This is a genomic window from Chryseobacterium gossypii, assembly GCF_041361455.1.
Lineage (GTDB): Bacteria > Bacteroidota > Bacteroidia > Flavobacteriales > Weeksellaceae > Chryseobacterium > Chryseobacterium gossypii.
Map to the genome: position 1 here is coordinate 1 of NZ_JBGCUR010000030.1, position 42,801 is coordinate 42,801.

Below are 42,801 nucleotides of genomic sequence, written 5' to 3' on the forward strand. Positions count from 1 at the left end.
CCCCCGACCCTCTGGGTGTAAACCAGATGCTCTGAACCAACTGAGCTAAGAACCCTCTATACTTGTTCTCGTTTAGAGTGGTGCAAATATACGACTTATTCGGAAATTAGCAAATTTTTTTCTAAAAATTCTCCGACCACAAAGTTGCTGCCGCCAACAAAAATCATTTCATCTTTTGTACATTGTTGTTTAGCAGAAAGATAAGCATCCTGTACGGAATCGAAAATTTTATAATTTATTTTGGCCTTGATCAGCAGATCTTCATACTCTTTCGGAGCCCGGCCTCTTGGGATATCAGGCTTTGCAAAATAAAACTCCGAACGGGCAGGCAATAACTTCATCACTTCATCGATTTTTTTATCATTTACAAAACCCAGGATAACATGTTTACGCTTATTTATGGAATTAAGCTGGTTGAAAACCTGTTCCAGTCCGGCCTGGTTATGTGCGGTATCGCAAATTGTCAGCGGATTTTTGGAAAACTCGAACCAACGGCCTATAAATCCTGTGTTTTTATGTACATTCAGTAATCCCTGCTCAATATTTTCATCAGAAATATTTACGTTAAGCTTTCTCAGTTCCCCGATCAGGGCTAAAACAACTTTAATATTTCTTTTTTGGTAATTTCCTTTCAGATCAGATTCAAGATCGGTTTTTATCAGGCTTGCATCAATGAACGATGTGTTTTCATGATCTGCTTTTTCCCGGATAATATTCTTTACGGCTTCATTATCATCACCTGAAACCACCGGGATCCCCGGCTTAATGATCCCTGATTTTTCACGGGCGATTTCTTCAAGAGTATTCCCCAGAATATTTTGATGGTCCAGCTGAACATTCGTAATCGCAGCAGCCAAAGGTTTGATGATATTCGTTGAATCCAGTCGTCCGCCTAGGCCAACCTCAATGACAGCAAAATCTACCTGTTGCTGATAAAAGTACTCAAAGGCCATGATTGTTGTAAATTCAAAAAAGGAAGGCCGGATATCAGCCGGGAGCTGTTTAAGCTTTTGAATAAAATTAAAGACAAATTCTTTATCACAATTTTTACCATTAACCTTTATGCGTTCGGTAAAGTCAATAAGATGAGGAGAATTATACAAACCTGTTTTATAGCCTGCTTCCTGAAGAACAGAGGCAAGCATATTACTTGTAGATCCTTTTCCGTTGGTACCCCCGATATGAATGCACCTGATCTTTTCCTGAGGATTATCAAAAAAAGCACAGAGCTTAGTGATATTTTCCAGTCCTGGCTTATAAGCTTTCTGCCCATCGATCTGATAATTCGGAGCCTGTATAAAAAGCCAGTCTATTGCTTTCTGGTATTGTTCATTTGTCATGTCACAAAATTCTCAAAAGTTTAGCTAAAATGAAACAATAATTTTTATGAAACTGTAACTTTTTAATTTTTGATTCGTCTAATAGGTATAAAATCTTAGTATGAAAAAAATTTTGATTATTGTTTTCGGATTATCTTTTCTGGGGGTAAATGCCCAAAAAAAGTGGTCTTTGAAGGAATGTGTAGATTATGCTGTAAAGCATAACCTCCAGGTAATTCAAAAAGAATATTCAAAACAGGTTCAGGATGCGAGCCTTAAAATGGCCAAAAGAGAATACTTACCTTCTGTATCGGGATCTATCAACAATACGGCTAGTTTTGGGCAAACGCAATTTGTCAATACAAGTGTGAGGAATGACAACTTTAGTAACAGTGCCAATCTGGGCGCCAATATTCTGGTTTATAACAATGGCAGACTGGAAAAAAATATCAGGAAGACAGAATATGATGTGGAGGCAAGCCAATATGATATTGAAGCGATAAAAAATGATATTTCCTTGCAGATTGCACAGCAATATTTAACAACATTGCTGAATAAGGAAATTGTTAAAATATCTCAGGCCGCTGTAGAGAACGCACAAAAGCAATATGACCGGGCAGAGATAACCACCAAAGTGGGAACAACAGCCCAAACGGTTCTGGCAGAAGCAGAAGCTGCACTGGCAAAAGAAAAGCAAAACCTTAAAACAGCGGAGATTAACGTACGCCGAAGCCTGTTTGCTCTGGCCCAGCTTTTACAATTACAGGAATATAAAGATTTCGACGTAGAAGATGTGGCTGTTTCTGACCAGCTGCCACCACAGCTTCAGCCTGTTAATGAAATCCTGAATACAGCCTATGAAACCCAGCCTCAGATCAAAGCGGCGGAAAGCAGAATCAAATCAGCAGAGGCTCAGACAGAAGTCAATAAGACGGCTTTCTGGCCTACGATAACAGCCAGCGCCGGCCTTGGTAGTTTTTATAACAACAGGCTGAATACTAACTCTGTAGGTGTTGACCTTAACGGGAACCCCATCAATGAGAGGACCCTGTTCCAGCAATATAAAGATAATTTCGGGCAGCAGTTGGGTTTGTCCGTTAATGTTCCGGTTTTTAACAAGGGCATCACAAAGCTGCAGGTTGAGCAGGCCAAGATCAACGAAAGTATTGCCAAGAATACTTTAGAGCAGCAAAAACAGCAGGTAAGAGAGAATGTGCAGAAAGCCCAGTTTGATGTGGATGCAAACTATGAAACCTACCTCTCTGCATTGGAAACGGAGAAAAGCACCAAGCTGGCCCTGGATTTTGCAGATAAAAGCTATGCTGCCGGAAAATCTACCATTTACGATGTGAACATTGCGAGAAATAATTATGCAAATGCCCAAGGTTCTGTGGCGCAGGCTAAATTTAATTACCTTTTTAGTCTTAAATTGTTGAATTTCTATGCAGGAATTCCACTAAGTTTGTAAAATGTCTATTCAGTCTTTAGAAAAATATTTACCTTCCAATACACTTCAATACTTGAAAATATGGTTTTCAGACTATTATATCCATATTAAGATTACACGGAACAGGAATTCCAAACTGGGGGATTATCGGAAACTTCCGGATAATTCTCATGAAATTACCATCAATTCTACATTGGTTCCACAGCTTTTTTTCTTTGTCCTTACCCATGAGCTTGCTCACCTGATCGCTTTTGAAAGATACGGACGAAAAATTTCCCCGCACGGAAAAGAATGGAAAGAAACATTCAGGCAAATGCTATTGGAAAGTCTGGAGGCCTACGAAGATAATCTGAAACCGATTATTATAGAGTTTTCCAAATCGCCTAAAGCTAACTTTATGGCGAGCCCGGGCCTTGTAAAGTATTTTCATATTGAAAAGCAGGAAGATGATCTCAATTTTATCGAAGAGCTTCAAAAAGGAGAGTTTTTTATTTACCGGAATGAAAAGTATTTGTTAGAAGGTCTGATCAAAAAGAACTATCTTTGTAAGAACCTGGCTACTGGAAGAAAATATTCTTTCAAACCATTGGCAAGGGTGAAAAAATGTATTTAAACATGTTAAAGTCAGATAAATACTGTGTAATTATGGCTGGAGGGATCGGTAGCAGATTCTGGCCTATGAGTACTCAGAAATTCCCAAAACAGTTTCAGGATATTTTAGGCGTGGGGCGTACTATGATTCAGCAGACCTATGACAGGATCTGTAAAATAGTACCTAATGAGAATATATTTGTCATTACCAATAAGGAATATGTGGCTCTTTCTCATCAGCAGCTGCCGGAGATACCTGAGGGAAATATTGTTGGGGAACCGATGGTAAAAAATACCGCTGCATGCAACTTGTATATGGTCAATAAGATTGCAGAGATCAATCCTGATGCAATAATGATTGTGTTACCTGCGGATCATCTGATTTTAAAAGAAGATGTATTCCTTGAAAAAATACAGGTGGCTTTTGACCTTGCACACAAAAACGACTATCTGGTAACCTTAGGAATCACTCCTACCAGACCTGATACCGGCTATGGCTATATCCAATTTGTAGAAAAGAAGGGATCAGAATACTTCAAGGTAAAGACCTTTACAGAAAAACCTATTCTGGAGATAGCGAAAAGCTTTTTAGAAAGCGGAGATTTCTTATGGAACGCCGGAATTTTTATATGGAATGTAAAAACCATCCATCATGCCTTTGAAATGTATCTTCCGGAAATGACACAGCATTTTATGGCGTGTGAATACAATTCTGAAAAAGAAAACAGCTGTATCGAAACCATTTATCCGAAAGTTCAGAAGATTTCTATTGATAACGGGATCCTTGAAAAGGCTAAAAATGTATATGTAATCCCCTCAGATCTGGGATGGAGCGATTTGGGAACATGGACTTCCGTGTATGAAAATACCGAAAAGGATGAGAATGAAAACGCCGTAAAGCAGAAACATGTGCTTACCTACAACTCGAACGGAAATATCATTCATGTGAAAAACAGTAATAAAGCTGTTGTGATAGACGGGTTGAAAGACTATATCGTTGTAGATACGGATAAAGTTCTGCTAATCTGCCCGAGAGAACATGATCAGCTGATAAAAGATTATGTGCTGGATCTTAAAAACCTGAAAAAAGGAGAAAAATTCATTTAAATACGGCATACTTTCTGCCAGAGTTGAACTATGATAAAGATAATTGCCAAATCTACGGTATTCCTTTGCCTGCTCACAGGGACGCTGGCATCTGCTCAGGAAAAGAAAAAGTTCAGCAGTAATCAGAATATTCTGAAATCCATCATTCCGAATGATAAAACGGATTTTTGGGTCTTAGTTTATAATACCTACGGAAAGGACCAGGAAATAAAGGTTTCGGGGACAAAAAAAAGCTACACTCCCCAATTTTCCGGATTTGATCTTTTTCCTGATGAAGATAGCTTTTATTATATAGCATACTCAAAGAACGGACAGATGAACTATGTTAACGATCTTGCCGGGTTAAAAACATTTATCGGGAAGATTGATAACGTTCAGGAAGCTGCAATTGATGCAACTGTGGAAGGGTACTTTGTAGACGAAGAATTTGAAGATATTGCAGGAAACTATTACGAAGATAAAATCAATTACTATTTAGACCTGGGAAAACTTACCTCAAAGGAGTGTCCTTATCAGAAAACACATTATACCCTTACAGTGAACAAGTCCACGGGAGCTGTTACCCATGTGAAAGATAACGGAACCTATATTGAGCTTTATAACAAGAAATGCCCCAATAATCCGAGGCTTTTGAAAATTGAGAAAAAAGAGGAAAAACAAGATGAGCCTAAAAAAACAACCAGATCAACCGGGAAAAAATAACCATTACGAAACGGAAAGACTGATTATACGTCCAATGTCTCCGGAAGATAAAGAATTCATTTACGAGCTTTACAACAGTCCCAAATTTATAAAATATATAGGTGATCGGGGTATCCGTACTGTTTCGGATGCTGAGGAATACATCAGGAGCAGGTTTCTTCCGCAACTTGAAAGGCTGGGATTCGGAAATTATCTTATAATTACCAAAGATGGAAGTCATAAGATCGGTGGTGTGGGAATATTCGAACGTGAGGGATTGGATGTGGTGGACATTGGCTTTTCCCTTCTTGAAGCCTATGAAGGTAAAGGCTACGCTTATGAAGCAGCCCGAAAGGTGAAATCAATCGGGATGGATGAGTTCGGGCTCAGGAAACTTTCAGCAATTACCACCAAAGATAATTTTTCATCCCAGAAATTAATTGAAAAGCTGGGCTTACGATTTAAGAAATTCGTTACACTTCCCGATGATAACGAAGAGCTGATGTATTACGAGACAGAATGACCTTTGAAGCGTTAACTCGGTGATGGAAACTGTTTACCCTTCCAGAATCTGCTCGGCTGCGGCCTTTGAGGTTACTTTTTCAATTACTCTCGTGCAGATCCCGTTTTTATCAAAAATAAACGTTGTCCTTACGATTCCCATATAAGTTCTTCCGAAAGTTTTTTTCTCCTGCCAGACCCCGAATTTTTCAATGATATCGTGGCTCTCGTCTGCAATTAAATCATAAGGGAAGGCAAACTTGTTATGGAAATTTTTTTGTTTTTTCACAGAATCTCCACTTATCCCGAGCAGCTGGAAGCCGGCTTTTTTCAGTTTGGAATAATTGTCGCTTAAATTACATGCTTCTACTGTACACGTTGGAGTATTGGCCTGGGGATAAAAGAAAATAACCAGCTTTTTCCCGATTAGGCTGGATGATTTTATGATTCCTCCATCTTGATTGATTCCTTCAAATTCCGGTAATTTGTCTCCAACTTTAAGCATAATGTTTAATTTTGTTCAAATTTAATAGTTAAATGACAAAAAAGCAAAGAGCAGAGCTCATTCAGCTTGAACTGGAAAAATTATATCCCGAAGTTCCTATTCCGCTAAATCATACAGATCCTTTTACATTATTGGTCGCTGTGGCCCTTTCTGCACAAACCACGGACAAAAAAGTGAATGAGGTTACCCCAGGCCTTTTTAAAGTAGCGGGAACACCTGAAAAAATGGCAAAACTGGAAGTTGCCGAAATCAAAGAGCTGATTAAAGAAATCGGGCTCTCCAATCAAAAAGCAAAAAACCTGAAAAAAATGGCTGAACTTATTCTCGAAAGGCATGGCGGAAGGGTTCCTTCAACATACGAAGAGCTGGAAGCCCTTCCGGGCGTAGGGCATAAGACTGCTTCCGTAGTAATGAGCCAGGCTTTCGGATATCCCGCATTTCCTGTCGATACACATATCCACAGATTAATGACGAAATGGAAGCTTACTTCCGGAAAAAACGTAGTGGAAACTGAAAGAGATGCCAAAAAGATTTTTCCGGAAAATGTATGGAATAAACTGCATTTGCAAATTATTTTCTACGGAAGGGAATATTCTCCGGCCAGAGGAAAAGGGGAGAAAGACTTTATTACAAAAAAGATGTTTGGTGATAAATAAATTGTTTATAAGGTTTCTATGAATCAAAGTCCAATAATCTTCTGTGATAATTGATCTGCCCCAGGTGATAATCAAGATGAGAAATCAAATGTATCAGGAAATATTCTGTGGACATTTTGCTGTCAAAAACAATAACGGGGTAATCTTTCTTTAGCTGATCTTCAGTTAATTGATCAAGAGAGGAATTGACTACTTCGATGGTAGATTCTATCTGGCTGATAAGTTCGGCCCGTGGGATGTTTTTTAATGAGAACTCAAGATCCCTGTTCCGGATATATCCTGTTCTTCCGAGTTCCGCTCCGATGTAGTGATTCAGATTTCCTATGAGATGAAGACATAAGTTGCCCGCGGAATTTGAAATACCTTTTTCCGTTATCCAGATCCTTTCCTCGTTCCGGTAAGACTCGATTTCTGTTTTTAATTTGTTCAGATCCCTGTTGTAAAGAGACTTTAAAGATTCTGTCATCATATGGGTAGATTTACTATGTTCAGTATCAGTTTTAAATCCGGATAGCAGTATTTTGATCTATTCAGATTTCAAAGTTAATGTAATTGGGAAGATTATCGGCATCTTTGAATCTTTTTTAGTTTAATACTTTATTCTGTCGGGAATGATCCAGGAAAAACAGAACAATTAAACTTCTAAATAAAAAAGCCACAAAATATTTGTGACTTTCATATCTGATTATGGATAGCTACAGGCTCTACTTTTGTTTTCTGGCCCAAAGTTCCATTTTTCTGTTCAGAACGTCCAAAGGAAGACAACCCTGGCTTAATACCTCGTCATGGAATTTGGCCAAACTGAATTTATTCCCCAGCTCTTTCTGATATTTTTCTCTCAATTCCCGGATTCTCAGAGAGCCGATTTTATAGCCTAAGGCCTGTCCCGGCATTGCCATATATCTTTCCACCTCGGCGGTTGCACTTGCTTCATCGTAGGAAATATTGCTTAAAAAATATTTAATGGCATCTTCTCTTGTCATTTTTCCGGTATGTAGGCCTGTATCAACCACCAATCTCACAGCTCTCAGCATCTGATCGCTCAGATATCCCATTTTCTGGTAAGGATCTGTATACAACCCGAATTCCGGGCCTAAGGTCTCGCAGTAATGAGCCCAGCCCTCACCATAAGCCCCGAACCATCCGAATCTCATGAATTTCGGGAGCTTTGTATTTTCCTGCTGAAGAGAAACCTGATAGTGATGCCCGGGGATCGCTTCATGCAGGAAAAGAGACTCCATCCCTGAAGTTATGTTGAATTTTGATGGGTCGGGAAGCGGAACATAAAATATCCCGGGTCTTTTTCCGTCTGCTGTTCCCTGCATATACTCAGCGCTGGCACTTGCCTCCCTGAATTTTTCAGTTTGCCTTATCTCAAACTTTGTTTTCGGGGTTACCCCGAACATGGTTTTCAGTTTTGGGGTAATCTTATTTAAGATCCCGTTGAAGCCATCAAGAACTTCCTTCGAGGTCTTGTAGGGCATGGCTTTCGGATCAGTTTTAACGTAGCTGATAAATTCTTCCAGGGTGCCTTTATATACTAACTGTTGCTTTACTTTTTCCATTTCTGCCCGCAGCATAGCTACTTGCTGGGTTCCGATTTTATTGATCTCTTCAGGCGTTTTTCTGGTGGTTGTCCAGCTTTTTACATAATACCTGTAAATATCATTTCCATTGGGCAGGCTGTTATACCCATCCGTATCTCTGGCTTTCGGCAGGTATTCTTTTTCCAGGAAATTGCCCATTTTCGTATAAGCCGGAATTATTTTCTGGATGATGGCCTCTTGATACAGAGCAGAATATTTCTCTTTTTGAGCTCTTGTAAAATCTTTCGGGAAGTTTTTAACAGGCCCGTAGAAAATATTCTTATCCAGATCAGAAGTGATGATCTCCTCTGCTTTCATTTGAGGAATCATTTTGATAACCAGCTTCTTGGGTAATACGAATTTGTTGTTGATTCCTTCTCTGAAATTCTCTGTAGCAGCATTCATCCAGTCCGGGAATTTATTCATTCTTCTTAGCCAGTTGTCATAATCTTCTGTGGTTTTAAACGGTTGCGGACCCTGGCCACTTCCATATAAAGGAAAGATGAGGGGAAGCCCTGAAAACTGTGTAAAAGGAATATATTCCGGATGATAGACATAAGCTTCCATTTTATCTTTCAAAGTATAATCCAGCACATCATATACTACCTTATCCTCATCGGAAAGCCTTTTGTAGTCTACATTTTTAAGCTGCTTCTGAACCGTATTATAAAAAGCGATCTCTCCTGAAATAAAATCTTTGTCAATATTGATCGGCAGCTGGTCATTATACCTTGTATCCCCCTGAGAGGTGGCTTCCAGAGGATAAAGCTTAAGATACTGCTCATAATAATTAGATGCAATAGAATCAAGATTGGTAGGAGTGACTTTCGTTAAAGGCGAATCAGATTTTTTACAGGAAGAAAGGCTGATTGCCAAGCCGAGTCCTACAATGCTTTTCAATATAATGTTTTTCATTTCAGAACTTTTGTAAACAAAAGTAAGTAATTAAAAAAAACCGGCTTATAGGAGGAGTTGATTTTTAAAAAATAATTTTCAAAAAATTTTACACTTTCAATCAATTTTTTATCTTTGTTGAAAACGTTTAACAATCATATTATTACAGCTCTTTTTTAAGAAAAAATGAAAGGGATTTTAAAAATTTACCATCCGGACGAAACGCTAAAATACAATATCAGAAATACTTATTGTAAGGCGGTCTACAGCAATCAACAACATTTTCTTGAGGTTGAAATCATTACGGATGACGGTTTGGATCATGTAGAAGATGATTCTTTACAGTATAACTTTCCGCAACTATCACTTGAAGTTTTTGATTTCCCTATCGAATCTCCGGAAATAGAAGGAAAAACAATCAAGATCAACGATTCTGACGAAGAAAGCTATACCGAGGTTGATCTGTTCGATGATGAAGAGGCTTATATTTATGATAACGAGCTTTTTTTTGAGAAGAATGAAGAAGGAGAGCTCCAGGTAATCTGGAAAGGCACAATTGATGATTTCTACACGGGATCCGACACGCCCATTCCATTCAGGCTAAAGTGCGAATTTAAGCAAGATAATATTGAGATAGACGAGGAATAAGAGGTCTTATTCTTCCCTGTATCCATCCAATTTCTTTTCAAATCTTTTTGGAAAGAAATTTGCTGTTTATATATTCATATAACTTTAAGTTGTTTTTAAGCATTTTTTAAGATATCAATTGATAATATTCCATTACATTTGTCGTTTAAAACCATAATAAAATATTCACATTAATGCTGTTAACGGAACTTACCCAGACTTTATTTGCACAGATCGCCGCACCAGCGGCCACAGACAATTTAGAATTTTCATTTTGGAAGATCATGTTCCACGGAGGGGCTTTCGCTAAAGTAGTAATGGTGACCGTATTGCTGCTTGGAGTGTTTTCTGTGTATCTGTTCTTTGAGAGATTTTTCTTTATCAAAAGACTGAGCTCAAAAACAGATCCCAACTTCATGGATAATATTGAAGATTTTATCAAGGAAGGAAAAATAGAATCTGCGTTGGATTACTGTAAAAGGCAAAATTCACCTGAAGGAAGAATCCTGGAAAAAGGTATTTCAAGACTGGGGCGCCCTGTCTCTGATATTGTAAGTGCCATGGAGGCCCAGGCCCAGGTAGAAGTAGCCAATATGGAGAAAAATCTGAACCTCCTTGCCGTAGTACCGAGTATTGCGCCTATGTTGGGGCTTTTAGGAACTGTAATCGGGATGATTTTGGCATTTTTCAATTTATCCCATGCAACAGGGTCTTTTTCACCCAAAACACTTTCTGAAGGCATTTATACAGCTTTGGGGCAAACAGCTGTCGGGCTGGCTGTAGCCATTCCTGCCAACTTTTTCTATAATGTGCTTTTAACGAGAATTGATAAATTTGTTCTAAGAGCTCAGAATATGTCAGGAGAATTTTTGGATCTTATCAACAAACCTTTATAATCTGTCTTATGAAAATACAGAGAAGAAATAAAGCGAACCCGGAGTTCAGTCTGGCAGCGATGACAGACGTCATTTTGCTGATGCTGATCTTCTTCATGGTGACATCTTCGGCAGCCAATCAGAGTGCAATAGATGTAAAATTGCCTAAAACAGCTGCTGCTGACGACAATGTGCCTAATCCTCTTACAGTGAGCATTAAGCCTGACGGATCTTACTTTGTTGATGATTCTCCGGTTATGAAAGACCAGCTGGAACAGACCATTGTAAATAAGCTGGCAAACCAGACGAATAAGTCATTTACCATACGTGCAGATGAGAATACCATGCATAAGGATGTAGTTTTTGTAATGGAAATTGCTGAAAAATATAAATTTAATATTGCTATTGCCACGGTTAAGGAAAAATAAGCCGGAGCAGGCAGGAAATATAAAATGAAAAGCTATACAGTAAATAAAAATGAGGAAAACCGGGACAGGATAAAAAGTGCTTTGCTTTCTGTTCTGATCTGGTCTGCCATCCTGCTTTTTGTTTTTCTTTATAAATTAAAACCGGAACTGGAGCAGGAACCTGAAGTGGTAACTACGATGCTTGTCAATTTCGGGGATAACAGAAACGGAAATGGGATCGAAGAGCCGGCCAACCAGGAAGGAAGCCTGGCTGCAAAGGCTGAAGCTACTTCTGACCCTGTAGAATCGGCTGTTCCGGAAACAAAAACCGTGATAAAACCGGAGCCCCAGCCAGAGACAAAAAAATCTGAAACGAAGGAGAAAATAATCGCAGGAAACAATTCAAAAGTTACGGTTCCTAAAAAAGAAGAGTCCAAATCAAATAAAAAAGCAGCAGCAGGCTCTACAGCATCTAAAAACACTAAAAAATCCACTGCCTCAACAGCTAATTCAAAAACAGGAAGCGGTGATGGTAAAGGCAACGCAGCCATAGGGAATCTGATCAGAGGCAGGGGAACAAAAGCAGGAAGCCAGGGAACCGGAACCGGTATAGGGAATGCAGGAGATCCTTTGGGAGGAGACGGGAATGGAGACAGTAAAGTAGGGATCGACAGGAAGCTGGTAGGTTTTATTCCGGGAACCATGGGAAGAGGAGGAGCTCAGCCTTCACATAACTGTTCTGCCAGCGGGTCGATCACAATTTCATATACAGTGGATAAAGCGGGAAATGTAGTTTCTGCAAGAAGGGCAGGAGGTATTTCAGACCCTTGCGTAGTTTCTACGTCCGTGGCCTGGGTAAAAAAATATGTTAAGGCTGAGAAAGCCAGCACCTCTTCAACAGGAACTTATAAAATAACATTTTAATAAGGCCTGTTTATTTCAACAGGTCTTTTTCGATAATATTATTGTCCTTTCTCAATCTTTCCTTTTCCTTTATCTCCATCTCCCGGAGGATTTGTTGGCCTGATTTTATATTTCCGCTCTGATCTGCCTGATCAGGTATCCTGAATTTATCCGTATGGAATTCTGCCAGCGGATCTTCCCGGTATTTTTGATAAACTTTTACATATTGTGGATATGTAAGCCTGGGAAGTGTTTTGTAAGGCCGTATTTCCGGATATATAAAATCTTCAGCGGTATTTCTGATCCCTCTCAGCACGAAAGAATGCTGATGTCTGCTGTCTTCTATCTGAATGATGAGGCCGGGTAACCCGCGGAATTTATAAGGACCGTCCTGTAAAGGGATATCGTTGCTGAACCAGGCAATCCATTCTCTGCCGGCAAGGGATGTTGTTGCTTTCAGTACTTTCAGGCCCAGGATTTCTTTAAATCCGGGAAGTAGCTTCCATACCGGCTCACGATTATCCTCGATTAAATATCTTGTTGAGCCGATGGTGGTAAGATGATCAAGAGTTTTATCTGAATAATACTTGATGATCCTGTCAGAAACAGCCGGGGCAGGGCCTGTATAGGGCTCGAAATTGCCTTTTTTCCTGTTGGAAAGTAATACAGAATCTATTTTCATACCTTGTTGGCTGTAATATTCAGATTTATCCTTACCGGCATTCAGAATCATAATTTCAGATAGCTTACTTTCAGCAGCCGTTGAATCCGGAACGAAGGTGTATTCATATGTAAAGATCTTATTCTGGCCGGATATAAGGGCTGAAAAAAAAGATAATATGATACCGTATATTACTTTCATACAGGTTAAATCAACGCTTTCAGCTCATTGATTCTGTTGATGACCGGAAGTGCAAAAATCCCGCTTGTCTGTAGATAAAGTTCATAAAATGTTTTGGCCTTGCCTAAGAAATCGGTATTGTTATTCTCTTTTCCTTTCAGATAAAAAAGATTAGCCAGCATTTCATAATAATCTTTATGGTCCCTTTCCTGTTTTTCATTGACGATCTTTATCAGCTCATCCTTCGTTTTGGATGCGACCTCTGCAAAATCCATTTTGAAGATATCTTTCATTAAAGAATCGAAATCCAACTCTTTCTGCATTAGGCTTTCTTCCGGCTTGTCAAGAATCAGCTTTTCCAGTGCCTGGGTCAGCTGGCGGATGAGTCGTAGTGTAAAATCTTTATCCTGAATCATGTGTCTGTTTTTAAAAATTTAAATAATCTTCAGTTCCTGTCAGCTGGCTCCATCTTGCTGAGAGGAATCTGGCATAGTTGGCGGGAGAGAGGCCGTAGGTTCCCAATGAATGGCCGTCATTTACTTCAACCAGGACCATCTCATTATTGCCGGTTATACCAAAATCCAAAGCGTAGGAATGAGGCTGTGAGGTAAAGGAGTCTATTGCCTTTTGTATCGGCTCAATATCCATCCGGGTATCCCATGCCCCTTTATACCTCCGGACATCCAGAATCTCCCTGTAGCGGATAAAACACCTCCATTCCGTTCTGAAATCTACAAGCTCTGAACACCAGATCTCTGTATCTTTTTCTTCATTGATGATGCCCAGGAAATCCATTTCATTTTTAATCACTTTTCCGGCAAAAAGCTTGGTTTCTGTTTTAGGCTTGATGAAGATATTCCAGCTGCTTTTATTGTTAAATAATTCATTTACTGTAGAAGACCATATCTTTCTTTTCAAAAAGGAGGTAAGTTCTTCAGGGTAATCCAGCTCCTTATCCGGCCGTATGATCCTGAGATTCTGCAGCCGCTTTCTTACGTCCCGATTCCTCCCACAATAATATCTTCCGGGTTTTCATCCTTAATTTCATCAGCATCAACGAATTTTATGATTTCAAAGCCAAAGTTTTTAAAGCCCTCATAAGCAACGAATGCATTCACATTGTAAAACTCTCCGTTTGTATCAGTCTGAATGTACACTTTCATGATCAGGCAAAGAAAAGATAAGCCAACGCTATTGAAGTAATAATTCCGGCCAGATCAGCCAAAAGCATGGCTATTACTGTATATCGCGTATTTTTCACAGCTACTGCCCCGAAATATACGGCGATCACGTAAAACGTAGTATCTGAGCTTCCCTGAAGCACTGCTGCCAGTTTTCCCTGGAAGCTGTCTGCCCCGAAGGTTGCCATGGTATCCACCATCATTCCTCTTGCTCCCGAGCCGGACAAGGGCTTGATTAATGCGGTTGGAAGGCCGTCAACGAACCGGGTATCCAGATGGGCAATATCGGCTACCCATTTCATGCCATCGATAATGACGTCAAACACTCCTGAAGTTCTTAGCAGGGAGATGGCGACCAACATCCCTACCAGATAGGGAATGATCTTCACACAGGTTGTAAACCCTTCTTTGGCTCCCTCAATAAAAGCATCGAAAACATTGATCTTTTTATAAACAGCTCCGAGGACTATGCCCAGAAATATGAATAAAATAAGGCCGTTGCTCAATACTTTGCTGAAGGTGTCCAGCTCATCTTTGCTGAGCTGAACCAGATACAGCACCAAAAGGCCGATAACCGCCGAAATCCCTCCTACATAAGCAATAACCACAGGGCGCAGCAAATTGATTTTCTGGTATAATGAAACAATGATCATTGCAGCCAGGGTCGCCGTAAAAGTAGCGATCATGCAGGGAAGAAAGATGTCGGTTGGCGTTTTTGAGCCCATTGAAGCTCTGATCGCGATAATGGAGACCGGGATCAGGGTCATTCCTCCGGCATGGAGACAGAGGAACATGATCTGGGAATTGCTTGCCGTATCTTTATTGGGGTTCAGGTCCTGCAGGCTTTCCATTGCTTTCAGTCCAAACGGTGTTGCGGCATTATCCAAGCCCAGAAGGTTCGCGCTGAAGTTCATCAGCATATGGCCAAAAGCAGGGTGGTTTTTGGGGATCTCAGGAAACAGCTTTGAGAAGAAAGGCTGGATGAAGCGGCTTAAAAGATTAATGCCTCCGGCTTTTTCCGCGATACTCATAAAGCCCATAAATAAAGTCATGATTCCGATGAGACCCAGACAGATCTTTACAGCGGTCTCGGAAGTTCCGATAACTCCGTCTGCTTCCTGTATCCGGTAAATTTTTACATCCTGTTTTAAAGTGTCTGTTTTATAGTGGATTCTGTTGTCTGCAAAGTCTGGCCTTTTCATCAGGCTGTCTCTGATAACAGGGGAGAGGGTATTCATTTTTTGCGTGGCAATTTGCACGGTATCTCCTCCCTTTCCTACTACCATATCGTTGAAAATAGTTTTGTAGTTCCCGAATGAAATATACTTTATACTGGCAATGCCTATGGCGATAATGATAAAAGCCGACCAAATTCTGCTTAGAACCATTTGATTAAATTAAAAGTTTAGAAAAGATAATAAATTATAATGTAAAATGTCAACTTTATTTTTGGTCTTCAAGATAAACCAGATATCCTTCAAAGTCCTCATCCAGGCTTCTCAGAACCTTAGCCTCTTCCGATCTCTTGATCAGGGCATCAATGAAGAATCCCTTTTCAAAGAACTGGCGGTGTATCCCCGGTAGAAGTTCCATGAAGTAGTCCATTCCGATTTTATTGTTATGAAGATCCATTTTGGTTTCCAGCGGCTCATTGGGGAACAATTCTTCATGCATGTCCGTAATCCTTTTGCAGAAATCCAGCGCTTTCCGGGGAGATGAGATTTTACAGCAATACATCATAATAAAGCAACACCATAGCGCGTGCCTGAATGCGTTTCCGACACCGTTGCCGGAGGCTGATTCCGGGAATTTTTTCTGTGCTATGCTGAAAGCCTGCAAAGTTGCATAAAAGCTTAATAATGAGAAAAGAGGATGCGGTAAGACCAGCGATAAAAGACGGATGATCTTTTTAAAGCTAAGTGACCGGATAGTATTGAAAAATATTCTAAAAGTCCTCATAAAAAAATCTCTCCCTGATCAGAGAGAGATTATATCATTTAGTTATAATTTCAGGCCTTAGCAGCCAGTAAATTTACTGTTCTGGATACGGTATCCCTGATCTCAGTTCTTTTTACAATAAAATCAACGAATCCTTTTTCCTGCAGGAATTCTGAAGTCTGGAATCCTTCCGGAAGATCCCTGCCAATGGTTTCACGGATTACTCTTGGCCCTGCAAAGCCGATAAGCGCTCCGGGTTCAGCCATAATAATATCGGCTGTCATTGCGAAAGACGCCGTGATCCCTCCAAAAGTAGGATCACACAGATAGGCAATGTATAAGAGGCCGGCTTCCGAAAGCTGTGCCAGCTTAGCCTGTACTTTAGCCAGCTGCATCAGTGAATAGGTTGCTTCCTGCATTCTTGCCCCTCCGGACTGACAGATGATCATATACGGAAGTTTATGAGCGATACAGTAGTCAACGGCCCTTCTGATCTTTTCACCCATTACAGAACCCAAAGACCCTCCGATAAAGGCAAAATCCATACAGGAAACCACCATTTCAGTTCCCTTCACGGTACCCACGGCATTTCTGATGGAATCGGTGAGCTTTGTTTTGGCTTTTACTTCCTTTAAACGGTCAGCGTAAGGCTTGGTATCTTTGAAATTCAGGATGTCTATGCTTTCAACATTAGCGTCTAGTTCAGTGAATTTACCTTCATCAAAAAGGATGTCAAAAAATTCCGCACTTCCTATTCTTACATGAAATCCGTCTTCAGGAGAAACGTAGTTGTTTCTCTTTAATTCATCATGCTCTACTATTTTTCCTGATGGTGTCTGATGCCAAAGTCCTTTGGGCACATCTTTTTTTTCATCAGTAGAGGTAGTAATGTTTTTTGCTTTTCTTTTAAACCAGTCGAATGCCATTTATGAAATTTTAGATTTTTAATTTCAGATCACGGATGAACGTGAGCTGTTCCAAAAGCCGGGCTTCTTGACCCCGTGATCTGAAATTTATAATTTATTTAAGCGTATTTACGTTATTTAAATCTTCAAACGCTTTAACCAATCTTGCGGAGAATGTTTCCTCACCCTTTCTCATCCAAACTCTTGGATCATAGAATTTCTTATTAGGTTTTTCTTCTCCTTCAGGGTTTCCGATTTGAGTTCTTAAATAATCTATGTTATTTAGCATATAATCTCTGATCCCTTCGGTATAAGCAAACTGAAGGTCTGTATCAATATTCATTTTGATCACACCATAATCGATCGCTTCTCTGATCTCTTCCAAAGTAGAGCCCGAGCCTCCGTGGAATACAAAGTTTACAGGCTTGGCTGCAGTTCCGAATTTTTCCTGAACATATTTCTGGGAATTATCTAAGATTTTCGGGGTAAGAACCACATTTCCGGGCTTATATACCCCGTGTACGTTACCAAAAGCGGCAGCAATAGTGAAATTATTAGATATAGCCTTTAGTTTTTCGTAAGTATAGGCTACATCTTCAGGCTGAGTGTATAGCTTGGAATTATCTACATCAGAGTTGTCTACCCCGTCTTCTTCACCTCCGGTCACACCGATTTCCACTTCCAGAGTTATATTCATTTTAGCCATTCTTTCAAAATATTTCGTGGAAATTTCAAGGTTTTCTTCCAAAGGTTCTTCAGAAAGGTCAAGCATATGAGAAGAATAAAGAGTTTTTCCTGTCTGTCTGAAGAATTCTTCATTAGCATCCATCAAGCCGTCGATCCAAGGCAATAATTTTTTTGCACAGTGGTCTGTATGTAAAATTACAGTAGCTCCGTAGGCTTCTGCAAGGGTATGAATATGTCTTGCTCCGGCAATAGCTCCTAAGATAGCAGCTTTTTGCCCGTCATTGCTTAATCCTTTTCCTGCATTGTAAGCAGCTCCACCATTAGAAAACTGGATAATAACAGGAGAGTTCAATTTGGCTGCGGTTTCCATCACTGCATTTACGTTGCTTGAACCAATAACGTTTACTGCAGGGAGTGCAAATCTATTTTCTTTGGCATGCTGGAAAATATCTGTAACTAACTGACCTGTGGCAACTCCGGCCGGGAAAATTCTGCTCATGTTTTACTTTTTAAAATATATTATTAGGTGTTTCTAAATTCCTGTAAAGGTAATAAAAATTGATCAATTGCTAATTTCTTTTATCCTTTCCCCAAAGTAGCTTTTGGCGGATGGTTTCATAGAAGCTCAGGTTATTGGGCTGTACCAGAAGGATCTGGAAATCCGCCTTTTTAATGATAATTTCCTTATCTGTTTCTATATGGATCAGCCTGGAATCCAAAGACAGGGAATACTGCGGAACCCGGCTTTCTACTTTAAACTTTATTTCCACTTTATCATTCACAATCAAAGGCCTTACATTCAGGTTGTGCGGGGCAATGGGAGTGATGACGAAGTTTTCGTTATTTGGGGAAATGATAGGCCCCCCGCAGCTTAAAGAATAAGCTGTGGAGCCGGTAGGAGTAGAAATGATAACTCCGTCTCCCCAGAAAACATTTAAAAATTCATCATTGATATAAGAATCTACCGTGATCATTGAGGTTGTTTCTTTTCTGGAAACGGTAACATCGTTCAGGGCGTATGGGAAAAAGCCTTCCAGACCTGGCGATACCACTTCAATCACGGAGCGGCGGCTTGTTTTTATATCACCTCTTAAGATAGAGTCCAGCTCCCTGAAGGCTTCTTCTTTGGTGAAGCTTGCCAGGAATCCCAGCCTGCCGGTATTTACTCCCACGATAGGAATCTCAAGATCCTCCACAAAGGTCAGAGAGTTTACAATAGTGCCATCTCCTCCGAACGTAAAGAAAAGATCCACTTCCTTATCCAGGAGATCCTGTTTGCTGTTGAAGGTTTCAAATATTTTTGAAAACTGAAGCGCCTCAGCCATTTCGTCATACAAAACAGATTTTACACCTCTGCTTTCAAGCTCCGATACAAATTTGCTTAGATATAAAAAGGTGTCAAGATCTTTTTTCTGAGAGTATATGGCTGCCTTCATGCTATATTTCTATAAATTTTTGGAAAAAGCCGAACCGGTCCTTAAACAGATCTGTTTTCTCATCAGAATAATATTTTTCAACAATCCTGTAATCATACCGGTCAAAAGTCCCGTCAATCGAAGCCAGATTCTCATTGCTGATCTTGATGGTGACATGGATCACCTCATCTGACATGAAACTGATGAAACCTCCGTAAAATTTGGAGTTATTGCTTTCAACAATGTTTGCGATCTCTGTCATTGAATACTTTCTGGCCGGGGTTTCTATGGTAAGAATAGCCCCGGATTCCGAAAACAGCGGATATTTGGACAGATCCTGAAAAATGTCTTCACAGCTGATGTATCCCAGGTATTTCTCATTTTTGTTGATCACCGGGATTATATTCGTATTGAAGGTATAGAATAAACGGATGCTGTCCATGATATTATTATCCTCAAGGATGGCGAAACGCTCAATCTGGTGTTCCAGGTCTTTTAGGGTGCCCTCTTCCTCGTAAAGGAAATCCTTGGCAATGGCTCCGTAAAAATGATGGGATTTTTTAATGAAAATATGGGAATATCCAAAGTCCTCTAATGTATTTCTTGCTGATTCTATCGAGTCAGTCAGGCTAAAACACGGGAAATCTTTTGAGATATAGTCCTTAATAAACATTGTGCTAATTTATAAAAAATTAAATGAATTTTTTTCTGAAAAAGAAACTTTTTTTCCTGGAAATAAAAAAAATTGATTTTAAAATTTGTTTGTGACGAAAAAAAAATTACCTTTGTAGCCTTTCATTTTTACTTTTTATTAGATTTATTTCAAACTGCACTGTCTAAAAGACATATGCAGTTTTTTTATTTTCAGGCCTAACAGAATTAACCTGAACTATTTATTTAGGCTGTAGGCAAAGAAGGCAATAGCCTGACTCAATGCTTCTAGTGTTCTTTTGGTGAATAGCATAAAACTTCCGTTGAGGTATTAAGCTGCTTTATCCGGGAAAAAGAAGATTTATTTTAAAGCTTTGGCAAACTCCCACATGACAATACCCCCGCAAACGCTTACATTCAATGAATGTTTTGTTCCCAATTGCGGAATTTCAAGAAAAGCATCTATATTCGGCAGGGCATCATCACTGATTCCTTCAACCTCGTTCCCTAAAATGACAGCGTACTGCTGTGACCGGTCGATATTAAAATCTGTGATCATCCGGCTGTCAGTGGTTTGTTCGATGCCTATAATAGTATATCCCTCACTTTTCAGGTCATTGATAGCAGTATTGATATCTTTCTCGTAGCCCCAGTCTACGCTTTCCGTGGCTCCCAGGGCCGCTTTATGGATTTCCCGATGCGGCGGCTGCGGAGTGATCCCGCATAGAATGATCTTTTTTATAAGGAAAGCATCTGCCGTTCTGAAGGCGGCTCCCACATTGTGCATGCTCCTTATATTATCTAAAATGACGATCAATGGAATTTTCTCAACCTTCTTGAATGTTTCCACATCTATCCTGTTGAGCTCTTCCAGTTTTAACTTTTGTACCAAGGTTTTATTTTGTAGAGATTAATTTTCCGTCTTTATAAATTTCTGTCTTTTCAATACTTCCGTCTTCCCGGTAATGAACCCGCGTGCCGTTCCATTTGTCGTTGGCAAATTCTGTCTCACGTTGTATTTTTCCTGACGGATAAAGCATTTTCCATTTTCCGGTGGCGATTCCGTTTTCATAATAGCCGATCTGCTTTATCGCTTTACCGTCATCGTAGTAAATTTTGCTTTCACCATTCAGCTTTCCAAGTTTATAATTTGAAATTTCTGTCACTATACCGGCCGGAGAGTAAAAAGTGGCAGTGGAACTGTTGTCATAAACATTTTTCTCACCGTTTCTGAAAACTTCCTTTGAGGTAAGTCTGCCATCTTTACCATAGTACATCCACTCCTTTATCTTATAATCTTTCTTGAATTCTCCTTTGGCCTGTACCTTTCCGTCTTCATAATAAAAAATAGCATCGCCGTCCAGCTTTCCTTTTTTCCATTCGGCAATTTCCTTTACCTGTCCGTTCTCATAAAACTGTTTGCAGGTTCCTTCCTGTAGGCCATCCCTGAATCCGCAGGGCTTTTGAGCCATAACCACCGGAAATGAAAAGAGGGCCAATAAGAATGAGTACTTCATAATCATTTTTGGCTCAAAAATAGTAAAATACTTATATTTGGTTAAATTAATATCAATGAAAAAAATATACGTTTTAACAGTGCTGATGTTGGCCTTTATTTTTTCAAAAGCCCAGAACACCTATTATCCGCAGGTTTTTTTTGATAAAAATCTGGCCCAGCAGATGCTCGGTTTTGGAAACGCCACCATTGAGGGAGTAGCATCAACGAAACAAAAAAACAATTGGGGAATCAAACCTTTACTGGCTGAGAAACATTACGCTCCAAAAGGAACCGTGGTAATGCTTTTTCCTGTAACACCTTATTTTGAGGAGTTTTACAAGATGAGAAAGAAGTACGAAAACAAAAAGACAACGGTTTATATGTCTGAAGAGGCTTTTAAATACAGGATTGAGGCGCTCACGGATGATCACGGCAGGTTTAAATTTGAAAAACTGAAGCCGGGCAAATATTATCTGGAAACCATTGTGAACTTTACCGCTACGGCCAGCTATAAGCAGCAAACCGGGCAATCGGATGCCTACAACGCCTATGGGGCATATTTGTATTCTACCCCCATATACCAAACGTTTTTCTATAATTATTCAGCTGCCAACAGGGAAAGTAAATTCGTAGAAATAAAACAGGACGGCGAACTAAAAGAAATCAACCTTTAATGGTTGATTTTTTATTTGGTTCCCATGATCTGATGAACACTTCTTTCAATATTCTGGGCTATGGTTTCCATCGGAATATCGTTTTCATCATTATTGAAAGGATCTTCAATTTCCTCGGCAATGAGCTCAAGGCTCATCAAAACGTAATATACGAAGACCGTAAGCGGAATCATGAAAAGCCCGATATTAATGACATAAGCAATGGGCAGAGCCAATACATACATGATAATGAATTTCTTTACGAATGAAGAATAAGAATAAGGGATTGGTGTGTTCTTGATTCTTTCGCAGCCTCCGCAAACATCCAGGAATCCCGATAACTGCGTATCAAGATACAGCATTTCAACATCTGAGATTTTTCCTTCCTTCTTCAGCTGATTCAGCTTATGCGTCAGCAGAATAATGATTTCACTCGGGCCGTGATGCCTTAAAGAACTTTCTATTTCGGAGTAATCCTCATCCAAAACCAGTCTTGTAGATTCTTTAGATAAATGTTTGGCTAAAAAATGGGGAAAGAATTTAAGATACCGGGCAATCTGTTCCAGATTCTGCCTGTCGTCTCCCAGCAGGGTACTTATCTTTATGGCAAAATTTCTGGTGTCATTCACCAGTTTTCCCCAAAGTTTTCTTCCTTCCCACCATCTGTCATATGCAGTATTGGTCCTGAAAACCAATAATAAGGAAAGTACAAAGCCAAGCAGGGAATGGATCATTCCCACATTACTCACTTTTGATTTTGAAGTAAGATTCAGGTATTCCAGCTCCAGATAAGAAATGCCATAGGAATAAGCACCAACCAGAAGCATGGTCGGGAAAAGAATTTTTAAAGTATCACTCTTATGTAAGCTGAAAAGGATTTTCAGGAAGTGCTTTGTGTTATAAACCCTCATAATTTTTTTTCCTGTACAAATATAAATTTTTTTCGTTTTCCTGCACTTTACGGAAAACCGTAACGCTAATTCCGGAAGGTGGTTTTTCTTTGTTTAAAAAAATAAAATGGGATATTACAGGAAAGGGCATTATAAGAAAGACGGGACCTGGATAAGCGGTCATTATGTAAGCACGATGGGAAGAAAAAGAAAGTCGGCTAAAGGCCCTCAGGGATGTGCCGTCATCATTTTCGGAGGCCTGATCTCAATATTGCTCTGCCTCTTAAGGCAGTAGGCAGGATCTCCTTATGATGGGGAAATGATAATCAATATTAACCTTAAAATTTTTACACATTTTAAAAAAACGTTATTTTTATTTCGCATTAAATAACGAAAACAAAATGATCCTCGAAAAAGTAGATGTTGTAAATGATATCAGCAAGGAAGACTTTCAGAAAAATTATTTCAAAAAAAAGAAACCTCTTTTGATCAAAAACTTTGCAAGCCGTTGGGATGCCTTCCATCGGTGGAATTTCAGCTTTATCCGGGAAAAAGCGGGAGAGCAGGAGGTTCCGCTATATGATAACAGACCGGCCGATGCCTCCAAAAGCTCGGATGCACCGGTGACCCGGATGAAAATGAAGGATTATATTGATACCATAAAAAGCAGGCCTTCGGATTTACGGATCTTCTTTTACATCATTACAGACCGGCTTCCGGAGCTGCTCAAAAACTTTACTTATCCGGATCTGGGGATGAAATTCTTTAAAAGGCTTCCGACTTTATTTTTCGGGGGAAGTGAGGCGCATGTCCTAATGCATTACGATGTAGACCTGGGAGATTTCATTCACATCCATTTTGAAGGCAAAAAAAGAATTTTGCTTTTTGATCAGGAGCAATCGGCGTTTTTATATAAGGTGCCGCTGTCGGTCCATACCATTTATGAACTGAATTATGAAAATCCTGATTATGAAAAGTTCCCGGCCTTGAAATATGCTAAAGGATACGAAATTTTTATGGAGCATGGCGATGCCTTGTTTATCCCGGGGGCTTTCTGGCACTACAACAGATATCTGGAACCCGGCTTTTCAATGTCGCTCCGTGCGCTTCCCAATAAGCCTAAAGTATTTGCCAGCATGCTGTATCACGTTTTCATTATGAGATATACAGACAAGCTTTTACGAAAGCTGTTTAAGGCCAGATGGGTTAATTACAAGCAGAAATGGGCCTATGAGAAAAGTTCCTCTGCCCTGGCAAAATATTTAAGGAAAAATAAGCTTGCCGCCGATTCTTAATTCAGATACAGACCGGCGTGAAAGCCAAAGAATGCTCGGTTCTAATAGGGCCGATTTTTTAAAAGCACTTTAATCGTTCTATTTTATTTCTTACTTTTACCATCCTAAATTTTTAAGAAGATAATTTTTAATGGCAAAATCCAGGAAAGAAACCCCGTTAATGACTCAGTATAATACCATCAAGGCCAAATACCCTGATGCGCTTTTGTTATTCAGGGTTGGAGATTTCTATGAAACCTTTGGGCAGGACGCCGTTAAAACATCCCAGATCCTGGGCATTGTTCTTACCAAAAGAAACAACGGGGAAGGACAGACGGAATTGGCGGGATTTCCCCATCATTCAATAGATTCTTATCTGCCGAAACTGGTAAGGGCAGGAATGAGGGTTGCCATCTGCGATCAGCTTGAAGACCCGAAAATGGTTAAAGGAATTGTAAAAAGAGGAGTTACGGAATTGGTTACTCCCGGCGTTACATTCAATGATCAGGTCTTAAACTCCAAAAAGAATAATTTCCTGCTCTCCCTTCATAAAGAAAAGGAAAAATACGGAATTGCACTGGTGGATATTTCTACAGGCGAATTTTTAGTGAGTGAAGGAAACCTGGAAAAGCTGCTTCATATTGTCAATACTTTTGATCCCAGTGAAATTATCTATCAGAGAAGTGTTCAGATTCCGGAACAGCTTAAAAATAAAAATGCTTTTAAGCTCGAGGACTGGGCGTATCAGTATACCTTTGCCTACGAAAAGCTGACCGGTCATTTCAAAACCAATTCTCTGAAAGGCTTTGGGGTTGAGAGTCTCTCTTTGGCCATTACTGCAGCCGGGGCTATTTTTGCTTATCTGGTGGAAGATACCCATCACAATTTACTTTCTCATATTACGAAAATCAGGGTTATTCCACAGGAAGATTACCTGATGATGGATCATTTCACCTTAAGGAATCTTGAAATTGTCTATCCGAGCAATCCACAGGGGAAATCCTTGTTGGAAATTATTGATAAAACCTGCACTCCGATGGGAGGGAGATTGCTGAGAAGGAGAATCATTCTCCCTTTGAAATCTGTGGATGAGATCAACAGGAGGCTTTCTCTGATTGATTTTTTTAATGAGAATGATAATCTGAAATATGAGATCTGCCAGCTTTTAAAATCAATTTCAGACCTGGACAGGCTGATGGGAAAGCTGGCAGCAGAAAAAATCTCACCTAAAGAATTAGGATACCTGCGACAAAGCCTGATCAATATCCATAAAATTAAAACACTGCTGCATCCTCATGCGGATGTTCTGGCCTGGCTGGAGCCTTTATATGATCTTGAAGAACTCATCGGCTTTTTGCAAAACCATCTCAATGAAGAGCTGCCCGTAAGTATTGCCAAGGGAAATATTGTAAAAGAAGGTGTTTCAGAGGAGCTGGACCGTTTAAGAAACCTTCAGAGCAAGGGACGCGGCTTCCTGGATGAAATGTGCCAGCGGGAAGTGGAAAGAACAGGAATTACCAGCCTTAAGATCGATTTTAATAATGTTTTCGGGTACTTTATTGAAGTGCGGAATACCCATAAAGACAAAGTTCCCGGGGATTGGGTAAGAAAACAGACTCTGGTTAATGCAGAACGCTATATCACGGAAGAACTGAAGGAATACGAAAACCAGATTCTGGGTGCCGAAGAAAAAATAAGCGTGCTGGAAAATGAGCTGTACAGGAACGTATGCTCTGAAACAATGGTTTACATGGACCAGATCCAGGAAAATTCCAATATTATCGCCCAGCTTGATGTGGCGGTGGGATTGTCTGAGCTTGCTGTTTCCGAAAGCTATACCAGACCGGTTCTGAATGACTCCTTTGCCATCGATCTGAAGGAAGCAAGACACCCGATCATCGAAAACGCCCTTCCTTTAGGCGAAAAATATATTCCTAACGACATCTTTTTAGATAAGGACACCCAGCAGATCATTATGGTGACAGGACCAAACATGGCAGGTAAATCGGCAATACTCCGTCAGACCGCAATCGTTTGCCTGCTGGCACAGATCGGAAGTTTTGTTCCCGCCAAACATGCCGAAATAGGAATTTTGGATAAGATCTTCACCCGGGTAGGGGCAACGGATAATATCTCTGCCGGAGAGTCCACCTTCATGGTTGAAATGAATGAAGCTGCCAACATCCTGAACAATATTTCTGAAAGGAGCCTTATTTTATTGGATGAAATCGGCCGCGGAACATCTACCTATGACGGGGTCTCTATCGCATGGGCTATTGCAGAATACCTTCATCAGCATCCTGCCCAGGCAAAAACCTTATTCGCAACACATTACCATGAGCTGAATGAGATGACCGTGAATTTTGAGCGTATCAAAAATTTCCATGTTTCTATTCAGGAGAATAAAGGAAATATTATCTTCCTGAGAAAGCTGATCCCGGGAGGCAGTGAGCACAGCTTTGGTATCCATGTGGCGAAACTGGCCGGAATGCCGGCCAAGGTGGTAAACAGGGCCAACGAGATCCTTAAAACCCTTGAATCCAGTCGCCAGGGCGGAGGTTCTGCTGAAAATATTAAAAGAGTGACCGAAGAGAATATGCAGCTCTCTTTCTTTCAGCTTGATGATCCTGTGCTGGAAAATATCAGGGAAGAGTTGACAAAGATTGATATCAACACCCTTACGCCTATCGAAGCTTTAATGAAGCTTAACGCCATCAAGAAAATGATCGGGGGATAGTTCTGAAATCCTTTTTCTGTACAATAATAAATCAAAGGAAGAATATAGGGAAAGAATATGCGGCATTCTTGATAGCAACGCTCCGTATGAGGTAAGACCACGTCCGGATATCATGATCGTCGCCGGCTTATACAGCAATCTCTACAATTGATGATCTCTACAAAATTGATGACCCTCACCTTAGATCGCCTTGTCCGCACAGAGCAGAGAACTTTACAGGAATATCTGTATCGCAAAGGATTGAATTATAATTATTCTTAATTTTGAATATGAAGAATTTAATAAACATCTTTCTACTGCTGGCCGGTGTATTGATTTTTAAAGCACAGCAAACGGCCGTTTCTGCTATAAAATATGAGGAGCTGGAAAAACGTATCCGGGAGGAAGGAGATAAGCTTCTGGTTGTTAATTTCTGGGCAACCACCTGTGCGCCATGTGTAAAAGAACTCCCTCATTTTATGGAGATCAATAACAGATATGCTGCTGATCCCGGGTTCAAAATGATCCTGGTTTCTTTAGACAGGCTGGCTGATAGAGAAAAAGTCATAAAATTCATCAGAAATAAGAGCCTTACTGCTGAAGTGATTCTACTGGATGACATCAAAAGAATGAATACCTGGATCCCCAGGTTCGAGAAAAACTGGGATGGGAATATTCCCGTAACGATTTTCTATAAAGGTGGTCAGAAAATATACTTTAAGACGGGGAAATGAGTAAGGAAGGCCTTGAAGAAACCATTGCCAAAAATTTACCTTAAACAGAATATTATGAAAAATGTGAAAATTTTATTAGCCGCTTTCATCATAGGAATGGGTTTTCTGAGCTTTACCCAAAGCGGACACAATAAAGAAGCCAAAGAAGGAAGAGCTTCTTTTTCAAAAGGTTACGAAATAGGTGACGAAGCTACGGATTTTAAGCTCAAAAATGTTGACGGAAAAATGGTTTCCCTGGCTGATTATAAAGATGCCAGGGGCTTTATCGTTATTTTTACCTGTAACCACTGTCCCTATGCAAAAAAATATGAAGACAGGATCATTGAGCTTGATAAAAAATACAAAAGCCAGGGTTATCCTGTAATTGCCATTAATCCGAATGATCCTGTGGTGCAGCCGGAAGACGGATATCCGCAAATGATTGAGCGGGCAAAGCAAAAAGGATTTACCTTTCCGTATCTGGTAGATGAAGGGCAAAAGATATTCCCGCAATACGGAGCTACCAAAACCCCGCATGTATTTGTTTTACAGAAAGAAAACAATAAAAATATCGTAAAGTATATAGGGGCTATTGATAATAATTATGAAGACCCGAATGATGTTTCGGAATATTATGTGCAGGACGCAGTGAACGCCCTGATCAAAGGGGAGCCCGTAAAAACGACAAAAACTGTCGCCATTGGATGTACAGTGAAAGTAAAGAAATAGATCAGCCGGCTTCCCGAAGCCGGTTTTAATCAGATAATGAGCATTTGAGAGCAGGACCAATCGTTATGGGATAAACAGCAACAGTCCGGTTCGGGCAGGCTATTGTACCATCACTTTGACAGAAGTTTATATCTCTTTTTTGGAAAGCGCGTATTAGCCTGACCTAATAATTAAGGATTAACGGCAGCCTCATATGGTATTTAACCGGCTGGTCTTTATACATTGCGGGCTTCCATTTTGTTTTGATGGATTTAAGAACGCGTTCCATCTCTTTGTTAAGAGCCGGATTATCTCCGGTTACAATAATGGAGCTTATGTTTCCTTCGGTATCAATTAAGAACTGAGCCTCGGTTTTCGTCGTTTCTCTGATTTTTCCTGACAGCCTGCTGATACTAAAATTCCTGGAAAAGGCACGCCTGAATGCACTCATCCCACCCGGAAATTCGGCAGGACTATCAACTTTTCTGTTGATTCTGACCCGGGCTGAATCATTGATGGTCTGTGGCTGTACCGTTTCCGGTTCTTTTACCTGGGAAAAACCAAAACTGAATACCAGACACAAAACAATAGCAAAAATATTTTTCATAAGGTAATTTATAAACTGTTAAGATCTTGTGCAATAAGCCATGCCTCACTCCAGCAAGCCTGAAAATTGAATCCTCCCGTTACGGCATCTATATTCAGCACTTCCCCGGCAATATAAAAATTCGGGAGCAATTTTGAAGACATATTTTTAAAATTGATCTCCTTTAAATCAACCCCGCCGGCAGTTACAAATTCATCCTTGAACGTTGATTTGCCGGTTACCTGTAACTTCTTTTTACACAGGTTTTCCAGAATGGCCCGGGCCTCTTTCCCGGAAATATGGGCGACCTGCTTATGGGGATCAACCTTTGAGGTTTCCAGGATCTTTTGCCAGAACCTGTTGGTGACTTCAAAGATTTTAGATTGCCCGATTGCTTTTTTCGGATTACTTTGTTTGAAACCCAGAAAAGCCTCTTCAGCATCGTGGATAGCCATTGATATAAAGTTTACTTCGATTTGAAACTGATAATTGAGCAGGGCAAGGCTGAGGGCCTCCCACGCAGAAATTTTTAATATCGCAGGTCCGGAAAGGCCCCAATGAGTGATCAGAAGGGGGCCACTTTCTTCGGTTTTCAGTTCCGGGATTGATATTTCAGCATTTTCAAAACTGGTTCCCGCCATTTCTTTTAATAGCTCATCTTTGATGTTAAACGTGAAAAGAGACGGTACGGGAGGAACGATTTTATGGCCCAATCCCTCAACGATTTTCAGGGATTTCGGTGAGCTGCCTGTGGCGTAGATAATATAATCAGCTTCCAGATCCCCTGAATTGGTCCTTACGATATATTTTTCATCTTTCTTCAGGATTTCTTTTACCGGACATTTGGTCCTGATTTCGATCTTTTTTCGCTGTGTCTCATTTAGAAAAGTATTAATGATGGTCTGTGAAGAATTGCTTTCCGGGAATATCCTGTTATCATTCTCTATCTTCAACGAAATTTTTCGTTGACCAAACCAGTCCATGGTATCACCGGGCTGAAACTTAGTGAAAACGCTTAGCAGCTCCTTATTTCCGCGGGGATAAAACCGGACCAGCTCTCTGGGATCAAAACATGCATGGGTGACATTGCAGCGGCCACCCCCGGAAATCTTCACTTTTTGAAGCACATCAGAGCTTTGCTCAAGAATGGTAATCCTATATCGGGTTTCATCAAGATTCGAAGCACAGAAAAAGCCTGCAGCCCCACCTCCGACAATAATAATTTGTTTCATATGTACGTAATCCTATGCTGAAGATTATTTTTCCAAAAGTACAATTTTTATAAACCATCTTATTTGAGTATTTTTGAAGAATATTCTAAAAACAATCATCAATGGTTTTTTATCATAAATTCGAAGTGCGTTGGAGCGATCTTGATGCCAACAAGCACCTTGCCAACTCATCCTATGTTCAATATTGCGCCCAGGCCAGAATGGCTTTTATGACCAAAGAAAAAATGGGTGTTACCCAACTGAGCCGTTGGGGTATCGGTCCCGTGATTCTGCACGAGAGGTATTCTTTTTTTAAAGAGATTTATGCCGATCAGACTGTTATTGTAAGTGTGGAAATAGACGGATGTTCAGAAGACTCTTCCATTTATCGTTTCCTGCATAAGTTTTATACCCCGGATGGTGTCCATTGTGCCACTTCGGAAGCTACAGGAGTATGGATCGATATGATGCTGAGGAAAATGACCACTCCTCCTGACGATGTGGTAGAAGCCATGAACAAATATAAAAGCCCGGAAACAGTAGTGCTCAGCAAGGAAGACTTTAAAAAGCTTCCTTTCCACCCGCATAATATTGATCCGGCAGAATTTGGGGCTATTTAAGAATGGATAGCGGGAGAAGCTTCTATAAGCCCGTAGAGCGGCCCTATTTTATATCACTATAAAAATAAATTGTATGTTTGAAGATAAATCACAGGAATTAACACCGATCTCCAAATTAGGGGAATTTGGTCTTATCAAGCATCTGACGGAGCATATCACACTGGCCAATGCCTCTTCGGAGCTTGGGGTGGGTGATGATGCGGCGATTGTTGACCCGGGGAATAAAAAAATGGTCCTTACCACAGATGTTCTTGCGGAAGGGGTCCATTTTAATCTGGGATACGTTCCATTAAAGCACCTGGGCTATAAAGCCGTTGTGGTCAACCTTAGCGATATTGCGGCAATGAACGCCACGCCGACACAGATCCTTGTTTCTTTGGCTGTTTCCAACCGTTTCCCGGTAGAAGCCCTCGAAGAAATTTATTCCGGGATAGAAGCTGCCTGTAAACGGTATAAAGTTGATCTCATCGGAGGAGATACCACAAGCTCAAAATCCGGCCTTGTAATAAGTATTACAGCCATCGGGCTCGAAGCTGAAGAAAATCTGGTGAGAAGAAGCGGCGCCAGACCGAATGACCTTCTTGTAGTCACCGGTGATCTGGGAGGAGCTTATATGGGACTTCAGATCCTGGAGAGAGAGCATGCTGTTTTCCTTGCCAATCCTAACATGCAGCCCGAAATGGAAGGATATGACTATATTCTGGAAAGACAGCTGAAGCCTGAAGCAAGGACAGACGTTAAAAATATTCTGGAAACTCTGGAGATTAAGCCTACTTCTATGATCGATATTTCTGACGGATTGGCTTCAGAAATTCTGCATCTTTCGGACCGCTCAGGCGTAGGCTTCAGGCTTTACGAAGAAAAAATCCCGATGGACAGCCTTACCATCTCTACTGCGGATGAATTTAATTTAAATCCCGTAGTTACAGCCTTAAGCGGAGGAGAAGATTATGAGCTGCTGTTCACCATTTCACCCAACGATTTTGATAAAATTAAGAATCATCCTGATTTCACAATCATTGGGCATGCCACAGAAAAAGAAGAAGGAAACTTTATGGTAGCAAGAGGATCGAACCAACTGGTGGCCTTAACGGCACAGGGATGGGACGCCTTTCTGGGAAATCAGCAAAATGACGGAAAATAAAATATTAAAAAATCCCCTTGCAAACAAGGGGATTTTATTTAATTGGTCTTTACAATGTTAATGATAACCTCTGTGGCCTTTTCCATACTTTCCAGTGCCACATATTCGTAAGGTCCGTGGAAGTTGATCCCTCCGGCAAAGATATTCGGACACGGAAGACCCATATAAGACAGCTGGGCTCCGTCGGTGCCTCCTCTGATCGCTTTGATCTTAGGCTCAATTCCTGCTTCCTTCATGGCTTTGGCTGCCAGATCTATAATATGCATTTTGCCTTCGAACTGCTGTTTCATGTTTCTGTACTGCTCTTTTATCTCAACTTCAGCGGTTCCTTCTCCGTGCTTTTGGTTGAATTCGGCAACTTTCTTTTCCATGAATTTTTTTCTGGCTTCAAACTTTTCTGCATCATGGTCACGGATGATGTATTGAAGCCTGGCTTCGGAAACATCGGCCGTAATATCCATCAAATGATAAAAGCCTTCGAACCCTTTGGTGGTGGAAGGGGTTTCATCAGCAGGAAGCATCTGTGCGAATTCAGCAGCCAGGAGCGCAGCATTGATCATTTTCCCATAGGCATATCCCGGGTGCACGCTTAATCCGTGGATCTTTACCACCGCACCTGCGGCATTGAAGTTTTCGTACTCCAGCTCACCCACTTCTCCGCCATCCATTGTATAGGCCCATTCAGCACCGAATTTGGAAACATCAAATTTGTGGGCACCTCTACCGATCTCTTCATCCGGGGTGAAGCCTACGGCAATTCTTCCGTGTTTGATCTCAGGATGAGAAATCAAATACTCCGCAGCAGTTACAATCTCTGCACAGCCGGCCTTATCGTCGGCGCCCAAAAGGGTATTGCCATCCGTTGTTATTAAAGTCTGGCCGATATATTTTTTTAAGCTTTCAAATTTTGAAGGAGATAAGGTAAACCCTGTTACCTGGTTCAGAACCAGATCACCCCCGTCGTAGTTTTTCCATACCTGCGGATTTACATTTTCGCCGCTGAAATCCGGTGAAGTATCATAATGAGAAATAAAACCAATCGTCGGTTGACTATCACTTTCAAGATTAGAAGGGATGTAGCCCATAATATAGCCGTTGTCATCAATCGAAACATTTTCCAGACCGATCGTTCTGAGCTCTTCTGCAATATATTTGGCGATATCCCACTGTTGAGGTGTTGAAGGTGTGGCCTCACTTTCCGCATCACTCGTGGAATATATTTTTACATAGCTAAGAAAACGGTTCAGCAGCTTTTCTTTCCATAATTGGTTGAATTCTATTGTACTCATCAGATATCATAAATTTTAGCAAAGTTAACAAATTTGAGGCTCAGAAGAAGTTATTTGAACATGGATATCAATTATTGAAATTTTAAATCGGTTATAAATTACTGTAAATCAAAATAGTATTAGCTTTGTATGATATTATATGAAATGGTTTAGTTTTATTATATTTGAGAAAATCAAAAAGTAAAAATGTTTCTTACTGAATGTCCGCGAGACGCGATGCAGGGTTGGGGAGAGTTTATTCCTACCGGAAAAAAAATAGATTACATCAACTCTTTAATGGAAGTTGGTTTTGATGTATTGGATTGCGTAAGTTTTGTTTCCCCGAAAGCGATACCTCAGATGGCCGATTCTGACGAGGTTGCTGAAAATATTGACAAATCCTTGTCCAATACCAAAGTTTCTGCAATCATTGGAAATTACAGGGGAGCGGAAAAAGCGCTGAAGCACAAGTCCGTAGATATTCTGGGCTTTCCATTTTCCATTTCCGAGACCTTTCAACACAGGAATACCAATAAAAGCCAGGAAGAGGCCTTTAATGAGATCGTCAGAATGCTTGAGCTGGTGAAAAGTGAAGGCAAACAGCTGAATATTTATTTCTCTATGGCATTCGGAAACCCTTACGGGGAAATGTGGAAATGGGAGGATGTAGATTTCTGGGCACAGAGATTTTCAGACATCGGCATCAAAGATATCCTGCTTTCCGATACCACAGGAGTGGCTGATCCTGAAACAATAGCCCTTTTATTTGAGAAAATACCTTCCAAATATCCGGAGATCAATTTCGGAGGCCATTTCCACAACCGATATGAGGATTCTTACTCAAAGCTGAAAGCCGCTTATGACAAAGGGTGCCGAAGATTTGACAGTGCCATTAAAGGAATCGGCGGATGCCCGATGGCCAAGGATGACCTGGTGGGAAACATGCCTACGGAACAGGTGATTAATTTTATGAGCGCCGAAAAAATCAGCCATAACCTTAATCTTCTTAACTTCGAAAGCGCCTATAACAAGGCTAAGGATATTTTCCATTTTTAAAAAACGGAGAGAATGAATAGAATATCACCCCTGATCTCAGTCTCTGAGCTAAAAGAGCGCCTTCAGGATAAAGACCTCATTATTCTTGATGCCAGAGCCGGAAAGGACGCTTATCAGGAATACCTTAAAGGACATATCCGGGGGGCCAGATTCATAGATCTTGATAAAGACCTGGCAGATGCAGAAGAGGATGCCGCTTTTGGAGGGAGACATCCCCTTCCGGGAACTGAAAAGTTCGGGGAAACCCTTTCCAGACTTGGAATTCTTGAAAATTCGCATATAATTATCTATGATGATAAAAGCGGAGCAAATGCTGCGGCGAGAACATGGTGGATGCTGAAAGCATTCGGCTTCCGGAAGGTGCAGGTCCTGGATGGCGGGATTCAGTCTGCGGAAAAAAACGGATTTGAATTTTCGTCAGGAGAAGAGCTGTATAATAAGACCTCACCGATTAAAAGAGATGCCTGGCTTCTTCCCATATCGGGAATAGAACAGGTTGAAGATGAGCTTAAAAATAATTCTTCAACGGTGATTGACGTAAGGGATGCTTATCGCTACCGGGGTGAATCAGAGCCCATTGACCTGGTTGCGGGACATATTCCAGGGGCCATTAACATTCCTTTTTCTGAAAACCTGGATGAAAACGGAAATTTCCTGAGCCCTGAGATTTTAAGGGAAAAATATTTGAAATACCTGGAAAATAAACCCGGGAAGCTGATCATTCATTGCGGCTCCGGGGTTACAGCCTGTCATACGATCCTGGCTTTGGACTATGCAGGCTTTGAGATTCCCGATCTTTATGTAGGCTCCTGGAGCGAGTGGAGCAGGAGACCGGGAAAAAAGATTGCTAAAGACGTTTGATCATATTAAAAAGGCTGTCAATTCTGACAGCCTGATTTATTTCTGAATTAAAGCATTCCCAGCTCAAACTTCGCTTCCTCACTCATCATATCCTTATTCCAGCTCGGTTCAAAAGTAAGCTCTAAATCAACGCTTTTCACATTTTCTACTTCCATTACCTTATCCTTTACCTCTTGTGGGAGCGATTCAGCAACCGGGCAGTTGGGAGTAGTCAGTGTCATTACAATTTTTACATCGCCGTCATCGGAGATCTGTACGTCATAGACCAAGCCTAATTCGTAGATGTCTACAGGGATTTCGGGGTCATAAACGGTTTTAAGGACCTTGATGATGTTTTCACCAATGTCAGCAATCTGATCGTCTGTAAATTTCATTTTTAATCTAAATTGATGTACCTTTTCAACAAATCTTCCTGGCGCATCCGCCGGAAAATATTTGCCAAAGTTAAGACATCTTTTTCACAATAGTCAACTATTCTTTGCAAGTCTTTTTCTATGTAGTAAATTGATGAAACCATTGAGCCGTCAATATCATCTTTTGGTGTGGGGATTCCAAAAACATGTGCCAGAAGTTCAAGAGAGACAAAGCTTTTGTAATCGCCGAATTTCCATAGCTCCATGGTGTCAATATGTGGAATTTCCCAGGGCTTTTTCCCGAACATCTGAAATGGCACGGGCGGCTGCATACCATTGATTAAAAAGCGTCTTGCGATCCAGGGGAAATCAAATTCTTTTCCGTTATGGGCGCACAGGATCACGTCCCTGAGCCGCGGACTGTTAAAAATCTCACCGAACTCCTGAAGCATTTTCTTTTCATCATGGCCGGCAAAGCTTTTGATTTTTAAAGTTTCATTTTTTTCAAGCATTCCGATCGTAATGCAGATGATCTTACCAAATTCGGCCATGATCCCGGCCCTTTCCGAATAAAAATCTTCCGCCGAAATATCTTCTTTTCTCTGGAACCTGGTTTTTTTATCCCAAAGCTTCTGATCTGTTTCGGACAGATCTTCCCATAGGTGTGCCCCCGGAACAGTCTCAATATCAAGAAATAAAATTCTTTCCAATGGAATGTGCTGTATCATAAGTGTTCTAATTTTTAGCCTACCTGCATGCCGTTCTGGGTGGGCAGCGATGGTGTTAAAAGTGTGACATCCTTTTTATTTTCTCCGTATACCCCTAAAACCAGGCATTCGCTAAAGAAATTGGCGATTTGCTTCTTCGGGAAGTTGACCACGGCCAGGATTTGTTTCCCGATCAGGTCATCCTTTTCATACAGGGTGGTGATCTGTGCCGAAGATTTTTTAATGCCCAGCTCACCGAAATCAATTTCCAGCTGGTAAGAAGGATTTCTGGCTTTTTCAAAATCATTCACGGAAATAATGGTACCGGTTCTTATATCTATTTTTTCAAAATCTGCCCAGGATATTTCGGGTTTTATAGTCATGATAAAGAATTGATTAATTGTTCTACTTCTGTTTTCTGTTCTGCATATTTTTGTTGGAGCTTGGAGCCTTCACCCATTCTTCTGTAATATTCCAGGGCTTTGTTCCCGAAGAACTTCCGGTGGAAATCAGAAACATCGGGGATTTGTGGAAAAACTTTATGGAAAAGCATTTCGTAATACGCCTGAAATTCTCTTTCGTTCTTGTCCTCTATTACTTTTCCCGGAGCTTTTTGCCTTACATGGAGCATTTCATGAGCGACCATATTAAGAACGAGATTCAGATCAAAATCAAATAAGTTTCTGGGGATCATTACTTTCTGTGGTTGTCCCAAAGCTCCTTCAGCTGTCAGCAACAATGAATTGGGGGACAGCTCCTCCCTGAAGCCAAAGCCGGCAAAATTCTCATGTTCCAGACTGAAAGTGCGGATCAGGAATTTGGCGGCATCTATGATCTGATCATGCTCCCTGTAAGCATTCAGATGTAAATTGATCTGTTCGAAATTCATTCAGAATACGTTTTCACAAATGTATAAATATAGATAAAAATCGGGAAAAATCATTTGTTTAAGGTGGAAAGCAAGAAAGTTGTTTATATTTTCATTCTTTAAATCAATATGTTATAATTTTTTTAACACTTTTCTTTAAATTTCATGCAAGATTTCCTAAAAAACGGATTTATATAGTGAGTACTCAAGTGAATAATGTGTAATGTAAAAAATTAAAAAATGAAGAAATCAGTACTTCAAACTTTATTTGTTGTTTTAGCCGTTCTTTTAGGATTTTCCGTAACGTCATGCAATGATGATTATGAGGTGATTCCGGTAAAACTGGAAGATGTGAACGGGAGCTATAAGGCGAAACTGGTAACCACCCAGGGAAATAAGAGGGCTGAAAAGATCGTGGATTTTACAGCCAAAGATACAGTGATCACATTCAGGGAATTTCCTATCAGAGAAATCGTGAAATCAGTGGTTACAGATCCTGTAAAGGCTGAAGCTGCTCTCACTGCCATAGGAAAGATAGAATATAAGCTTGATTATACTCCAAAGTTGCACGCCAATAATAATGTAGTGGAACTTACCTTCGCCCCTGAAACATTAGAGTTTCAGATTCCGGTGGATGGAACGAATAAAAATGTGGCTGTAGACCTGGACGCCAAGCAGAAAGGGTTCTATGTAGGACAGGATTGGTCGCTGAGATTTGGCCTGGTTGCGGAAAAGATAACAGTGGACGGAGTGGTGCTGGCCCCCTTTGAAACTATTAAATATGATTTTCCATATTGTATAAAGAATTAAGATAGAGATTAAATGAGAAAATAGATTGTGCTTTATGCGGCAATCTATTTTTTGCATTAAGAAATCACATTATTGAATCGGGACGTTGTTATATATGAAAGAAAGTAAGGAGCAGATTTTGGTGAGCCGTCTTTTGCAGAAGGAGGAAACAGCCTGGAAAGAGCTTTTTACAGCTTATTCCGGAAACCTTGCTTATGTGTGCTCACGATATGTAACAGGAAAAGAAGATGTACATGATGTGCTCCAGAACAGCTTTATAAAAATGTTCCGTTCCATAAATGATTTTGAATACAGGGGAGACGGCTCGCTCAAAGCATGGATAACCCGTATCGTGGTAAATGAATCATTACAGTATATCAAGCGTAGATCTGATTTCAGGATTCTCGAAGAGGTATCGGAGATTCCTGATATCCAGGATGAAGAAGAACCCAGCCTTGAAGAAATTTCACAAAACACAATTATGAAAATAATCCGCTCCCTTCCGGAGGGTTACAGAACAGTTTTTAACCTGTATGTATTCGAAAAGAAAAGTCATAAGGAAATTGCAGGTCTTTTGGGAATTGCAGAAAACACATCCGCATCACAGTTTCACAGGGCTAAGGCGATGCTTGTTCAGAAAGTAAAAGAATATAAAATGTCTAAAAACAGCGCAATATGAATAATAGATGGCTAAATGATCTGCGCAGGAAAATGGAAGATCATGAAGAAGATGTTCCGGACAGATTATGGGAAGATATCAGAAATGAATTATTCAACGAAGATAAGGCGGATGATATTGCCGGATTTGTACCGGCCGATATAAAAGCGCAGAGAAAGACTTCTGATGCACAGGTTAAGCCTTTGGTTTACCGTCTGGCAGGAATTGCCGCCGCCATTGCGGTACTCATCATTATAGGCAAAAAATTGTTTGATCTGGCCGCAGATCAGCATACCGTTCAGGAAAATATATCTGCGAAAACAATATCTGTGAGTAAAAGCATTGAACGTCAGAAAGGTATGAGGCCTTCCGGAGAATATGTAAATAGGAATGTGGCTGGCTCTCCCGGAGCTGTGGCGGAAACCATAACAGACCGCACAGGATTGCTTTCATCAAATATTCTCATTGGAGAAATAAGCGGAAACGGGCGTCTGGCCGGAGATATTCAAACCAAAGTCCCCAGGCATGAAATTAAAGATGAGGCGCTAAATGAAGAGATCCCCGCCATGCCAAAGAATAATGGTGCCGTAGCGGATAACAGTCAGCCAACAGAAGCGGAAAATCCGGATCTCTTTCCGGAAAGAGAAGTGGAGCCGGAAGAAAAGATTGCGTCACCTGAAAAAGCTAAGCTTGCCAGCCAACGACGTAAAAAAACATGGATGTTAGGCATGCTTACGGGAAATGCTTCTTTGGGAGCAGCAGAAAAGTTTCCCGGATATGCCAGCTTAAATGGCAGTACGATGAGCATTGATGACCAGATATGGACTGCCGGCTATGATGACAATCCTTTAATGGAAGTACTGCTGGCCAATCAGGATAAGGAAGTTGAAGCCAGGGTAAAGCATAAAGTGCCTGTTACACTGGGGCTCTCCGTATATTATGGTTTAGGAAAGAGATGGGGAATCAGTACCGGAATAAATTATACGAAGTTGTCAACAGAGCTTTATACGGGAAGCGCCTCAGACTTTATAAAAAGTGACCAGTCTGTTCACTATGTGGGAATCCCGGTTCAGGTAAACTATAACGTAATAAAGAAAGGAAACTTTACAGGATACGTCACCGGAGGAGCGCTTGTGGAAAAAGCCGTAGCCGGAAGCATAAAAACAAAATACATCATAGATAACAAAATAAAGGACGAGGTAAAGGAAAACCTGGAGGCCAAACCTGTACAGTTTTCCGTAAACAGTGCAATAGGATTACAGCTGAAGGTTATCAATAATCTGGGAATCTATGCTGAACCCGGGATAGGATATCACTTCAAGGATAACAGCCAGCTGAATACCATCTATAAAGACAAGCCATTGAATTTTAACATAAAGTTCGGGGTGAGAATACTGATCGACTAAACATAGGGTTAACCACAAATAAATATTTTTTACTATGAAAGCAAAACTAATTTTTTTAGCTTTTAGTTTAATTCTTGGAATTTTAAACCTAAAAGCGCAATGTTCATTTACTCCTGAAATCACGAGTCCGAGGCTTGGAGTTCAGTTTCCGGATAGAGTGGTGTTTTGTAATACGGAGGCCGAAACTCTTTCCACCCAGACTTATGATAGCTACCAATGGTATAAGCAGCAATGGGACTGGCAGTCTCCCAATCCTAATCCCTGGGTAGCCATTCCCGGCGCAACATCCCAAAACCTGACGATCAATGGTGCGGATGATATGCTGTACTATTTTAAAGTAGTGGTTACACTGGACGGATGTACTGCGGAAAGCCAGCCCATCCTTGCGGACGGATTTGCCTATTCACTACCTGCCATGTTGGCCACCTTTACACCCGGTACTTATGAGCAGCTGGCGGACGGCAGCTATAATGTCTGTGAAGGCGCATCAGTACAGCTGGAAAATATGTTTCCTGATCTGTATGGTGTGCACACGTGGTACAAATGTGCTCCGAGCAGCCCGCCACCAGCCCCGGGAGACCCATGCATCATAGACGGAGTTACCGGTGATTCTTATACCGCCACTGCATCAGGATATTACGGTTTCTATGCATGTACTGCCTATTGCCCTGATCAGTGTGAATTTTTGGGACTGATAGGTTTTGTAACACTGAATTTTGGCAACTGGTCTTTCTGCAGCCTGGGTACCGGAGAAACCAAACCTAAAGAAAATGACCTTACAATCTACCCTAACCCTGCCACACAGTTTTTATACATCGGCAAAGAATCGGATAAAACGTACAATGACATCTCAATTGTAGATATGTCCGGAAAGCTGGTGCTGCAGAAGAAAGACCATCAATATAAGCAGCCTATTGATGTGAGCGGGCTTGTACCGGGAACTTACATTATTGTATCCAAAAGCTCGGGAGGCAAAGTTTATAAAAACAAGTTTATAAAGAAATAAAGTACTCATAGTTATAGTTAGTTTTTTAATAATTGTTAAAAGCCGGCTCAATTCAGATGGAGCCGGCTTTACATTTTAATACAATAGTCCGGATCAAATATTCCTGATGTACGTACATAATTTTTGATATTGCGGCCTTATGCAGGCATTCTGAAGATCCGCTAAGGTAAGAGATGGTGTATAAATAAAAAAATATTAATTTTATATCAAAACACACTTATGCTGATTAAAATTTACGGAAGCGCAATTCACGGAGTTGCTGCACAAACGATTACTATTGAAGTTAATGTAGATTCGGGGATTGGATACCACCTGGTAGGGCTCCCTGATAACGCCATTAAGGAAAGCAGCTACAGGATCTCCGCTGCCCTGAAAAATGTTGGTTACAAGATCCCCGGAAAGAAAATCACAATCAATATGGCTCCTGCCGACCTGAGAAAAGAAGGGTCTGCCTATGACCTGAGTATTGCGGTTGGTATTTTGGCTGCATCCGGCCAGATCCGGGCTGCCGATATTCAGGATTATATCATTATGGGAGAGCTTTCACTGGATGGGAATTTGCAGCCTATCAAAGGAGTTCTGCCCATTGCCATTCAGGCAAAGGAAGAAGGCTTCAGGGGAATTATCCTGCCCAAACAGAATGTCCGGGAAGCAGCGATTGTAAATGACCTGGAGGTTTTAGGCATAGAAAACATCAAAGAGGTAATTGATTTTTTTAACGAAGGAAAACCCATAAAGACAGCTCAGCTGGACGCAGCCAAAGAATTCCGGGAAAAGGTGAATACATTTCCCTTTGATTTCTCTGAAGTAAAAGGGCAGGAAACAGCCAAAAGAGCGATGGAAGTGGCCGCTGCCGGCGGACATAACATTATTCTGATCGGCCCTCCGGGAAGCGGAAAAACCATGCTGGCCAAAAGACTGCCGGGCATTTTGCCGCCTTTAACTTTAAAAGAAGCCCTGGAGACAACTAAAATACATTCCGTTGCCGGGAAAATGGGAACGGATACTTCCCTGATGACCACCAGACCATTCCGTGCCCCCCATCATACCATTTCAGATGTGGCGCTCGTAGGCGGGGGCGGATATCCGCAGCCGGGAGAAATATCATTGGCCCACAACGGGGTTTTGTTCCTGGATGAAATGCCCGAATTTAAAAGGACCGTGCTTGAAGTGATGAGGCAGCCTTTAGAAGACAGGGAGGTCACCATATCAAGGGCAAAATTTACCGTAAACTATCCCGCAAGCTTCATGCTTGTCGCCTCCATGAACCCCAGCCCAAGCGGATACTTTCCTGATGATCCCAACAATACCTCATCTCCTTATGAAATGCAGCGATATATGAACAGACTTTCAGGCCCGCTTTTAGACCGGATAGATATTCATATTGAAGTTCAGAAAGTTGAATTTGAACAATTGGCGGAAAAAAGGAAAGGTGAAAAAAGCGAAGATATCAGAAAACGTGTCCTGATTGCACGTGAGATACAGTATGAAAGATATAAGGATCTGAAAATTAATTATAACGCTCAGATCGGCCCTAAAGAAATCGAGAGATTTTGTGAGCTGGATGCAGAGTCTTTCAGGCTTATCAAAATGGCCATGGAGAAGCTAAATCTTTCCGCCAGGGCCTATGACAGGATCTTAAAAGTAGCGAGAACCATTGCTGATCTGGAAGGATCAGAAAAAGTATTATCCTACCATGTTTCGGAAGCGATACAATACAGAAGCTTAGACAGGGAATTTTGGAATGTATAGTTATAATCTCCTGGGAATTATTGAATACTCAGATACTTTAGAGCTTATAAAATTCATTTACTCTCTTTTTCAATCCTTCTGAAAATTCTTCTAACGTTATATCAAAAGCCTGAATAATCTTGACAAAAGAGTTGAATCTTAAATCTTTCCTCTCTCAAATCTTCCAAGCTGTGCCCGTGATATATAGTGTTGATAGAGACTAAATAAATTTATTTTTAGCCCAACATTTCGGAATAGTAGTACATTTTCCACTTAATTACAAAATGGCCAACATTATTAAATATACGCCGCGTTTTGTCGTGTGGTATCTATATTTTTGTGGTACATTGATAGAAAGAATAAATTAA

Annotated in this window: 49 protein-coding genes; 25 read left to right on the forward strand and 24 right to left on the reverse strand. The window is 40.7% G+C overall.

The window, feature by feature from the left end; translation table 11 throughout:
- Positions 1-95: 95 nt before the first annotated feature.
- Complete coding sequence (locus tag ABMQ40_RS14090) at positions 96-1,340, reverse strand: bifunctional folylpolyglutamate synthase/dihydrofolate synthase (protein ID WP_370900703.1); 1,245 nt, start codon at positions 1,338-1,340, stop codon at positions 96-98.
- A 100-nt stretch (positions 1,341-1,440) separates the two neighbouring features.
- Between ABMQ40_RS14090 and ABMQ40_RS14095 the strand changes: the two genes are divergently transcribed.
- Genes ABMQ40_RS14095 through ABMQ40_RS14115 form a run of 5 tightly spaced genes read left to right on the forward strand, consistent with a single transcriptional unit; the run spans position 1,441 to position 5,668 of the window.
- On the forward strand, positions 1,441-2,787 hold the full coding sequence (locus ABMQ40_RS14095) for a TolC family protein (RefSeq protein WP_370900705.1): 1,347 nt from the start codon (positions 1,441-1,443) through the stop codon (positions 2,785-2,787).
- 1 nt (position 2,788) lies between these two features.
- Positions 2,789-3,379: a SprT-like domain-containing protein gene (locus ABMQ40_RS14100; RefSeq protein ID WP_370900707.1), complete on the forward strand. Its 591-nt coding sequence runs from the start codon at positions 2,789-2,791 to the stop codon at positions 3,377-3,379.
- A gap of 2 nt (positions 3,380-3,381) precedes the next feature.
- Positions 3,382-4,464: a mannose-1-phosphate guanylyltransferase gene (locus ABMQ40_RS14105; protein WP_370900709.1), complete on the forward strand. Its 1,083-nt coding sequence runs from the start codon at positions 3,382-3,384 to the stop codon at positions 4,462-4,464.
- A gap of 30 nt (positions 4,465-4,494) precedes the next feature.
- Complete coding sequence (locus ABMQ40_RS14110) at positions 4,495-5,166, forward strand: hypothetical protein (RefSeq protein ID WP_370900711.1); 672 nt, start codon at positions 4,495-4,497, stop codon at positions 5,164-5,166.
- A complete protein-coding gene (locus tag ABMQ40_RS14115; RefSeq protein ID WP_370900713.1) occupies positions 5,126-5,668 on the forward strand; it encodes a GNAT family N-acetyltransferase in 543 nt (180 codons plus the stop codon). The genes ABMQ40_RS14110 and ABMQ40_RS14115 overlap by 41 nt, the downstream gene beginning before the upstream one ends.
- A 33-nt stretch (positions 5,669-5,701) precedes the next feature.
- Here the strand turns inward: ABMQ40_RS14115 and bcp are convergent, their stop codons facing one another.
- A complete protein-coding gene (gene bcp, locus ABMQ40_RS14120) occupies positions 5,702-6,151 on the reverse strand; it encodes a thioredoxin-dependent thiol peroxidase (protein ID WP_370900715.1) in 450 nt (149 codons plus the stop codon).
- Between the two features lie 32 nt (positions 6,152-6,183).
- Here bcp and nth point away from each other — a divergent pair, with 32 nt between their 5' ends.
- Positions 6,184-6,807 (forward strand): endonuclease III, encoded by a 624-nt coding sequence (gene nth, locus ABMQ40_RS14125; protein WP_370900717.1) that lies wholly within the window; start codon positions 6,184-6,186, stop codon positions 6,805-6,807.
- A 16-nt stretch (positions 6,808-6,823) separates the two neighbouring features.
- Here the strand turns inward: nth and ABMQ40_RS14130 are convergent, their stop codons facing one another.
- Complete coding sequence (locus tag ABMQ40_RS14130) at positions 6,824-7,276, reverse strand: DinB family protein (protein WP_370900719.1); 453 nt, start codon at positions 7,274-7,276, stop codon at positions 6,824-6,826.
- 235 nt (positions 7,277-7,511) lie between these two features.
- Entirely contained in the window at positions 7,512-9,308 is a 1,797-nt protein-coding gene (locus tag ABMQ40_RS14135; RefSeq protein WP_370900721.1) for a DUF885 domain-containing protein, read from the reverse strand.
- Positions 9,309-9,473: 165 nt separating this feature from the next.
- Between ABMQ40_RS14135 and ABMQ40_RS14140 the strand changes: the two genes are divergently transcribed.
- The 4 genes from ABMQ40_RS14140 (at position 9,474) to ABMQ40_RS14155 (ending at position 12,120) form a co-directional block, all read left to right on the forward strand.
- On the forward strand, positions 9,474-9,935 hold the full coding sequence (locus ABMQ40_RS14140; RefSeq protein WP_370900723.1) for a hypothetical protein: 462 nt from the start codon (positions 9,474-9,476) through the stop codon (positions 9,933-9,935).
- 173 nt (positions 9,936-10,108) lie between these two features.
- The gene (locus ABMQ40_RS14145; RefSeq protein ID WP_370900725.1) at positions 10,109-10,810 is read left to right on the forward strand and encodes a MotA/TolQ/ExbB proton channel family protein; all 702 of its coding nucleotides are present in this window, start codon (positions 10,109-10,111) and stop codon (positions 10,808-10,810) included.
- Positions 10,811-10,818: 8 nt separating this feature from the next.
- The gene (locus ABMQ40_RS14150) at positions 10,819-11,217 is read left to right on the forward strand and encodes an ExbD/TolR family protein (RefSeq protein WP_370900727.1); all 399 of its coding nucleotides are present in this window, start codon (positions 10,819-10,821) and stop codon (positions 11,215-11,217) included.
- 24 nt (positions 11,218-11,241) lie between these two features.
- Positions 11,242-12,120 (forward strand): ferric siderophore ABC transporter substrate-binding protein, encoded by an 879-nt coding sequence (locus ABMQ40_RS14155; protein ID WP_370900729.1) that lies wholly within the window; start codon positions 11,242-11,244, stop codon positions 12,118-12,120.
- 10 nt (positions 12,121-12,130) lie between these two features.
- On the opposite strand, the gene ABMQ40_RS14160 is transcribed toward ABMQ40_RS14155, so the two are convergent.
- The 12 genes from ABMQ40_RS14160 to ABMQ40_RS14215 form a co-directional block, all read right to left on the reverse strand.
- Complete coding sequence (locus ABMQ40_RS14160; RefSeq protein WP_370900731.1) at positions 12,131-12,961, reverse strand: GLPGLI family protein; 831 nt, start codon at positions 12,959-12,961, stop codon at positions 12,131-12,133.
- A gap of 5 nt (positions 12,962-12,966) precedes the next feature.
- On the reverse strand, positions 12,967-13,356 hold the full coding sequence (locus ABMQ40_RS14165; RefSeq protein ID WP_370900733.1) for a hypothetical protein: 390 nt from the start codon (positions 13,354-13,356) through the stop codon (positions 12,967-12,969).
- 10 nt (positions 13,357-13,366) lie between these two features.
- Positions 13,367-13,924 (reverse strand): ATP-grasp domain-containing protein, encoded by a 558-nt coding sequence (locus ABMQ40_RS14170; RefSeq protein ID WP_370900798.1) that lies wholly within the window; start codon positions 13,922-13,924, stop codon positions 13,367-13,369.
- Positions 13,925-13,932: 8 nt separating this feature from the next.
- Positions 13,933-14,103: a hypothetical protein gene (locus ABMQ40_RS14175; protein ID WP_370900735.1), complete on the reverse strand. Its 171-nt coding sequence runs from the start codon at positions 14,101-14,103 to the stop codon at positions 13,933-13,935.
- Between the two features lie 2 nt (positions 14,104-14,105).
- Positions 14,106-15,509 carry a spore maturation protein gene (locus ABMQ40_RS14180; protein WP_370900737.1) on the reverse strand — a complete coding sequence of 468 codons (1,404 nt, stop codon included), beginning with the start codon at positions 15,507-15,509 and terminating at the stop codon, positions 14,106-14,108.
- A 55-nt stretch (positions 15,510-15,564) separates the two neighbouring features.
- Positions 15,565-16,080: a DUF6973 domain-containing protein gene (locus tag ABMQ40_RS14185; RefSeq protein ID WP_370900739.1), complete on the reverse strand. Its 516-nt coding sequence runs from the start codon at positions 16,078-16,080 to the stop codon at positions 15,565-15,567.
- Between the two features lie 50 nt (positions 16,081-16,130).
- Positions 16,131-16,985 carry an acetyl-CoA carboxylase, carboxyltransferase subunit beta gene (gene accD, locus ABMQ40_RS14190; protein WP_370900741.1) on the reverse strand — a complete coding sequence of 285 codons (855 nt, stop codon included), beginning with the start codon at positions 16,983-16,985 and terminating at the stop codon, positions 16,131-16,133.
- 94 nt (positions 16,986-17,079) lie between these two features.
- Positions 17,080-18,150: a class II fructose-bisphosphate aldolase gene (gene fbaA, locus ABMQ40_RS14195; protein ID WP_370900743.1), complete on the reverse strand. Its 1,071-nt coding sequence runs from the start codon at positions 18,148-18,150 to the stop codon at positions 17,080-17,082.
- Positions 18,151-18,220: 70 nt separating this feature from the next.
- Positions 18,221-19,087, reverse strand: a complete 867-nt coding sequence (locus tag ABMQ40_RS14200; RefSeq protein ID WP_370900745.1) for an NAD kinase — start codon at positions 19,085-19,087, stop codon at positions 18,221-18,223.
- A 1-nt stretch (position 19,088) separates the two neighbouring features.
- Positions 19,089-19,739: a CBS domain-containing protein gene (locus ABMQ40_RS14205; protein ID WP_370900747.1), complete on the reverse strand. Its 651-nt coding sequence runs from the start codon at positions 19,737-19,739 to the stop codon at positions 19,089-19,091.
- A gap of 339 nt (positions 19,740-20,078) precedes the next feature.
- The gene (locus ABMQ40_RS14210) at positions 20,079-20,609 is read right to left on the reverse strand and encodes an RNA methyltransferase (protein ID WP_370900749.1); all 531 of its coding nucleotides are present in this window, start codon (positions 20,607-20,609) and stop codon (positions 20,079-20,081) included.
- A 4-nt stretch (positions 20,610-20,613) separates the two neighbouring features.
- Positions 20,614-21,234: a toxin-antitoxin system YwqK family antitoxin gene (locus ABMQ40_RS14215; RefSeq protein ID WP_370900751.1), complete on the reverse strand. Its 621-nt coding sequence runs from the start codon at positions 21,232-21,234 to the stop codon at positions 20,614-20,616.
- 55 nt (positions 21,235-21,289) lie between these two features.
- Here ABMQ40_RS14215 and ABMQ40_RS14220 point away from each other — a divergent pair, with 55 nt between their 5' ends.
- Positions 21,290-21,889 carry a hypothetical protein gene (locus tag ABMQ40_RS14220; protein WP_370900753.1) on the forward strand — a complete coding sequence of 200 codons (600 nt, stop codon included), beginning with the start codon at positions 21,290-21,292 and terminating at the stop codon, positions 21,887-21,889.
- A gap of 11 nt (positions 21,890-21,900) precedes the next feature.
- Here ABMQ40_RS14220 and ABMQ40_RS14225 read toward each other — a convergent pair whose 3' ends face one another.
- The gene (locus ABMQ40_RS14225; RefSeq protein ID WP_370900755.1) at positions 21,901-22,779 is read right to left on the reverse strand and encodes a bestrophin family protein; all 879 of its coding nucleotides are present in this window, start codon (positions 22,777-22,779) and stop codon (positions 21,901-21,903) included.
- A gap of 106 nt (positions 22,780-22,885) precedes the next feature.
- Here ABMQ40_RS14225 and ABMQ40_RS14230 point away from each other — a divergent pair, with 106 nt between their 5' ends.
- The 5 genes from ABMQ40_RS14230 (at position 22,886) to ABMQ40_RS14250 (ending at position 28,190) form a co-directional block, all read left to right on the forward strand.
- The gene (locus tag ABMQ40_RS14230; RefSeq protein WP_370900757.1) at positions 22,886-23,053 is read left to right on the forward strand and encodes a hypothetical protein; all 168 of its coding nucleotides are present in this window, start codon (positions 22,886-22,888) and stop codon (positions 23,051-23,053) included.
- Between the two features lie 106 nt (positions 23,054-23,159).
- Complete coding sequence (locus ABMQ40_RS14235; RefSeq protein WP_370900759.1) at positions 23,160-24,053, forward strand: cupin-like domain-containing protein; 894 nt, start codon at positions 23,160-23,162, stop codon at positions 24,051-24,053.
- Positions 24,054-24,183: 130 nt separating this feature from the next.
- A complete protein-coding gene (mutS, locus tag ABMQ40_RS14240; RefSeq protein WP_370900761.1) occupies positions 24,184-26,769 on the forward strand; it encodes a DNA mismatch repair protein MutS in 2,586 nt (861 codons plus the stop codon).
- Positions 26,770-27,038: 269 nt separating this feature from the next.
- On the forward strand, positions 27,039-27,482 hold the full coding sequence (locus ABMQ40_RS14245) for a redoxin domain-containing protein (RefSeq protein WP_370900763.1): 444 nt from the start codon (positions 27,039-27,041) through the stop codon (positions 27,480-27,482).
- Positions 27,483-27,536: 54 nt separating this feature from the next.
- A complete protein-coding gene (locus ABMQ40_RS14250) occupies positions 27,537-28,190 on the forward strand; it encodes a thioredoxin family protein (protein ID WP_370900765.1) in 654 nt (217 codons plus the stop codon).
- A gap of 163 nt (positions 28,191-28,353) precedes the next feature.
- On the opposite strand, the gene ABMQ40_RS14255 is transcribed toward ABMQ40_RS14250, so the two are convergent.
- Positions 28,354-28,776 carry an energy transducer TonB gene (locus ABMQ40_RS14255; RefSeq protein WP_370900766.1) on the reverse strand — a complete coding sequence of 141 codons (423 nt, stop codon included), beginning with the start codon at positions 28,774-28,776 and terminating at the stop codon, positions 28,354-28,356.
- A gap of 8 nt (positions 28,777-28,784) precedes the next feature.
- On the reverse strand, positions 28,785-29,987 hold the full coding sequence (locus ABMQ40_RS14260; RefSeq protein ID WP_370900768.1) for a BaiN/RdsA family NAD(P)/FAD-dependent oxidoreductase: 1,203 nt from the start codon (positions 29,985-29,987) through the stop codon (positions 28,785-28,787).
- Between the two features lie 101 nt (positions 29,988-30,088).
- On the opposite strand from ABMQ40_RS14260, the gene ABMQ40_RS14265 reads away from it, so the two are divergent.
- Both ABMQ40_RS14265 and thiL read left to right on the forward strand, forming a co-directional pair.
- Complete coding sequence (locus ABMQ40_RS14265; protein WP_370900770.1) at positions 30,089-30,586, forward strand: acyl-CoA thioesterase; 498 nt, start codon at positions 30,089-30,091, stop codon at positions 30,584-30,586.
- 73 nt (positions 30,587-30,659) lie between these two features.
- Positions 30,660-31,730: a thiamine-phosphate kinase gene (gene thiL / locus ABMQ40_RS14270; protein WP_370900772.1), complete on the forward strand. Its 1,071-nt coding sequence runs from the start codon at positions 30,660-30,662 to the stop codon at positions 31,728-31,730.
- Between the two features lie 38 nt (positions 31,731-31,768).
- Here thiL and pepT read toward each other — a convergent pair whose 3' ends face one another.
- Positions 31,769-33,019 carry a peptidase T gene (gene pepT / locus ABMQ40_RS14275; protein WP_370900774.1) on the reverse strand — a complete coding sequence of 417 codons (1,251 nt, stop codon included), beginning with the start codon at positions 33,017-33,019 and terminating at the stop codon, positions 31,769-31,771.
- Between the two features lie 186 nt (positions 33,020-33,205).
- Between pepT and ABMQ40_RS14280 the strand changes: the two genes are divergently transcribed.
- Both ABMQ40_RS14280 and ABMQ40_RS14285 read left to right on the forward strand, forming a co-directional pair.
- Positions 33,206-34,054: a hydroxymethylglutaryl-CoA lyase gene (locus ABMQ40_RS14280; protein WP_370900776.1), complete on the forward strand. Its 849-nt coding sequence runs from the start codon at positions 33,206-33,208 to the stop codon at positions 34,052-34,054.
- 12 nt (positions 34,055-34,066) lie between these two features.
- Positions 34,067-34,915 carry a sulfurtransferase gene (locus tag ABMQ40_RS14285; protein WP_370900778.1) on the forward strand — a complete coding sequence of 283 codons (849 nt, stop codon included), beginning with the start codon at positions 34,067-34,069 and terminating at the stop codon, positions 34,913-34,915.
- 47 nt (positions 34,916-34,962) lie between these two features.
- Here the strand turns inward: ABMQ40_RS14285 and ABMQ40_RS14290 are convergent, their stop codons facing one another.
- From ABMQ40_RS14290 to ABMQ40_RS14305, 4 genes are read right to left on the reverse strand one after another with little or no spacing between them, the layout of a single operon-like run.
- Positions 34,963-35,289: an SUF system Fe-S cluster assembly protein gene (locus ABMQ40_RS14290; protein ID WP_370900780.1), complete on the reverse strand. Its 327-nt coding sequence runs from the start codon at positions 35,287-35,289 to the stop codon at positions 34,963-34,965.
- A gap of 2 nt (positions 35,290-35,291) precedes the next feature.
- Complete coding sequence (locus tag ABMQ40_RS14295) at positions 35,292-35,996, reverse strand: 3'-5' exonuclease (protein WP_370900782.1); 705 nt, start codon at positions 35,994-35,996, stop codon at positions 35,292-35,294.
- A gap of 14 nt (positions 35,997-36,010) precedes the next feature.
- Complete coding sequence (locus ABMQ40_RS14300; protein WP_370900784.1) at positions 36,011-36,358, reverse strand: tRNA-binding protein; 348 nt, start codon at positions 36,356-36,358, stop codon at positions 36,011-36,013.
- Complete coding sequence (locus ABMQ40_RS14305) at positions 36,355-36,864, reverse strand: hypothetical protein (protein WP_370900786.1); 510 nt, start codon at positions 36,862-36,864, stop codon at positions 36,355-36,357. Before ABMQ40_RS14305 ends, ABMQ40_RS14300 begins: the two co-directional genes overlap by 4 nt.
- Positions 36,865-37,083: 219 nt before the next feature.
- Between ABMQ40_RS14305 and ABMQ40_RS14310 the strand changes: the two genes are divergently transcribed.
- From ABMQ40_RS14310 to ABMQ40_RS14330, 5 genes are all read left to right on the forward strand, one after another.
- Positions 37,084-37,653, forward strand: coding sequence for a DUF4840 domain-containing protein (locus ABMQ40_RS14310; protein ID WP_370900788.1), 570 nt, complete (start codon positions 37,084-37,086; stop codon positions 37,651-37,653).
- Between the two features lie 94 nt (positions 37,654-37,747).
- Positions 37,748-38,311, forward strand: a complete 564-nt coding sequence (locus tag ABMQ40_RS14315; RefSeq protein ID WP_370900790.1) for an RNA polymerase sigma factor — start codon at positions 37,748-37,750, stop codon at positions 38,309-38,311.
- The gene (locus tag ABMQ40_RS14320) at positions 38,308-39,696 is read left to right on the forward strand and encodes an outer membrane beta-barrel protein (RefSeq protein WP_370900792.1); all 1,389 of its coding nucleotides are present in this window, start codon (positions 38,308-38,310) and stop codon (positions 39,694-39,696) included. The genes ABMQ40_RS14315 and ABMQ40_RS14320 overlap by 4 nt, the downstream gene beginning before the upstream one ends.
- Before the next feature lie 34 nt (positions 39,697-39,730).
- Positions 39,731-40,702 (forward strand): T9SS type A sorting domain-containing protein, encoded by a 972-nt coding sequence (locus ABMQ40_RS14325; RefSeq protein WP_370900794.1) that lies wholly within the window; start codon positions 39,731-39,733, stop codon positions 40,700-40,702.
- A gap of 219 nt (positions 40,703-40,921) precedes the next feature.
- Positions 40,922-42,454: a YifB family Mg chelatase-like AAA ATPase gene (locus ABMQ40_RS14330; protein WP_370900796.1), complete on the forward strand. Its 1,533-nt coding sequence runs from the start codon at positions 40,922-40,924 to the stop codon at positions 42,452-42,454.
- The last annotated feature ends 347 nt before the right edge of the window (positions 42,455-42,801 follow it).

Coding starts and splice junctions, on each gene's coding strand:
- ABMQ40_RS14090 (WP_370900703.1), bottom strand. CDS start 1,340: ATGACAAATGAACAATACCAGAAAGCAATAGACTGGCTTTTTATACAG.
- ABMQ40_RS14095 (WP_370900705.1), top strand. CDS start 1,441: ATGAAAAAAATTTTGATTATTGTTTTCGGATTATCTTTTCTGGGGGTA.
- ABMQ40_RS14100 (WP_370900707.1), top strand. CDS start 2,789: ATGTCTATTCAGTCTTTAGAAAAATATTTACCTTCCAATACACTTCAA.
- ABMQ40_RS14105 (WP_370900709.1), top strand. CDS start 3,382: ATGTTAAAGTCAGATAAATACTGTGTAATTATGGCTGGAGGGATCGGT.
- ABMQ40_RS14110 (WP_370900711.1), top strand. CDS start 4,495: ATGATAAAGATAATTGCCAAATCTACGGTATTCCTTTGCCTGCTCACA.
- ABMQ40_RS14115 (WP_370900713.1), top strand. CDS start 5,126: ATGAGCCTAAAAAAACAACCAGATCAACCGGGAAAAAATAACCATTAC.
- bcp (WP_370900715.1), bottom strand. CDS start 6,151: ATGCTTAAAGTTGGAGACAAATTACCGGAATTTGAAGGAATCAATCAA.
- nth (WP_370900717.1), top strand. CDS start 6,184: ATGACAAAAAAGCAAAGAGCAGAGCTCATTCAGCTTGAACTGGAAAAA.
- ABMQ40_RS14130 (WP_370900719.1), bottom strand. CDS start 7,276: ATGATGACAGAATCTTTAAAGTCTCTTTACAACAGGGATCTGAACAAA.
- ABMQ40_RS14135 (WP_370900721.1), bottom strand. CDS start 9,308: ATGAAAAACATTATATTGAAAAGCATTGTAGGACTCGGCTTGGCAATC.
- ABMQ40_RS14140 (WP_370900723.1), top strand. CDS start 9,474: ATGAAAGGGATTTTAAAAATTTACCATCCGGACGAAACGCTAAAATAC.
- ABMQ40_RS14145 (WP_370900725.1), top strand. CDS start 10,109: ATGCTGTTAACGGAACTTACCCAGACTTTATTTGCACAGATCGCCGCA.
- ABMQ40_RS14150 (WP_370900727.1), top strand. CDS start 10,819: ATGAAAATACAGAGAAGAAATAAAGCGAACCCGGAGTTCAGTCTGGCA.
- ABMQ40_RS14155 (WP_370900729.1), top strand. CDS start 11,242: ATGAAAAGCTATACAGTAAATAAAAATGAGGAAAACCGGGACAGGATA.
- ABMQ40_RS14160 (WP_370900731.1), bottom strand. CDS start 12,961: ATGAAAGTAATATACGGTATCATATTATCTTTTTTTTCAGCCCTTATA.
- ABMQ40_RS14165 (WP_370900733.1), bottom strand. CDS start 13,356: ATGATTCAGGATAAAGATTTTACACTACGACTCATCCGCCAGCTGACC.
- ABMQ40_RS14175 (WP_370900735.1), bottom strand. CDS start 14,103: ATGAAAGTGTACATTCAGACTGATACAAACGGAGAGTTTTACAATGTG.
- ABMQ40_RS14180 (WP_370900737.1), bottom strand. CDS start 15,509: ATGGTTCTAAGCAGAATTTGGTCGGCTTTTATCATTATCGCCATAGGC.
- ABMQ40_RS14185 (WP_370900739.1), bottom strand. CDS start 16,080: ATGAGGACTTTTAGAATATTTTTCAATACTATCCGGTCACTTAGCTTT.
- accD (WP_370900741.1), bottom strand. CDS start 16,985: ATGGCATTCGACTGGTTTAAAAGAAAAGCAAAAAACATTACTACCTCT.
- fbaA (WP_370900743.1), bottom strand. CDS start 18,150: ATGAGCAGAATTTTCCCGGCCGGAGTTGCCACAGGTCAGTTAGTTACA.
- ABMQ40_RS14200 (WP_370900745.1), bottom strand. CDS start 19,087: ATGAAGGCAGCCATATACTCTCAGAAAAAAGATCTTGACACCTTTTTA.
- ABMQ40_RS14205 (WP_370900747.1), bottom strand. CDS start 19,739: ATGTTTATTAAGGACTATATCTCAAAAGATTTCCCGTGTTTTAGCCTG.
- ABMQ40_RS14215 (WP_370900751.1), bottom strand. CDS start 21,234: ATGAAGTACTCATTCTTATTGGCCCTCTTTTCATTTCCGGTGGTTATG.
- ABMQ40_RS14220 (WP_370900753.1), top strand. CDS start 21,290: ATGAAAAAAATATACGTTTTAACAGTGCTGATGTTGGCCTTTATTTTT.
- ABMQ40_RS14225 (WP_370900755.1), bottom strand. CDS start 22,779: ATGAGGGTTTATAACACAAAGCACTTCCTGAAAATCCTTTTCAGCTTA.
- ABMQ40_RS14230 (WP_370900757.1), top strand. CDS start 22,886: ATGGGATATTACAGGAAAGGGCATTATAAGAAAGACGGGACCTGGATA.
- ABMQ40_RS14235 (WP_370900759.1), top strand. CDS start 23,160: ATGATCCTCGAAAAAGTAGATGTTGTAAATGATATCAGCAAGGAAGAC.
- mutS (WP_370900761.1), top strand. CDS start 24,184: ATGGCAAAATCCAGGAAAGAAACCCCGTTAATGACTCAGTATAATACC.
- ABMQ40_RS14245 (WP_370900763.1), top strand. CDS start 27,039: ATGAAGAATTTAATAAACATCTTTCTACTGCTGGCCGGTGTATTGATT.
- ABMQ40_RS14250 (WP_370900765.1), top strand. CDS start 27,537: ATGAAAAATGTGAAAATTTTATTAGCCGCTTTCATCATAGGAATGGGT.
- ABMQ40_RS14255 (WP_370900766.1), bottom strand. CDS start 28,776: ATGAAAAATATTTTTGCTATTGTTTTGTGTCTGGTATTCAGTTTTGGT.
- ABMQ40_RS14260 (WP_370900768.1), bottom strand. CDS start 29,987: ATGAAACAAATTATTATTGTCGGAGGTGGGGCTGCAGGCTTTTTCTGT.
- ABMQ40_RS14265 (WP_370900770.1), top strand. CDS start 30,089: ATGGTTTTTTATCATAAATTCGAAGTGCGTTGGAGCGATCTTGATGCC.
- thiL (WP_370900772.1), top strand. CDS start 30,660: ATGTTTGAAGATAAATCACAGGAATTAACACCGATCTCCAAATTAGGG.
- pepT (WP_370900774.1), bottom strand. CDS start 33,019: ATGAGTACAATAGAATTCAACCAATTATGGAAAGAAAAGCTGCTGAAC.
- ABMQ40_RS14280 (WP_370900776.1), top strand. CDS start 33,206: ATGTTTCTTACTGAATGTCCGCGAGACGCGATGCAGGGTTGGGGAGAG.
- ABMQ40_RS14285 (WP_370900778.1), top strand. CDS start 34,067: ATGAATAGAATATCACCCCTGATCTCAGTCTCTGAGCTAAAAGAGCGC.
- ABMQ40_RS14290 (WP_370900780.1), bottom strand. CDS start 35,289: ATGAAATTTACAGACGATCAGATTGCTGACATTGGTGAAAACATCATC.
- ABMQ40_RS14295 (WP_370900782.1), bottom strand. CDS start 35,996: ATGATACAGCACATTCCATTGGAAAGAATTTTATTTCTTGATATTGAG.
- ABMQ40_RS14300 (WP_370900784.1), bottom strand. CDS start 36,358: ATGACTATAAAACCCGAAATATCCTGGGCAGATTTTGAAAAAATAGAT.
- ABMQ40_RS14305 (WP_370900786.1), bottom strand. CDS start 36,864: ATGAATTTCGAACAGATCAATTTACATCTGAATGCTTACAGGGAGCAT.
- ABMQ40_RS14310 (WP_370900788.1), top strand. CDS start 37,084: ATGAAGAAATCAGTACTTCAAACTTTATTTGTTGTTTTAGCCGTTCTT.
- ABMQ40_RS14315 (WP_370900790.1), top strand. CDS start 37,748: ATGAAAGAAAGTAAGGAGCAGATTTTGGTGAGCCGTCTTTTGCAGAAG.
- ABMQ40_RS14320 (WP_370900792.1), top strand. CDS start 38,308: ATGAATAATAGATGGCTAAATGATCTGCGCAGGAAAATGGAAGATCAT.
- ABMQ40_RS14325 (WP_370900794.1), top strand. CDS start 39,731: ATGAAAGCAAAACTAATTTTTTTAGCTTTTAGTTTAATTCTTGGAATT.
- ABMQ40_RS14330 (WP_370900796.1), top strand. CDS start 40,922: ATGCTGATTAAAATTTACGGAAGCGCAATTCACGGAGTTGCTGCACAA.